Source organism: Vibrio sp. S11_S32, assembly GCF_014694465.1.
In the GTDB taxonomy this organism is placed as follows: domain Bacteria; phylum Pseudomonadota; class Gammaproteobacteria; order Enterobacterales; family Vibrionaceae; genus Vibrio; species Vibrio algicola.
In genome coordinates this window covers 1-57,671 of the sequence record NZ_JAAUWS010000006.1, presented here as the reverse complement: position 1 = coordinate 57,671, position 57,671 = coordinate 1, and the positions used below count along the sequence as shown (strand labels likewise).

Annotated in this window: 50 protein-coding genes (1 of these 50 running past the window's edge); 27 read left to right on the top strand and 23 right to left on the bottom strand. The window is 42.0% G+C overall.

The window, feature by feature from the left end; all coding sequences use genetic code 11:
- A protein-coding gene (locus HC723_RS05405; RefSeq protein WP_407701700.1) for a DUF2956 domain-containing protein crosses the window boundary here: on the bottom strand, window positions 1–30 show its 5' end (the start). The gene continues 261 nt to the left of window position 1, outside the view; 30 of the gene's 291 nt are visible here — the first part of the coding sequence; the start codon lies at window positions 28–30; its stop codon lies beyond the left edge, outside the window.
- Window positions 31–287: 257 nt separating this feature from the next.
- Between HC723_RS05405 and HC723_RS05400 the strand changes: the two genes are divergently transcribed.
- Window positions 288–746: a DUF2919 domain-containing protein gene (locus tag HC723_RS05400; RefSeq protein ID WP_190338443.1), complete on the top strand. Its 459-nt coding sequence runs from the start codon at window positions 288–290 to the stop codon at window positions 744–746.
- A 73-nt stretch (window positions 747–819) separates the two neighbouring features.
- Window positions 820–1,722 (top strand): Dyp-type peroxidase, encoded by a 903-nt coding sequence (locus HC723_RS05395; RefSeq protein ID WP_153447486.1) that lies wholly within the window; start codon window positions 820–822, stop codon window positions 1,720–1,722.
- A gap of 260 nt (window positions 1,723–1,982) precedes the next feature.
- Here the strand turns inward: HC723_RS05395 and crr are convergent, their stop codons facing one another.
- From crr to cysZ, 5 genes are all read right to left on the bottom strand, one after another.
- Window positions 1,983–2,492, bottom strand: coding sequence for a PTS glucose transporter subunit IIA (gene crr, locus HC723_RS05390; protein ID WP_153447485.1), 510 nt, complete (start codon window positions 2,490–2,492; stop codon window positions 1,983–1,985).
- A 51-nt stretch (window positions 2,493–2,543) separates the two neighbouring features.
- Window positions 2,544–4,268, bottom strand: coding sequence for a phosphoenolpyruvate-protein phosphotransferase PtsI (gene ptsI, locus HC723_RS05385; protein ID WP_153447484.1), 1,725 nt, complete (start codon window positions 4,266–4,268; stop codon window positions 2,544–2,546).
- Between the two features lie 176 nt (window positions 4,269–4,444).
- A complete protein-coding gene (locus HC723_RS05380) occupies window positions 4,445–4,702 on the bottom strand; it encodes an HPr family phosphocarrier protein (RefSeq protein ID WP_017025938.1) in 258 nt (85 codons plus the stop codon).
- 303 nt (window positions 4,703–5,005) lie between these two features.
- Window positions 5,006–5,974: a cysteine synthase A gene (gene cysK / locus HC723_RS05375; RefSeq protein WP_190338442.1), complete on the bottom strand. Its 969-nt coding sequence runs from the start codon at window positions 5,972–5,974 to the stop codon at window positions 5,006–5,008.
- Window positions 5,975–6,098: 124 nt separating this feature from the next.
- Complete coding sequence (cysZ, locus tag HC723_RS05370) at window positions 6,099–6,860, bottom strand: sulfate transporter CysZ (RefSeq protein WP_153447482.1); 762 nt, start codon at window positions 6,858–6,860, stop codon at window positions 6,099–6,101.
- Between the two features lie 424 nt (window positions 6,861–7,284).
- On the opposite strand from cysZ, the gene zipA reads away from it, so the two are divergent.
- From zipA to HC723_RS05350, 4 genes are all read left to right on the top strand, one after another.
- On the top strand, window positions 7,285–8,307 hold the full coding sequence (gene zipA / locus HC723_RS05365; RefSeq protein WP_190338441.1) for a cell division protein ZipA: 1,023 nt from the start codon (window positions 7,285–7,287) through the stop codon (window positions 8,305–8,307).
- A 130-nt stretch (window positions 8,308–8,437) separates the two neighbouring features.
- Window positions 8,438–10,456: an NAD-dependent DNA ligase LigA gene (ligA, locus tag HC723_RS05360; protein ID WP_190338440.1), complete on the top strand. Its 2,019-nt coding sequence runs from the start codon at window positions 8,438–8,440 to the stop codon at window positions 10,454–10,456.
- 539 nt (window positions 10,457–10,995) lie between these two features.
- Entirely contained in the window at window positions 10,996–12,072 is a 1,077-nt protein-coding gene (locus HC723_RS05355; protein ID WP_190338439.1) for a porin, read from the top strand.
- 79 nt (window positions 12,073–12,151) lie between these two features.
- Window positions 12,152–12,949, top strand: coding sequence for a hypothetical protein (locus HC723_RS05350; protein ID WP_190338438.1), 798 nt, complete (start codon window positions 12,152–12,154; stop codon window positions 12,947–12,949).
- A gap of 97 nt (window positions 12,950–13,046) precedes the next feature.
- On the opposite strand, the gene HC723_RS05345 is transcribed toward HC723_RS05350, so the two are convergent.
- Window positions 13,047–13,901: a tetratricopeptide repeat protein gene (locus HC723_RS05345; protein ID WP_153447477.1), complete on the bottom strand. Its 855-nt coding sequence runs from the start codon at window positions 13,899–13,901 to the stop codon at window positions 13,047–13,049.
- Between the two features lie 237 nt (window positions 13,902–14,138).
- A complete protein-coding gene (locus tag HC723_RS05340; protein ID WP_153447476.1) occupies window positions 14,139–15,065 on the bottom strand; it encodes a TIGR01777 family oxidoreductase in 927 nt (308 codons plus the stop codon).
- Between the two features lie 121 nt (window positions 15,066–15,186).
- On the opposite strand from HC723_RS05340, the gene yfcE reads away from it, so the two are divergent.
- Complete coding sequence (gene yfcE / locus HC723_RS05335; RefSeq protein WP_153447475.1) at window positions 15,187–15,720, top strand: phosphodiesterase; 534 nt, start codon at window positions 15,187–15,189, stop codon at window positions 15,718–15,720.
- A 108-nt stretch (window positions 15,721–15,828) separates the two neighbouring features.
- On the opposite strand, the gene HC723_RS05330 is transcribed toward yfcE, so the two are convergent.
- Entirely contained in the window at window positions 15,829–16,335 is a 507-nt protein-coding gene (locus HC723_RS05330; protein ID WP_153447474.1) for a regulatory protein ToxS, read from the bottom strand.
- 13 nt (window positions 16,336–16,348) lie between these two features.
- On the bottom strand, window positions 16,349–17,194 hold the full coding sequence (locus tag HC723_RS05325) for a winged helix-turn-helix domain-containing protein (protein ID WP_153447473.1): 846 nt from the start codon (window positions 17,192–17,194) through the stop codon (window positions 16,349–16,351).
- Between the two features lie 210 nt (window positions 17,195–17,404).
- On the opposite strand from HC723_RS05325, the gene htpG reads away from it, so the two are divergent.
- The 3 genes from htpG (at window position 17,405) to hemH (ending at window position 21,283) form a co-directional block, all read left to right on the top strand.
- Complete coding sequence (gene htpG, locus HC723_RS05320) at window positions 17,405–19,330, top strand: molecular chaperone HtpG (protein WP_153447472.1); 1,926 nt, start codon at window positions 17,405–17,407, stop codon at window positions 19,328–19,330.
- 222 nt (window positions 19,331–19,552) lie between these two features.
- A complete protein-coding gene (gene adk / locus HC723_RS05315; RefSeq protein WP_153447471.1) occupies window positions 19,553–20,200 on the top strand; it encodes an adenylate kinase in 648 nt (215 codons plus the stop codon).
- 99 nt (window positions 20,201–20,299) lie between these two features.
- Entirely contained in the window at window positions 20,300–21,283 is a 984-nt protein-coding gene (gene hemH / locus HC723_RS05310; protein ID WP_190338437.1) for a ferrochelatase, read from the top strand.
- 210 nt (window positions 21,284–21,493) lie between these two features.
- Here the strand turns inward: hemH and HC723_RS05305 are convergent, their stop codons facing one another.
- The gene (locus HC723_RS05305) at window positions 21,494–22,993 is read right to left on the bottom strand and encodes a peptide MFS transporter (protein WP_190338436.1); all 1,500 of its coding nucleotides are present in this window, start codon (window positions 22,991–22,993) and stop codon (window positions 21,494–21,496) included.
- Between the two features lie 408 nt (window positions 22,994–23,401).
- On the opposite strand from HC723_RS05305, the gene rfaH reads away from it, so the two are divergent.
- Entirely contained in the window at window positions 23,402–23,902 is a 501-nt protein-coding gene (gene rfaH / locus HC723_RS05300) for a transcription/translation regulatory transformer protein RfaH (RefSeq protein WP_153447468.1), read from the top strand.
- A gap of 218 nt (window positions 23,903–24,120) precedes the next feature.
- On the opposite strand, the gene asnB is transcribed toward rfaH, so the two are convergent.
- The 4 genes from asnB to nagA all read right to left on the bottom strand — a co-directional run bounded on the left by asnB (window position 24,121) and on the right by nagA (window position 30,117).
- Window positions 24,121–25,785 (bottom strand): asparagine synthase B, encoded by a 1,665-nt coding sequence (gene asnB / locus HC723_RS05295; RefSeq protein ID WP_190338435.1) that lies wholly within the window; start codon window positions 25,783–25,785, stop codon window positions 24,121–24,123.
- A 214-nt stretch (window positions 25,786–25,999) separates the two neighbouring features.
- Window positions 26,000–27,622, bottom strand: a complete 1,623-nt coding sequence (locus tag HC723_RS05290; protein WP_153447466.1) for a cation:proton antiporter family protein — start codon at window positions 27,620–27,622, stop codon at window positions 26,000–26,002.
- Window positions 27,623–27,764: 142 nt separating this feature from the next.
- Complete coding sequence (gene nagC, locus HC723_RS05285; RefSeq protein ID WP_153447465.1) at window positions 27,765–28,979, bottom strand: DNA-binding transcriptional regulator NagC; 1,215 nt, start codon at window positions 28,977–28,979, stop codon at window positions 27,765–27,767.
- 1 nt (window position 28,980) lies between these two features.
- Window positions 28,981–30,117, bottom strand: a complete 1,137-nt coding sequence (nagA, locus tag HC723_RS05280; protein WP_190338434.1) for an N-acetylglucosamine-6-phosphate deacetylase — start codon at window positions 30,115–30,117, stop codon at window positions 28,981–28,983.
- A gap of 526 nt (window positions 30,118–30,643) precedes the next feature.
- On the opposite strand from nagA, the gene nagE reads away from it, so the two are divergent.
- Both nagE and glnS read left to right on the top strand, forming a co-directional pair.
- Entirely contained in the window at window positions 30,644–32,206 is a 1,563-nt protein-coding gene (gene nagE / locus HC723_RS05275) for an N-acetylglucosamine-specific PTS transporter subunit IIBC (RefSeq protein ID WP_190338433.1), read from the top strand.
- A gap of 220 nt (window positions 32,207–32,426) precedes the next feature.
- The gene (gene glnS, locus HC723_RS05270; RefSeq protein WP_153447462.1) at window positions 32,427–34,091 is read left to right on the top strand and encodes a glutamine--tRNA ligase; all 1,665 of its coding nucleotides are present in this window, start codon (window positions 32,427–32,429) and stop codon (window positions 34,089–34,091) included.
- A gap of 170 nt (window positions 34,092–34,261) precedes the next feature.
- On the opposite strand, the gene fcrX is transcribed toward glnS, so the two are convergent.
- From fcrX to HC723_RS05250, 4 genes are all read right to left on the bottom strand, one after another.
- Entirely contained in the window at window positions 34,262–34,711 is a 450-nt protein-coding gene (gene fcrX / locus HC723_RS05265) for a ferric iron uptake transcriptional regulator FcrX (protein ID WP_153447461.1), read from the bottom strand.
- Window positions 34,712–34,876: 165 nt separating this feature from the next.
- Entirely contained in the window at window positions 34,877–35,404 is a 528-nt protein-coding gene (gene fldA, locus HC723_RS05260) for a flavodoxin FldA (RefSeq protein ID WP_190338432.1), read from the bottom strand.
- An 81-nt stretch (window positions 35,405–35,485) separates the two neighbouring features.
- Window positions 35,486–35,707 (bottom strand): DUF2788 domain-containing protein, encoded by a 222-nt coding sequence (locus HC723_RS05255; RefSeq protein WP_153447459.1) that lies wholly within the window; start codon window positions 35,705–35,707, stop codon window positions 35,486–35,488.
- Window positions 35,708–35,817: 110 nt separating this feature from the next.
- Window positions 35,818–36,615: an alpha/beta fold hydrolase gene (locus HC723_RS05250; protein WP_190338431.1), complete on the bottom strand. Its 798-nt coding sequence runs from the start codon at window positions 36,613–36,615 to the stop codon at window positions 35,818–35,820.
- 224 nt (window positions 36,616–36,839) lie between these two features.
- On the opposite strand from HC723_RS05250, the gene HC723_RS05245 reads away from it, so the two are divergent.
- The 3 genes from HC723_RS05245 (at window position 36,840) to pgm (ending at window position 39,863) form a co-directional block, all read left to right on the top strand.
- Window positions 36,840–37,280, top strand: a complete 441-nt coding sequence (locus tag HC723_RS05245) for a c-type cytochrome (protein ID WP_190338430.1) — start codon at window positions 36,840–36,842, stop codon at window positions 37,278–37,280.
- A gap of 310 nt (window positions 37,281–37,590) precedes the next feature.
- Window positions 37,591–38,127 (top strand): replication initiation negative regulator SeqA, encoded by a 537-nt coding sequence (gene seqA / locus HC723_RS05240; RefSeq protein ID WP_153447456.1) that lies wholly within the window; start codon window positions 37,591–37,593, stop codon window positions 38,125–38,127.
- A 95-nt stretch (window positions 38,128–38,222) separates the two neighbouring features.
- Window positions 38,223–39,863: a phosphoglucomutase (alpha-D-glucose-1,6-bisphosphate-dependent) gene (gene pgm / locus HC723_RS05235; RefSeq protein ID WP_153447455.1), complete on the top strand. Its 1,641-nt coding sequence runs from the start codon at window positions 38,223–38,225 to the stop codon at window positions 39,861–39,863.
- Window positions 39,864–39,984: 121 nt separating this feature from the next.
- Here the strand turns inward: pgm and HC723_RS05230 are convergent, their stop codons facing one another.
- Window positions 39,985–40,794 carry a DUF1853 family protein gene (locus HC723_RS05230; protein ID WP_190338429.1) on the bottom strand — a complete coding sequence of 270 codons (810 nt, stop codon included), beginning with the start codon at window positions 40,792–40,794 and terminating at the stop codon, window positions 39,985–39,987.
- 161 nt (window positions 40,795–40,955) lie between these two features.
- Here HC723_RS05230 and HC723_RS05225 point away from each other — a divergent pair, with 161 nt between their 5' ends.
- The gene (locus HC723_RS05225) at window positions 40,956–41,720 is read left to right on the top strand and encodes a Nif3-like dinuclear metal center hexameric protein (protein WP_153447453.1); all 765 of its coding nucleotides are present in this window, start codon (window positions 40,956–40,958) and stop codon (window positions 41,718–41,720) included.
- A 183-nt stretch (window positions 41,721–41,903) separates the two neighbouring features.
- Here HC723_RS05225 and HC723_RS05220 read toward each other — a convergent pair whose 3' ends face one another.
- The gene (locus tag HC723_RS05220) at window positions 41,904–43,193 is read right to left on the bottom strand and encodes a citrate synthase (RefSeq protein ID WP_153447452.1); all 1,290 of its coding nucleotides are present in this window, start codon (window positions 43,191–43,193) and stop codon (window positions 41,904–41,906) included.
- A 388-nt stretch (window positions 43,194–43,581) separates the two neighbouring features.
- On the opposite strand from HC723_RS05220, the gene sdhC reads away from it, so the two are divergent.
- From sdhC to sucD, 8 genes are all read left to right on the top strand, one after another.
- Complete coding sequence (sdhC, locus tag HC723_RS05215) at window positions 43,582–43,974, top strand: succinate dehydrogenase cytochrome b556 subunit (protein WP_190338428.1); 393 nt, start codon at window positions 43,582–43,584, stop codon at window positions 43,972–43,974.
- Entirely contained in the window at window positions 43,968–44,315 is a 348-nt protein-coding gene (gene sdhD / locus HC723_RS05210; protein ID WP_153447450.1) for a succinate dehydrogenase, hydrophobic membrane anchor protein, read from the top strand. Before sdhC ends, sdhD begins: the two co-directional genes overlap by 7 nt.
- The gene (sdhA, locus tag HC723_RS05205; RefSeq protein ID WP_153447449.1) at window positions 44,316–46,082 is read left to right on the top strand and encodes a succinate dehydrogenase flavoprotein subunit; all 1,767 of its coding nucleotides are present in this window, start codon (window positions 44,316–44,318) and stop codon (window positions 46,080–46,082) included.
- A gap of 14 nt (window positions 46,083–46,096) precedes the next feature.
- On the top strand, window positions 46,097–46,810 hold the full coding sequence (locus tag HC723_RS05200; protein WP_153447448.1) for a succinate dehydrogenase iron-sulfur subunit: 714 nt from the start codon (window positions 46,097–46,099) through the stop codon (window positions 46,808–46,810).
- Between the two features lie 148 nt (window positions 46,811–46,958).
- Window positions 46,959–49,769 carry a 2-oxoglutarate dehydrogenase E1 component gene (gene sucA, locus HC723_RS05195; RefSeq protein WP_190338427.1) on the top strand — a complete coding sequence of 937 codons (2,811 nt, stop codon included), beginning with the start codon at window positions 46,959–46,961 and terminating at the stop codon, window positions 49,767–49,769.
- A gap of 128 nt (window positions 49,770–49,897) precedes the next feature.
- Window positions 49,898–51,118: a 2-oxoglutarate dehydrogenase complex dihydrolipoyllysine-residue succinyltransferase gene (gene odhB, locus HC723_RS05190; protein WP_153447446.1), complete on the top strand. Its 1,221-nt coding sequence runs from the start codon at window positions 49,898–49,900 to the stop codon at window positions 51,116–51,118.
- 174 nt (window positions 51,119–51,292) lie between these two features.
- Window positions 51,293–52,459 carry an ADP-forming succinate--CoA ligase subunit beta gene (gene sucC, locus HC723_RS05185; RefSeq protein WP_190338426.1) on the top strand — a complete coding sequence of 389 codons (1,167 nt, stop codon included), beginning with the start codon at window positions 51,293–51,295 and terminating at the stop codon, window positions 52,457–52,459.
- Window positions 52,459–53,331, top strand: a complete 873-nt coding sequence (gene sucD, locus HC723_RS05180) for a succinate--CoA ligase subunit alpha (RefSeq protein WP_153447444.1) — start codon at window positions 52,459–52,461, stop codon at window positions 53,329–53,331. Before sucC ends, sucD begins: the two co-directional genes overlap by 1 nt.
- 111 nt (window positions 53,332–53,442) lie before the next feature.
- Here sucD and znuB read toward each other — a convergent pair whose 3' ends face one another.
- A complete protein-coding gene (gene znuB / locus HC723_RS05175) occupies window positions 53,443–54,228 on the bottom strand; it encodes a zinc ABC transporter permease subunit ZnuB (RefSeq protein WP_190338425.1) in 786 nt (261 codons plus the stop codon).
- A 3-nt stretch (window positions 54,229–54,231) separates the two neighbouring features.
- The gene (znuC, locus tag HC723_RS05170; RefSeq protein ID WP_190338424.1) at window positions 54,232–55,035 is read right to left on the bottom strand and encodes a zinc ABC transporter ATP-binding protein ZnuC; all 804 of its coding nucleotides are present in this window, start codon (window positions 55,033–55,035) and stop codon (window positions 54,232–54,234) included.
- Window positions 55,036–55,126: 91 nt separating this feature from the next.
- Between znuC and znuA the strand changes: the two genes are divergently transcribed.
- Together znuA and HC723_RS05160 are read left to right on the top strand one after the other, a co-directional pair.
- Entirely contained in the window at window positions 55,127–56,080 is a 954-nt protein-coding gene (gene znuA / locus HC723_RS05165; protein WP_190338423.1) for a zinc ABC transporter substrate-binding protein ZnuA, read from the top strand.
- A 9-nt stretch (window positions 56,081–56,089) separates the two neighbouring features.
- Window positions 56,090–57,436 (top strand): peptidoglycan DD-metalloendopeptidase family protein, encoded by a 1,347-nt coding sequence (locus tag HC723_RS05160; protein WP_190338422.1) that lies wholly within the window; start codon window positions 56,090–56,092, stop codon window positions 57,434–57,436.
- Window positions 57,437–57,671 lie beyond the last annotated feature (235 nt).

Genomic DNA, 57,671 nt, shown 5'->3' with positions numbered 1-57,671 from the left:
TGGTTTTTGGATTGAACGAGCAACTTTCATTGCCTCTTGCTGGGTTTCTGGTGATGGTAGGTCTTTTTTCGCTTTCATAAGGTTGTTGCTCTTTCTTGTTGAAAAGGGTGAAGAATTTTCGAAATAGACTGGTGATAAGTGTCAGGCTAGAATGCTATTATATCGACTAAAATAGGATAAACCAGATAATACCAATTTAAGTCACTATCGGATCATCGAATGACTGAGATTGGTATCAAAATCAGACCCAAAGCGATGGATTTAAATTAAAGGATAAAGGAGTTAACTTGCGCTACGCAATTGAAGATTATGATAACAATGGTTTCTTAAAACCGTCTGCGTGGTTATGGTTAGGCTGGATATTTTTAGCTAAAGCTTGGATTGTGTTTATTGTCGCCAGTGCCAGCCGAGATTTGAGTGTTAAGTTATTAACTTTAATTTACCCAGTGAATAATAGTTTATATGCAGGTTTAATTGTTGGATTACCCGTTGTGGCGTTAGCGTGGTGTATTGGGCTTAGAAAGCCAGAACGCAAATGGCTCAATCGGTTAATAAGCCAAGGTTGGTTACTCACCACTTTAACCGTCGCGATTCAATTTGGTTTAACCCTTTATCATTTAAGTTTTACCTATTGGAGGTTCAACTGGAGTGATGCCTTAACCTTGCTCGGCTTAATTTGGTTTTTACTTTTCTTGCTGCAGTCACAAAAAACCAAAGATACCTTTGTGGCTCCCCATATTGATTAGATTAGCTCACATATTAATTAGATTAACGCAGTACGGATATGTACCACGTTGCGGATTTTAAAAGGAATAAAATATGTCACAACCTCAATTGGCGATAACGCCAGATGCAAACCCATTTGCACTCTATAGTTTAATTAAAATAAAACAAAATCATGCGCATGTTTTAGCGCAACTGCAAGCTCTGCCATCATTGGTTGAGCAACTTAACCAACAGCAATCTGGGGCGAATTTAGTCTTATCGTTATCTTTTACTCATGCTTTTTGGGGGAAGCTGAATCAAGCGATGCCTGCAGAATTAGAACCATTTTCTGTTTTAGGTAATGGGGATGTTATTGCGCCGACGACCGATGTTGATGTGTTATTGCATTGTCATTCATTACGCCATGACTTGCATTTTTATTTGCTGCGCAAGCTGATGGAACAAATCGAACAAGATGTTGAGATTGTTGATGAAACTTACGGATATCGTTATTTAGATTGCCGTGATATGACCGATTTTATTGATGGTACTGAGAACCCGAAAGATGAACAACGTCATGAAGTGGCGATTATTCCTGAAGGTGAATTTGCTGGTGGCAGTTATGTGATGGTGCAACGCTTTATCCACAAATTACCGGCTTGGAATCGTTTAGGCGTAGCAGCACAAGAAAAGGTGATTGGTCGTACTAAGCCAGATTCCATTGAGCTTGATGATGTGCCGGCCGCTTCGCATGTGGGTCGAGTCGATATTAAAGAACAAGGCAAAGGCTTAAAACTGGTTCGCCATAGCCTGCCGTATGGTTCAGTATCTGGTGAGCATGGTCTACTGTTTATTGCTTATTGTAATCGACTGCATAACTTTAAAGTGATGCTAGAAAGTATGTATGGTGTGACTGATGGCAAAACCGATCAGTTATTACGCTTTACTAGCGCGGTAACGGGAGCGTACCTTTTTGCCCCATCACAGAAGATGCTGGCTGAACTGAAACTAGCGTAAAGCCCAAAGGTACAGTTCTATCCATATTGTTGATGGAGAAAAGTGTCAAACTACATGGGTGTTCTTTTCTAAGTGCCCATGGAGGGCCTTTTCTCAAGCGCTCAAGGATGGATCTGCGCCTTTCGGCGTATTCAAATTGATCAAATATCAAATGGAATTGGTATTAGAAGGTAGTATCAGTTTGAGCATCAGGTATAAATAGTTTGATACAAACAAAAAACGCTGCCTAAGGCAGCGTTTTTAATATCAGAAAGTAAAGATTACTTAACGATACTGATAACCGGAGTTTCACCAACAACAACGCTACCAGAAAGTTTGTTCAACTCTTTGATTTCGTCCATGTTAGAGATAACGACTGGCGTTAGTGTTGATTTTGCATTTTCTTGCAAGTAAGCAAGATCAAATTCAATCACAGTGTCGCCAACTTTAACCGTTTGGCCTTCTTCAGCGATACGAGTAAAGCCTTGACCTTTAAGTTCAACAGTATCGATACCGAAGTGAACGAAAAGCTCAACACCGTCATCAGATTCGATTGAAAATGCGTGGTTAGTTTCAAAAATTTTGCCGATTGTACCGTTTACTGGTGCAACCATTTTGTCGCCGTTTGGCTTAATAGCAATACCATCACCAACGATTTTTTCAGCGAATACGACATCAGGCACATCTTCGATGTTCACGATTTCACCAGAAATTGGCGCGATGATTTCGATCGCTCCGGCATCAGCTGTGTCGTCAGATACTAGCTTCTTAAGTTTGTCAAACAGACCCATGTTGTGCTCCTAAGCAGTTAATTTTTAATCTCTAGTCGAATGATTATATTATTAATTCGACTTTTCTGCGATAAATTTATCAACGCAAGCTTCAATTTCTGCCGCGGTAGCCATTGCAAGTGCTTCATCAGCCATTGCTTTAACTTCTGCGTAGTTTGAATTACGGATGATTTTCTTAACGCGTGGGATAGAAATACCGCTCATGCTGAACTCGTCTAGTCCCATGCCTAATAGCAATAGAGTAGCACGTTCGTCGCCAGCAAGCTCGCCACACATACCAGTCCATTTGCCTTCTTTATGAGAAGCATCAATTACTTGCTTAATCACAGTCAGGACAGCTGGAGATAACGGATTGTATAGGTGAGAAATAAGCTCATTACCACGGTCAACTGCAAGAGTATACTGAGTTAAGTCGTTAGTACCAATACTAAAGAATGACACTTCTTTGGCAAGGTGGTGAGCAATCGCTGCTGCCGCTGGTGTTTCAACCATCACACCGATTTCGATATTTTCGTCAAAAGCCAGACCTTCGCTGCGAAGTTCTGCTTTATATTGTTCGATCGCCGCTTTCAGTTCACGAATTTCTTCCACTGAAATGATCATTGGGAACATGATACGTAAGTTACCATGTGCCGATGCGCGTAAAATACCGCGTAGCTGATCTTTTAAGATGTCACGACGATCTAGGCTGATGCGGATTGCACGCCAGCCTAAGAAAGGGTTCATTTCTTTTGGCAGATCCATGTATGGAAGATCTTTGTCTCCACCGATGTCCATGGTACGAATGATAACCGCTTGGTCACCCATCGCTTTCGCGACTTCAGTATACGCTTTGTATTGCTCTTCTTCTGTAGGAAGGGCATCACGATCCATAAATAGGAACTCGGTACGGTATAGACCCACACCTTCGCCGCCATTACGGATAATGCCGTCACAGTCTTTCACGGTACCAATGTTGCCACATACTTCAACGTGACGTTCATCGGTTGTGACCGCTGGAAGGTCTTTTAATTTGGCTAATTCTTCTTTTTCAGCAATAAAGGTATCGCGAATTTGTTTCGCTTCAGCCAGTTCTGCCTCAGAAGGATTAATAATTATTTTGTTGTTGATCGCATCAAGAATCAACGTATCACCATTCTTAACTTGTTTGGTGATGTCGTTAGTACCGACAATCGCTGGCAATTCTAAAGAACGCGCCATGATCGAGGTATGAGAAGTACGACCACCGATATCACAAGCAAAACCAAGAACGAAGTCTAGATTGATTTGCGCTGTTTCTGAAGGGGTTAGGTCATTAGCAACCAAGATAACTTCTTCATTAATCGCGCTCAAAGATACGATGTTGATGCCTAATGCATTTTTTACGAAACGGCTGCCGATATCACGGATATCTGTTGCGCGTTCTTTAAGGTAATCATCATCAAGTGATTCAAGGGCAACGGCTTGCTCTTCAATAACAGAATAGATAGCAAAATCAGCCGACATTTTGTCTTTTTTGATCAGTGCTAAAATCTCTTCTTCTAGTTCTTCATCTTCAAGCAGCATGATATGCCCTTCGAAGATGGCTTCTTTTTCTTCACCAAAAGTTTCAAGTGCTTTTTGTTTAATCCCTTCTAATTGCTCAGAAGATTTATTACGAGCATCAAAGAAGTTTTTTACTTCAGCTTCAACTTGATCGTCAGAAATAGGAGTTTTATTTAGGACAATTTCATCTTCTTGAAGAAGTAGTGCTTTACCGAAAGCAATACCAGGAGATGCTAGAATTCCAGAAATCATAGCCTTACCTTAATTTGTTCAAATTTAAAAAGTAGGTGGAGATACCCAACATTACTGATGCAGCAATAAGAGATTAACTAAAGCCTCAATCGCTTAGTCTCGCTAAGCGATAAAGGCTCAATTTAAATCTACCAAGCTGCAGCGTTAACACGGGTACCACTAAACACTAGGTGTGATTAGTGTAGCTCATCCATAAGAGCGACTAGGTGATCAACAGCTGCTTCAGCTTGTGCGCCTTCAGCAGAAATTGTCACAACAGTACCTTTTACTAGGCCAAGAGTTTGTAGTTTGAAAAGGCTCTTAGCACTTGCACTTTTACCGTTAGAAGTCACAGTGATGTCAGCATCAAATGCTTTAGCTTCTTTAACAAACTGAGCCGCTGGACGTGTGTGAAGACCGTTTTCTGCAGTGATTTCTACTTGCTTCTGATACATGTGTGTTACCCCGATTAATTTACTTTGTTATAGGATTTGAAAACAGTTTAGCTTACCTTCTTATGCGCTGCTTCGCTAGTTCATAAAATGGTGCACAAAACAGTCTTCGTTCCAATTATTTAAGTCATGTTTGTCTATTTAGTACATGAGCGTCTATTTTTTTAATAGTCATTGTGCTACTAAATTAGCCTCTTTATTTTGAAGCTTAAAATAAAACATCCTGATTATTACTAAAGGTGTACTAGGGATCAACAAAAAAGCCCCATAAAGGAGCTTTTTTCGGTAAAAAATTGATTTGAACCCTTATTGTTGATTCTCTTTCTCAGTAAATAGTCCTGAAAATAATGCCGTACTGAGGTAACGCTCTCCCGAACTTGGAAGGATGGCAACGATAGTTTTTCCTTCAAATTCAGGTAGTTCTGCTATCTTGTTGGCGGCTACAACCGCCGCGCCTGATGAGAATCCGGCTAAAATACCTTCTTCTTCCATTAAACGGCGTGTCATTTCAATTGATTCTTCAGAAGTCACGCTTACGGCTTTATCAATTAAGCTTAAATCTAAGTTACCCGGAATAAAGCCTGCGCCAATACCTTGGATTTTGTGTGGCCCAGGTGTCAACTCTTGTCCTGCCAATGCTTGAGCAATCACTGGTGATTCAGTTGGTTCAACCGCAACTGTGGTGATCGCTTTGCCTTGAGTGTTCTTAATATAACGGCTTACACCGCTTAAAGTACCGCCAGTGCCGACACCCGCGACAAACACATCAATTTGACCATCGGTTGCTTCCCAAATTTCAGGACCGGTGGTTTTTTCATGAATAGCAGGGTTAGCTGGGTTGTTAAATTGCTGCAATAATAAATACTTGCTTGGGTCGCTGGCGACAATTTCTTCCGCTTTGGCAATGGCGCCTTTCATGCCCTTGGCCGCTTCGGTAAGCTCTAGATTCGCGCCTAATGCTTTTAATAACTTACGACGTTCGATGCTCATTGAATCCGGCATGGTTAGTGTCAGTTTGTAACCACGCGCGGCGGCAACAAAAGCCAATGCAATCCCAGTATTACCTGACGTCGGTTCTACAAGTTCAACCCCTGGCTTTAATTGTCCCGCTTTTTCTGCTTCCCATACCATATTAGCGCCAATACGACATTTAACACTAAAGCTTGGGTTGCGCGATTCAACTTTCACTAACACATTGCCTTTACTCACTCGATTAAGTCGAACCAGTGGTGTGTTACCGATAGTTTGGGTGTTGTCTTCATAGATCTTAGTCATGTTAATGTTCCTTCATTCACGGTGAGTGCGATTTATTTGGCCTAACAGATGCTAGGCGATAGCAAAATCATAATTCCTCATCCTGGGTTGGAAAAGGAATAAATAGTTATAAGATATGGGAAATTTAATTTCTTTGCTGGTAGCGCTCGACCCACATTGCGGTCGCGCCACATACGGCAACCGGCATCACAATTAAGTTTATAATTGGGATCATGGTACATATCGCAACCAAGCTGCCAAAGCTATAAGACAGCATTTTATCCGAGGCTAAATCGTCTTTCATTTTAGCAAAGGTCACTTTATGGTTATCAAATGGATAATCGCAATATTGAATCGCTATCATCCAAGCGGTAAACAAAAACCACAGAATAGGCCCGATGGTTTGCCCTAATGCGGGAATCAGCAGCAAGATCAACAAACCGAGTGCTTTAGGAATGTAATACACCAATTTTATCCATTCACGATGCAAGATGCGTGGCGTATCTTTAACTAAAGAAAACAGCGATTGATCGGTTAAGGTTTGTCCTGTTAATTGGATCTCTAGTTTTTCCGCTAGCAGACCATTAAAAGGGGCGGCAATCCAATTGGCAACAGTACTAAAAAAGTAACTAAATGTGGCAATAATGGTAAGAGCAAGAATTGGGAACAACAGATATGATAACCAAGATAAAAAGCTTGGAATGGTGTCGATCCAATGTCCGAGCCAATCACTTAAGTTGGAGTACAAATAGTAGAGTGAGCCACCAAATAACAGGATATTAATCAGTAGGGGGAAGATGACAAAGCGTCGAATGCCTGGTTGAAAGCACAATTGCAGCCCATACATAAAGTAGCCAAAGCCGCTTCTGGCAGGGTATGACGATACAGGTGTCGGCGTTGGGGACATAAAAACTCCATCAGAACGATTGTGAAAAACAGCTTGCCCGACTATTCTACTGATATAAATCAAGAAGAAAAGCGAAGCAATAACAAACTGAAATGAAGACAGTAACATTTTGATAACGCTTGAATAGATTAATTTTGAGGCTGCGTTTAGATGCTCAATTATTCAACAGTGATGAGCTGTGAACGAAAAATTAAATGGTTTGAGTGTTCTTTGAATTGTGATGAAAGGCAAAAGGCGTGATAAAGTATTCAGAATATTGACATTTATAGGCTCTAAAAAGAGATAAATTTTGATAAAGTAACTCAATATCCAAGTCACTTGGGTATACTAGGCTTTGTAGTGCCTTGAAACCCCGCTAAAACCAAGACGGGCGAAGGATGCAAGGTAGATTCGAATCATAACATTATAGAATTGAGAGTGACCAATGCATGAATTGCGACTAGTACTCATTATTGTTGGCGGATTGTTGATTATCGCTTTGTTAGCACATGGGATCATGTCTAATAGAAAAGAGGGTAAATCAAAATTTGCGGATAAACCATTAAGTAAGCTTAAAGAAGAACAAGAGCCAAGCTTAGCGGCTGCACCGGTTGTAAAAGCACGAAAAGAACCTGAATTTAACAGTCAAGATCCACTTGATGAACATCCCGATCCATTGTTTGGCGAATCGGATGTTTCGTTTGCCAGTAGCAATAAATTTTCAGCCACTGATAATATTGAGTCTGTTGGTATAGATAACCAACACCATAACGATGGTGAGCTCAATACGAATGTAATGGCAGAACAAGACCCATTACTTGCTCAAAATGATAGTTTTTCTACCCCCTTGCGCGAACAGAGTCACTTAAATGAACCGATCTCTGTAAATGAACTAGATACAAACATAAATATCACGAGCGATTTGGCACCGGCTGACTATAAGCAACCAGTTGTTGAACCCGTCATAACTAAACCGGATCCTTTCAGCGGTAATGCTGCAGTTAATAATGAGCAGGAACCGGTGCAAACAGCAACAAGTGATGATGCATTAGAAGTTATTGTGCTGCATGTGCACGCGGCGGGTAGTACAGAATTTAATGGTACAGAGCTGTTTTCAAGTATGAATAGGAATGGCTTGTTTTTCGGCGCGATGGATATATTCCATTACCATGAAGCGAAAGATAGCAATGGGAAAGTGTTATTTAGCGTGGCTAATATGATGAAACCAGGCACCTTGGTTTGTGATGATCCGGATCAGTTTTCGACCAAAGGCATCTCTTTCTTTATGGCGCTTTCCGGTTATGGTGATAGCGATCAAACCTTTACTGATATGTTGCGTACTGCGCAGCAAATTGCCGATGATTTAGGCGCTAATGTGCTTGATGACCAACGTAAATTAATGACTCCAAATCGTCTTTCTACCTATCGTCAGCAAATTCGTCAATATATCAACAAAACCTTTGACTAGAAGTTAACATCAACTTTAATTGGGCTTCCTATTGGGAGCCTTTTTTGTTTTAACCGTGGTAGACATACCGAAAACACTCTAGTTGAATTATTAAATATGAGTGATCAGATGTAAGTTAAGTGAGAACAACATGACACAAGAAATAGCACAAAAAATTGAACAATTACGCGAAGATCTTCATTACCACGGTGTGCGTTATTACGTTGAAGATAACCCTCAGATCACGGATTCAGAATACGACCGTTTGATGCGAGAACTTATCGATTTAGAGAAAGAATATCCACAGTTTATTTCTGATAGTTCACCCAGTATGCGTGTCGGTGGCAAACCATTAGCCGGTTTTACCCAAGTCGAGCATGAGATCCCGATGTTGTCGCTCGACAATGCATTTGATGACCAAGAATTGGAAGCATTTGATAAAAAACTGACTTCTCGTTTGGATGCTAGAGGGCGAGAAACTTTTTGCTGCGAACCTAAACTCGACGGTTTAGCGGTCAGTTTGCTGTATGAAAACGGTGTATTAGTTCAAGCGGCAACTCGCGGTGATGGTGCGACTGGCGAGAATATTACTACCAATGTGAAAACCATTAAGTCGATCCCATTAAAGCTACAAGGTACCGACTGGCCAGTGCGAATTGAAGTGCGTGGTGAAGTGTTTATGTTGCTTGATGGTTTTAATGCATTTAACGAAAAAGCATTACAAAAAGGCACCAAACCTTTTGCTAACCCACGTAATGCCGCGGCTGGCAGTTTACGTCAACTCGATTCCAAAGTGACCGCTACCCGACCGTTAAGCTTTTATGCATACAGTGTTGGGGTGGTTGAAGGCGCTGAATTACCTCAAAGCCATTATCAACGTTTTTTGCAGCTTAAATCATGGGGATTACCTATGTGCCCAGAAACCAAGGTGGTGGAAGGTCTTGAGCAAGTAAAAGCCTACTATCAAGATATATTGATTCGTCGCGCACAACTTGCCTATGAAATTGATGGCGTGGTGATCAAGGTGGATGATATTGCCTTGCAACAAGAGCTAGGTTTTGTCGCGCGCGCCCCTCGCTGGGCGATTGCCTATAAATTCCCTGCCCAAGAAGAGATGACTACCCTCAACGATGTTGAATTTCAGGTTGGGCGAACCGGCGCCATTACGCCTGTTGCCAAGCTTGAACCTGTGTATGTTGGCGGGGTGACGGTCAGTAATGCAACCTTGCATAATGCTGATGAGATTGAGCGTTTGGATATTCATATTGGCGATACCGTGATTGTGCGCCGCGCCGGAGATGTTATTCCTAAAATTGTCGGAGCTGTACCTGAGCGTCGCTTAGCAGGGGCAACAGCAGTGCTGTATCCACAACACTGTCCAGTTTGTCATTCAGAATTAGAACGAGTTGAAGGTGAAGCGATCACTCGTTGTACTGGCGGGCTGATTTGTAAGGCGCAACGGATTGAAGCGTTAAAACATTTTGTCTCTCGAAAAGCGATGGATGTCGATGGTTTAGGGGTGAAAGTACTTGAGCAATTAGTCGAAAAAGAAATGGTCGAAACCCCAGCCGATCTATTCAAATTAAGTGCGGGTCTATTAACCGTACTGGATCGAATGGGGCCTAAATCGGCACAAAATGTAGTGAATGCGTTAGAAAAATCGAAGCAAACTACCTTACCGCGTTTTTTATATTCTTTAGGGATACGCGAAGTTGGGGAAGCCACCGCATTAAATTTAGCCCTACATTTCACTCAAATTGAAAAGATCAAACAAGCCACCCAAGAGCAATTAATTGAAGTGTCCGATGTAGGAAAAGTCGTCGCAGAACATATTGTCCACTTTTTTGCACAGACTAAAAATGTCGAGGTAATGGAACAATTAATCGAACAAGGCATCCATTGGCCAGATATTGCGCCCCAACTTGATACTGCTGAATTACCGCTAGCGGGCAAAACGGTAGTGATCACTGGCACCTTTGAAGCCATTAATCGCAATGAAGCCAAAAACAAATTACAAACTTTAGGGGCAAAAGTTGCCGGTAGTGTGTCGAAAAAGACCGATATTGTGTTTGCAGGAGCCGCGGCAGGCTCTAAATTAACCAAAGCACAAGATCTTGGCGTCGAGATACAAGATGAACAACAATTATCCAATTGGCTTAATTTAAAGTAAGGTGTTGATTGTTAAGAGTATGTTTTAATATTTAAACTTAGTTTTAAAGAATAAAAAAGCGTTAACAATATCGTAGTGAAAACCAAAGGTGCCATTTATTGGCGCCTTTTTTGTTGCCTGAAGGTTTCTATGATTAAGTGTGCCTATTGATTTGGTGGGATGATAAATCACATAAATAATAATAAATATAAAAAAATGTGATCTTTATGTTTATTTATATCTATTATATTGTTTTTAAAGGATTTTGTTTTTATCTTGGCGCTTAGGTGATGAGTGTGATCCAGATCGCTTTAGTTCGAAAACTTTGCGGTCACTCATATTTTATTGTTAATAAATTAACTTAATGTTGATGTTTTTTTACATGAAGATAGTCTTAATAGCGTGAATGCACACAGTGTATGAAACATCAGAAAGATAAGTTTTTCGTTTAGTTAGTTTACTTAGCGAAATAATGAAAATTAGCCTTGTTGCTTTCGGCGGCCACTTAAAGCAGCAAGGTACTCAAAAAACAGCTATGTCCAATTTTTAGGAGTTATTCCATGGAAAAAATATTTAAACGTACGCTACTTGGCGCTGCAGTTTCTCTAGCAGCAGTATCTGGTGCAGCAAACGCGGTTGAAGTTGGTCTTAATTCTGACTTTAAAGTAGAAGTGTATGGTGTTGCCGCGATTTCGGTTGTTAATTACAACGTTGGTGACAATCGTGATGCAAGTTCAGGCGCAGTGATTGAAAATGAATCACGCATTGGTTTCCGTGCAGATAAAGATATCATTGATGACTTAAATGTCTTTATGCAAATTGAATCTGGTTATGTAGATAATACTGATTGGGGTCAAGGTGGTAACCCTGGTGGTGTTTTAGGTTTCCGTGATACCTTTGTAGGTCTTCAAGGTGATAGTTGGGGTAAAGTACGTTTTGGTCGTATGCTAACACCAATGTATGAAATCATTGACTGGCCTTTCTCTAACCCAGGTCTAGGCAGTGTGTTTGATTGGGGTGGTGTGCAAGCTACTTATGATCGTCAATCTAACCAAGTTCGTTATGACTCATTGAATTATGGTGGTTTCTCATTTGCCGCTTCTGTTGGTCGTGATACTGGTGGTAGTGCATTTGGTGGCGGTAACGCAACTCGCGATTCTTATTTTGGTGGTTTGAATGCTAAATACACCATCAGCAAAATTACCTTCATGGGTGCACTTGAAACTGGTACAGATTTCAAAGGTGTGAAAGGCGATGATAACTTCGCATACATCGCAGGTGTGGATATTGCATTGCCAGCTGGTTTTGGTCTTGCAGCAGCGTATAAGCATGAAGAAATTAATGCTGATATGAAAGCGGGTGATAAATCTCAAGACTCTTACTCAATCATTGGTCAATACTGGTATGACAATATTGGCTTTAAATTAGGCTATGCAGCTAATTTAGATTCTGAGCAAGGTGGAATTGATATGGATGATGACATGAGTACTATTTCAGGACAATTGATGATGACAGTTAATGGTTTTGTTCCGTACGTTCGTGTTGCAGGCCGTAAGGCACACCGCACTGATTCAGCTAAAGTAGCAACAAATGATACAGATATTGTGACACGTGTTGGTATTGAATACGGTTTCTAATTCCTTTTTTTCGATATAATACGTAAACCCAGACGCTGGCTTAGGCCAGCGTTTTTCTCCTTAAAGTAGTAGGTGACATATGAAAAAGGTTTATTTTTTATGTTCAATATTATTATTATCAGCATGTTCAAATTTTGCTGATGATGGTGACTATTCGGATGCAATTAAAAAGGTTGAAGACAGATCTAATTTTGTTGAGGTTCAAGGAAAAGCATTTTCAACAGGTGATATCATTGTTGGAGATAGTCAAATATTAAATAGTGCTGCTAATATTACAGCCATTTTCCCTAAAAAAGATTCAAAAAATCTTGAATTATCGCATGTTGCGATGAGTATGACCTTTTTCAAAACATATAACTTCTACACATCAGCTATTTATAATGGCAAAACAGTTGCTTTAAAAGACTACAAAGTATCAAGCGAAGTTTGTAATGATAACTGTACAACAACGCAATATGTTACATTTCCGGTTGATATGGAAACACTTCAACAAGCAAGAACTACAGGGCTTGTTTATCAAATCGTGACTCCAAATAAATCCTCTGTAATCGATTATAAAATTCCAGCTGGATATGTCGAAGCATTGTTTAATGAGGCCAATGGACATATATCAAATTCTACAAATATTGCGGCAGCGACAACAATTGCACCTATCACTCAAGCGAGTAAGCCACAAGAAATGGTACAGTACTGGTTCGATGAAGCATCGGCTGAACAAAAGCAAGCCTTCTCAAGTTGGGCATTTCAAAACCGTAAACAAGTGGCGGGTGAGCTAAAAGGCAGCGATAAACCAAGTCAAATGTTGGATTACTGGTATAAAAAAGCCACGCCAGAGCAAAGAAGCGATATTCTCTCTTGGTTACTTAAAAACGAATAGCGTTTATTGCCAATAAAAGTAATAGAAGCACCTAAAATAAAACCGCTCATAAGATAAACTTATACGCGGTTTTGTGTTTTTAAAAGGCTTAGAAACGCTAATACAACAACGAATAAAGCTGGCGACGATAACGGCTGGCTAAACTATTGCCTTGCCCTAAAGCGGCGAGGATATCCATACAAGCTTTCTTAATTTCCCCATCCAGCGCGTGCAAATCTTGCTTCAACACTTGCATCAATAATTCCAGCGCTTCTTCATCACGATTCACTTGATGGTACTGCAACGCTAATTCGCTTAACACCGATAAATCATCAGGCGCTTGCTGGTATTGTTGCTCTAATAATTGAATTTCTGGACTGTCGGCAGCTTGGAGGTGCAATTGAAGTTTAGCGATTAAACCTTTGTAATAACTGTCTTGGTATTCCAGTGGGATAGATTCTAATTGGCTGCTGGCAAGATCAAATTGTTGCGTTTCGAGTAAGCAGTCTGCAATGGCCAATTTTATATCGCCGCGCTGATTCAACTCTTCTGGTAAAGCTTGCAGTAAAGCCAATGCTTCAGCGTGCTGCGCCGCTTCCATCATCTCGATCGCTTGTTTAAGCTGTAAATCTTCTTGGCTAGGTAAATGTTTATTTAACATCTGCATGATGGCTTCAATCGATTGCTCGCCGCCCATGCCATCCACCGCTTGACCATTAGAAAATAACGCAATGGTCGGGAGAGATTGTACCCCGAATTGGCTTGCGAGTGCCGGTTGTTGTTCGCAATTTAATAACGCGACTTGCACAACACCTTGGTATTGCTGAGCGAAGCGCTGTAAATCAGCGATCACATTTGAGCTTTCAGGCATGGAAGGTGCCCAGAAATGGATTAATACCGGTGTATTGGCTGAATCTTCGATCACAGGACGAAAATTTTGCTCATCGAGTTCGATAATGATGCTTGGTTGCATGTCACATTCCTTAATCTAGAGGGCAGGGATCCCTGAGTCTGATTAAGTAATTAGGGCAAAGCTGAAATTTTCAAGAGTGCAGCAAGCAGAAAAGTACTACCACCAAGCCAATACACAGCCAGTTAAGTTTATTTAACGTCATAATTCCTCAATAAAACATAAAATGAGAAATTCATAATAACCTTAAATTATTAAGGTTTAATGACATTAATAAATAGATATTATCTCCACAGGGTATTAACGGGATCCGGTTGATTGTAATAGCTGCTTTAACGCCGGTTCTAGCCTTGAATAAGTAAAGATAAAACCTATTTCAGTCAGGTGTTTGGGTTTGGCTCTTACGCTATCAAATAAGATTGCTCGAGATTCCCCCATGATCAATTTGAACACCCATTGTGGCGTGCTGATCAAGCAAGGACGACGCAATGTTTTTGCTAATAGACGACTAAAGTGCTTATTTGGGACCGGGTGAGGAGCGCATAGGTTAAAAGTGCCACTCGTTTGTGATTGTTGCAGCAGGTAAGTGATAGCGCGAACTTCATCTTGAATATGAATCCATGGCATATATTGATTTCCGCGTCCCAACTTTCCGCCAACGCCAAAACGAAAGGGAGGGAGCATGGCAAGTAAAGCTCCACCTTGAGAGCCTAAGACAATCCCGGTTCTTATAATACATACCCGAGTCTTTGTGCTTGAGGCTTGCATAGCAATATTTTCCCATTGTTGGCAAACATGATGGGCAAAGGAATGATTGATAACGATTGGAGGGGTATTTTCCATAACAACATGTTGCTTCTGATCTCCATAATAACCAACAGCTGATCCACTGATCAGCGTGTGTGGTGGGTGTTGACTGGCTTTAATTAAACTGACAATTTGCTGAGTAATATCCCAGCGACTATGGCAAATTTTTTGTTTTTGGCTTTCAGTCCAGCGTTTGGTTGCAATAGGTTCGCCAGCAAGATTAATAATGGCATCTATATGATCGAGGTTATGCCAAGTAGATAGACAGCTGACATAATCAATATTTGAAAAATCAGCATGCTTCAATTTAGATTTTGCTTGATCTGATGAACGAGTCAATACCGTGATGTGATGGTCAACTAAATGTTTGATAAGTTCAGAACCAATAAAACCGGTTCCTCCGGTGAGTAAGATATGCATACGGCCTCCTTGTAATCAAATTATAGTGCGAATTGAGACAAAACCTAGTTTATTGCTAAAACGGTATCTTGTGGTGGTATATAATTGATTCATCATAATCTCACTAGATGACGTTAATACGATGAAACTGTTTTTTATTTCAGATTTACATGGTTGTTTACCTGCTACTCAACAAGCTCTCGCTCTCTATAAAGCCTCGCAAGCGACCCAACTTATTCTATTGGGGGATGTGCTAAATCATGGCCCTAGAAATCCGATCCCTGCTGGCTATGATCCTGCCGCTGTTGCTGATGCTCTCAATCAATATGCCAGTGAAATCATTGCGGTACGAGGCAATTGTGATAGTGAAGTTGATCAAATGCTATTAGATTTTCCTATGATGTCGGACTACGCGGTAGTGTTACTCGAAGATGGACGTAAATTATTCCTCACTCATGGTCATACTTATAACCAAGATAATCTACCGATGCTAGCCAAAGGCGATGTGTTATGTCACGGCCATACTCATATTCCAGTGGCTAAAAATGTGGATGATTTATTTATTTTTAATCCTGGTTCGGTGACTTTTCCACGTCAAGGCTACACTGCCAGTTATGGCTTGTATCAAGCAGGACAATTTAGCGTAATGGATTTTGCAGCAAAGCAATTTCTGTAATAGAAGATGGTAAGGAGTTGGATTGGAAAGGACATCAAATATACTTTCAATTTGAAAGAGTATTTGATGCCCTTTTATGGGGCGATGTTAATGCTATTTAGTTTGATATTACTGTGAATACAATATGGTCGAACCATGCTCTAGCGTGGTTAACAGCAAGGCATTATCATTAATCACATCGATTTTACGGCTTTGTTGTGAACTGACTTTAAATAGCTGTTTGATGTGAGTTAACTGTGGCTTTGATAAGCCTGCTGTTATCGCTGTCGAAGTATCTTTAAATACTTCAGGTGTAATAATGATGTAGTGATCACTCAGTTCCCACTGTCCCGATTCAGAAATATTTAACTCAATAGGTTGTTTGAACTTTTTACTGTATAAATTCAGTGACGATATTTTTAAATAGGTGCCATTTGGCAAATACTTCACATTAGAAATGATTTTTGCTTTATCAACAATATGGGATTTATTCCATTCCGACATATGAGCTACTAAGGTAGATTGCCATTCTCTGGAAATTAATACTTTCTTTAATTTAAAATCACTGTGCCAATAGACCCAACCACTAAAAATGATTGAACTTGCAAGCGCCACTGTGGTGATTATTTTTTTCATTTTTAGCTTATCCTTAGTGACAAACAGAAGAAAAATCAGTTTGGTCGACAAAGATTAATATCGACTGATTTTGGCTCGAATGATCAGCGTCATGAATAAAGTTCAGCGCCATTTGACCATTTAGGCTGCCAGTCGCAATGATCTTTTCTAAGCTTGAAGAGCCTTCAATTCTGCTGCGATAAATCTTAGTGCAACGTTCAATTGCCGGTAACCACGATTTAATTTCAGGGTGGTTTTCAGGCTGTAGTAATGGCACATCATTGACCAAAGTAACTTGATCAAATTGAGTCGATGACGGCGCGTTGACCGATAATGCTAAAAGTGGTAATAACAGGATCACTGCCCATATTAATCGAAATCCCCAAACTGGTTTGGGTGATATTACAGCTACTGGTGATATTGGAGCCTCGGGAGTAGTAGGGGCAATAACCGGCGCTTCGTTTACCGTTGCGGATAAATTGTGACTTAAGTCATCATCGGTTTTATCTTCTTGTGGCGCCTCTGCATTGTTGGCCGAGCAACTTTCGACCGTAGAAATCAATTGATAACCACGTTTTGGAATAGTTTTGATAAATTGTGGTGACTTGGTGGAGTCACGCAACATTTTTCTTAAGGTGGATATTGCCTGAGTTAAACTTGAATCATCGACCTGAAATCCTTGGTCGCGCCAAACGTATTCATGCAATTGATCTCGGCTTACCACTGTGGTGGACTGCTCAATAAGAATTAATAGAATACGGCTTTCGTTACTCCCTAAACGTATGACTTCATTATCATTTAATTGATCAAGCAAGGTATTGCTGTACGGATCAAAGATGAATTTTTGGGCAAGAATATATTTAGTGCCGATGCTAGTCATTTAGGTATTCTCAATGATAAAAGGGTTTAGTGCTTTATTTCACAGTGATAAAATCCAGTGAAATTTAGTTTTTCTGATATTTTCCGCTGCTATCATAATAAAAATTGATAAGAAAAACACGGTTTTGATGAATTTTTACCTTGAATTTATATTTGTCAGCCCAATTTAGTTAGTAATGATTTCAATAACACTAACTATGTTGGAGTTCTAATGAGCGATACAAAGACACAAAATAAAGAAACACGCGGGTTTCAATCAGAAGTAAAACAACTACTGCATTTAATGATCCACTCTCTTTATTCAAATAAAGAAATTTTCCTACGTGAGTTAATTTCTAATGCGTCAGATGCGGCGGACAAACTGCGTTTCCAGGCATTATCCGATGGCGGGCTATACCAAGGTGATGCTGATTTAGGGGTCAAGCTGTCTTTCAGTACTGAAACCAACACTCTAACCATTATCGATAATGGTATTGGTATGACGCGCGATAATGTCATCGAACATTTAGGCACTATCGCCAAATCAGGCACCGCCGATTTCTTCTCAAAATTATCGGAAGACCAAACTAAAGACTCACAATTAATTGGTCAATTCGGTGTTGGTTTCTACTCAGCATTTATCGTAGCCGATGCAGTAACCGTTCGTACTCGCGCGGCAGGTGTGCCCGCGGATCAAGCAGTACAATGGCACTCTGCAGGCGAAGGTGATTACACCATCGAAGACATCAATAAAGAGTCTCGTGGTACCGAGATTATTTTGCACATGCGTGAAGATGGTAAAGAGTTTTTATCCGAGCACCGCTTGCGTGATGTGATTGGTAAATATTCTGATCATATTGGGATCCCTGTTTCGATCTGGACTGAAAAAGACGTCGAGACCGATGAAGAAAATGAAGATGGCACCAAGGTTACGAAAAAAGAAAGCGGCTGGGAGCAAATCAACAAAGCTCAGGCGCTATGGACTCGTGCCAAATCTGATATTAGTGACGAAGAATATAATGAATTTTATAAACATGTTTCGCATGACTTTAGCGATCCGATGACTTGGAGTCACAACAAGGTTGAAGGTAAGAACGATTACACCAGCTTGTTGTATATTCCTGCTAAAGCCCCATGGGACATGATGAACCGCGATCATAAAAGTGGTTTGAAATTGTACGTCCAACGCGTGTTTATTATGGATGACGCCGAGCAGTTTATGCCGTCTTACTTGCGTTTTGTGCGCGGTTTGATTGATTCAAATGATCTGCCACTTAACGTATCGCGCGAAATCCTGCAAGACAACAAAGTGACCCAATCACTGCGTAATGCCTGTACTAAGCGCGTATTGGGTATGTTAGAGAAAACCGCCAAGCGTGATGAAGAAAAATACCTAGCGTTCTGGAAAGAGTTCGGCATGGTATTAAAAGAAGGCCCAGCGGAAGACTTCTCTAATAAAGAAAAAATTGCAGCTTTATTGCGTTTTGCTTCAAGCGATGTTGATTCTTCTGAGCAAACCGTGGGGCTGGCCTCTTACGTTGAGCGGATGAAAGAAGGCCAAGATAAGATTTATTATCTTACAGCCGACAGTTACGCTGCCGCTAAAAACAGTCCGCACTTAGAACAATTTAAGTCGAAAGGCCTAGAAGTGATCTTAATGGTTGATCGCATCGATGAATGGTTAATGAATTACTTAACTGAATTCGATGGCAAGCAATTCCAATCGATCACTAAAGCAGGTTTGGATTTATCGAAATTTGAAGATGAAGCTGAAAAAGAAAAACACAAAGAAACTGAAGAAGAGTTCAAGTCTGTTGTTGAACGCACGAAAACCTATTTAGGTGATCGCGTTAAAGAAGTACGCACTACCTTTAAACTGGCCACCACGCCAGCAGTTGTCGTGACGGATGATTACGAAATGGGCACTCAAATGGCAAAACTGCTGGCGGCTGCCGGTCAAGAAGTGCCAGAGCTGAAATACATTTTGGAATTAAATCCAGAGCATGAGATGGTAAAACGCATGGCAGATGAAGCAGACGAACAAGCTTTTGGTCGTTGGGTTGAAGTGTTACTTGGTCAGGCGATGTTATCAGAGCGTGGTGCGATGGATGATCCGAGCCAGTTCTTAGCGGCAATGAATGGTTTGCTAGAGAAATAAATCGCCAATTAGATAATAAAATACTGTGATAAGCGTTGGCTTTTGCTGACTTTGATATCATAAACGCAGATAAGGTCAGAATTTGTGATAGAATTCTGGCCTTAATTCAGTCAATAGGGCGATCTGATTATCAATTAATCATCCGCTCTATCCTTATACCGAAACTTATCGTGTCACACATTCTGTGAGCTTCGGTATAATAACAAAATAAGAGGAATAGTCATGCGCATCATTCTTTTAGGTGCTCCAGGTGCTGGTAAAGGTACTCAAGCTCAATTCATTATGGAAAAGTTTGGTATTCCACAAATTTCTACTGGCGATATGCTACGTGCGGCAATTAAAGCCGGTACTGAAATGGGCAAACAAGCGAAAGCGGTTATCGATGCTGGTCAATTAGTATCAGATGATATTATTCTTGGCTTGATTAAAGAGCGTATCGCACAAGATGATTGTGAGAAAGGTTTCCTACTTGATGGCTTCCCTCGCACTATCCCACAAGCAGATGGCCTTAAAGGCATGGGTGTAGCGGTTGATTACGTGATTGAGTTTGACGTAGCCGATAGCGTTATCGTTGAGCGTATGGCGGGTCGTCGTGCTCACCTTGCTTCTGGTCGTACTTACCACATGATTTACAACCCACCAAAAGTGGAAGGCAAAGATGACATCACCGGTGAAGACTTAGTGATCCGTGATGACGACAAAGAAGAAACGGTTTTAGCTCGTCTTGGTGTGTACCATGAGCAAACAGCACCACTTATCGAATACTACGGTAATGAAGCAGCAGCCGGTAACACCACTTACCTGAAGTTTGACGGCACCAAAGCGGTTGACGTTGTGAGTGCTGAACTTGCAGCAGCATTAACCAAATAATCTCGATCCAATCAATTGATAATTTGGTATATTAGGCGACTATATTGTTTATAGTCGCTTTTTTATGCCCGCTTTAATTCGAAGGAATGAATGTTAATCATGCGAAATTGTTCAGCTCTAAATAGTGACACACAAAAAAAACAAGGCGTATTACTGGTTAACTTAGGCACCGCAGACGAAGCCACGCCAGCGGCGATCCGACGCTTTCTAAAAGAATTTTTAAGTGATAAGCGAGTGGTGAATATGACTCGTTTGATCTGGTATCCATTGCTTAATGGCGTCATTTTGCCGATCCGTTCGCCCAAAGTCGCCAAAGTTTACCAACAAGTGTGGATGGAAGAGGGATCGCCTCTGTTGGTGTACTCCAAGCGCCAAGCTCAAGCACTACAAACAAAGTTAGCCATGCCTGTGGAACTTGGTATGACCTATGGCAACCCCAGCCTGCAAAGTGGGGTTGAGGCCCTGATGGCGCAAGGATGTGAAGAAGTGATCATTTTGCCGTTATATCCGCAATATTCAGGTACGACGACTGCAGCAGCATCGGATGCATTAATCCGCGCGTTTAAAACCATGCCAGTGATCCCTGCTTATCGCTTTATCCGTGATTATCACGATCATCCTTTGTATATAAGAGCCTTAGCACACAAAGTTCGTCAATATTGGCAACAATATGGTCAAGGCGATTATTTACTGTGTTCCTACCATGGTATTCCACAACGATTAGCCGATGAAGGGGATATCTACCCGCAGCATTGTGAGCGCACAACCGAGCTATTAAAACAAGAGTTGGGTTTATCTGAACAACAAATGGGAATGAGTTACCAGTCTCGTTTTGGGCGAGAAGCATGGTTACAGCCTTATACTGACCAAACCCTGAAAAATTTAGCTCAGAAAAAGTTGAAAACTTTAGACATTATCTCACCCGCTTTTTCGGTTGATTGTATTGAAACCCTAGAAGAGATCGCGATTGAATGTCGGGATATTTATCAGCAAGCAGATGGTATGGAATACCGTTATATCGAGTGTTTAAATGACTCGGATGAGCACATTGAAATGATGGCCGCGCTGGCGACATCGGCGTAATTTTTTTCGAGCTCTTTAAGCTGCATTGTTATTTGAAGTCGTATTGTTATCTTAAGTTACATTGCTATCTATGTCGTATCGTTATATCAATACCCATCATGTGATGATTTATCTTTATTGAGAATAAAAAAACGCAGCTTATTATAAGCTGCGTTTTTATTTATCTTCAGAGCCGCCTTGAGATGGATACTCATCACTTTGTTGTGAGGCTTATTGAATACCTTGATGTTGCTTATCAAGTTTACGCATTAACGGCAGAAACACCAGCGCAATGAAAGTACACACTACTGCAGCGATACCCAAATTATTAAATAGGCTAGTGTAGATTTCAAGACTCTGCAATGGATCGGTCATGCCTTTTGGAATACTTGCATAGTTGGCAACCACACCACCTAAATATTGAGCAATACCAGAAGCCACATAATAGGCGCCCATCATAAAGCCGCCCATACGCTCTGGTACATAGCGTGCAATCATCGCAAGACCTAGACCACTTACCAGCAATTCACCCAAAGAGTAAGAGCCGTAACCGGCAATCATCACCCAAGAGCTTGTTTTACCATTCACAGCAAAGTTACCTGCAAAACCATAAATGAAGAAACCAATTGCAACCACGGCAAAACCTAATGCAAACTTACCCGCGATGGATAAATCTTTATTATTTTTACCAGCTTTGGTGTAGATAAGCGCCAAGATTGGGCTCAATAACATAATGAAGATTGGGTTTAATGCTTGGTACTGAGCAGGAGACCACGTCAGTATATGGGTACCAAATACCACAAAGTTTAAATCAACGTTACGCAATGCAAATAGTGCAAGTGAGGTTGACATTTGTTGGTAGAAAATAAAGAAGAACACGGTTTGAATGATCAGCACTAGTGCGGCAATTAGACCAGCACGTTCATGTTTTTCACTGCTACGAATAAGATGGACAAAAATCGCAAGTACCACAATACCGGCTACGTATACAAATAGACGAGCCAATTCTTGGTATTCTAAAATTAACGCTGAAATACCGACTGCAACCAATGAGCCGAGTAATACTAATACCAACTTGTTTTTGTTGACAGGCTTAGTATCAGGTTCAGAGCCGTAATTCGCTAACGCTTTGCGCATGACAAAATAGTTAGCCATACCAACTAATAGACCCACACAACAAACAGCAAAAGCAGCATGCCAACCGAAATTGTTACCGTAATGCTCATTGACGTAATCTTTGATCCATGGTGTTAGCAACATAGAGATAGTAGAACCCACGTTAACCGCCATGTAATAGATAGTAAACGCACTGTCTATTTTAGAATCATCACCTTCGTAAATTTTACGAACTAGATTACCGGCATTAGGCTTAAACATACCGTTACCAACAACGATTACACCTAGTGCAAGGAATAGAACCCAAGTATTTTCAGATGGGATCGTCATCAAGGCGTAGCCTAAGGCTAGAATGGCTGAACCAATCAACATGGTACGCTTAGTGCCTAAGATTTTATCGCCAATCCAACCGCCGATCGCGGGTGATACATAGATTAACGCTGCACAAGCACCCCAAACGAGGTTGGCGCGACTATCATCGAAGCCAAGACGTTGGATCATGAAATATACGATTAACGCTTGCATGCCGTAATAGCCGAAACGTTCCCAGAGTTCGATAAGTGAAACGGTCATAAATGACTTGGTTTTACTCACTGTTACTTGTTGTGATGTCATGTGATTTATCCAAATTAAAAATAATTGACCTGTACTCCGTTATGTACAGTTTGCGGTAAATTCTGTTGTGTTTATACTTTTCTCTAAAAGCTATAGTTATTGTGTCCAAATCCATTTGGCTCAAGCATCCAAAATATTCGCATTAGTTTTGCTAATCCAGATAACCACGTAAACTAATGTAGCCATTATATATACAGCGCATGTAGCAAAACTACAATGCTTTAGCGCGATAAATCGGATAAGTGCGAGTTATTCGCTTAAAAAATGTGCTACATGTTATTTGTTACGGTTTAATGTAAATGGTAAGTTAATGTTTCTAGCTGTGGGATGTATAAAAGTAACTTATGCTTCTGAATGGGGTTTTGTTAGCACAAATGTTAGAATGTGAAAAAATGAAAGGGTGTGGTTATGAAATCTTGGTATTTGTTGTACTGCAAGCGCGGTGATCAACCACGTGCAAAGTTACATTTAGAGAATCAAAACGTGGTGTGCTATTACCCTGAAGTGGATATTGAGAAAGTGGTTAGAGGCAAGCGAAAAATGGTGACAGAGCCATTATTTCCGTCTTATGTATTTATTCAATTTGATGCAGACACAGGACCGAGTTTTACCACTATTCGATCTACTCGTGGAGTGGTAGATTTTATTCGTTTTGGTGCTTTACCTTCTATTGTGCCTGATGCATTAATTGCTGAGCTTAAAAAAATTGAAGCACAGACTGAAGGTGTGATGTCAGGGTTGCCACAGATTGGTGATACGGTTCAAGTAACTGGTGGACAATTCTCCGGCTTTGATGCTATCTATAAAGAAGCCGATGGTGAGAAGCGCTCTATTTTGTTGGTTACCCTAGTTAACCAGCAAGTTAAAGTAAAAGTCGGCAATCAAGATATTGCTTGGCAAAAAAACTGAAAAAGAGATGTAATACCAATTCCATAAATTTAATGATCGTTCAAAATTGAGTACAGAGAAAAGTGTCAAAGGCCATGGATGCCTTTTCTCAAGCGATCAAGGACGGATCAGCGTCTTTTCGGCGTATTCAAATTGATTAAATAGAATGGGTATTATTGATACAAAAATATCCCTGTAACGTCCGTTGCAGGGATATTTTTTTCACGACTTATCTAAGATTAATAGGCGTCGTTATGGATTGCTTTCACTGCGCGACCAGATGGATCTGCGTTGTTTTTAAACGATTCATCCCACTCAATCGCGGTAGCAGATGAACAAGCGACCGATGGGCCACCAGGGACACACATCGCGGCGGACTCTAATGGGAATAGCTCAGCGAAGATTTCACGATACACATAGCCTTCTTTAGTGGTCGGCGTGTTGTATGGAAACTTAAAGGCAGCGCTTTCTAATTGCTGCGCGGTCACTTTTTGTTCCGCTTGCTCTTTTAATGAATCAATCCAGTTATAGCCAACCCCGTCAGAGAATTGCTCTTTTTGACGCCATGCAATTGATTCTGGTAGGTAATGCTCGAAACATTCACGTAATACGTGTTTCTCCATTTTTCCGTTGCCACACATTTTATCGGCAGGGTTTAAACGCATTGCGACATCAATAAATTCTTTATCTAAGAAAGGTACGCGGCCTTCAACCCCCCAAGCGGCCAGTGATTTGTTGGCACGAGCACAATCGAACATGTTTAAAGCGAGTAATTTACGCACCGTTTCTTCATGGAATTCTTTGGCATTTGGCGCTTTATGGAAGTATAAGTAGCCGCCAAAAATTTCATCGGCACCTTCACCAGACAATACCATTTTAATCCCCATCGCTTTGATCTTACGCGCCAGTAAGAACATAGGGGTTGAAGCGCGAATGGTGGTGACATCGTAAGTTTCGATGTGGTAAATCACATCACGGATAGCATCAATACCTTCTTGTACCGTATAAGTCATTTCGTGGTGAACGGTTTCTAGTTTTTCTGCTACCGAGCGAGCGGCGATAAGATCGGGTGCACCTTCAAGACCAATGGCAAAGGAGTGCAGTTGTGGCCACCAAGCTTGTGACTCTTCGTTATCTTCAATCCGCATCGCAGCAAAGCGTTTGGCTACCGCAGAGGTAATTGAAGAATCCAGACCACCAGACAGCAGAACCCCATAAGGCACATCGGTCATTAATTGGCGCTTCACCGCATCTTCTAGTGCTTTAGTTAGGTCTTCTTTGCTCGTCAAGTTGCCTTGAACCGCGGCATATTCCATCCAATCGCGTTGGTAATAGCGTACCGGCTCAGCATCTTCAGATCGGTAATAGCTACCTGGAGGGAATTCACTGATGGTTTTACAAACCGGTACTAAGGCCTTCATCTCTGAGGCAACATAATAGTTACCGTGCTCATCGTAGCCTTGGTATAGCGGAATAATACCAATGTGGTCACGTCCAACTAAATAGGTGTTTTTTTCTTCATCATACAATACGAAAGCGAAAATACCGTTCAGCTCTTCGAGTAAATCTTCACCCAATTCTTGGTATAACGCCAAGATAACTTCACAGTCGGATTCGGTCTGGAAATTGAATTTATCGGCGTATTTAGCGCGGATTTCTTTATGGTTATAGATTTCACCATTAACCGCCAAAATGTGTTTTTTATCTTCACTGTAGAGCGGTTGCGCCCCACTGTTTAAACCGACGATAGATAGACGTTCATGAGCTAAAATTGCATGCTCGTTAGCATAAATACCAGACCAGTCAGGGCCGCGATGACGAAGTTTTTTAGACATTTCTAATGCGCTAGCACGCAGTGCGAGTGGGTCTGATTTGATGTCTAAGATGCCAAATATTGAACACATACTATTTCCTTAAATCCATTTGAAATTCTGTATCCCTCTCGTGAAGGGTTATTGTTTTGCGTTACATTCAATTTGCCACTATCAACAAAAAATGCAATATATAATTAGCAATGAAATGATCAAATAGAAGTAAAGGTGAATCTCATTCTCTATATGTTGTTTCTTGGTGAATGAAATCCATTCCTGGTTATGTTTTGATCAATAAATATATGAGTTAGAGTAAATCGACACTTTTATCCCAATTGCCAGGCTGCATAGGTTTGAATTGAGGATCAAGCTCATCACAAACGTGGCGAGCAAAACCGGCGCCGGCTTCGTTATAAATATTAAAAGCAGCATCGACGCCATTCTCACAAAATTCGGTCACTTGATCGGGGTATTCTGCGATAGCGGCGGTTTGGCCTTGGAAGTTACGCGACTTAAGTTGCTCTAATGCAAATTTATTCCCTTGGTGGTGCGGCATTGCCAACAAGACGAGTTTCACATTGGCAATATCAAGAATGCGCTCCCAAAAATCGGAGTCGGTCGCATCACCTTGTATCACATTGCGGCCACTTTGAATGTGGGTATTGACCATATCTTGCCGAGTTTCCACCCCTAAACATATTTTGCCATAACGACTGCGAATTTCATCATACGCACCGGTTCCAATGCGGCCCATGCCTAAGATCAGCACTTGAGCATTACCAGGGTTAATACGTTTATCGCGTAGATTTAGGTGCTCATCAGTTTGTTCTTTCAGCCACTTAGAGCAATAACGATAAATTTTATGGCCCATATTGTTGAGTGGCGCTGAAACAATAAAAGATAGCGAAACGGCAATCGCGATCGCTGCCATCATTTCCGCCGGTAGCCAACCTAATTTGTAAGCAAGGCCGGCCACAATTAAACCAAACTCACTAAAATTGAATAGGGTAAGGGTCGCCAACAACGAGGTACGAACTCTAAACTTAAAGCAGTTGATTGTCACAAAGTACAAGATGCCTTTTATAGGTAGCAGCAACAAGAATATCAGCGCCAAAATAAAGGCATCTAATGTGGGGTCGCCAGACAAACCAATGTTAAGGAAAAAACAAACTAAGAAGAGTTCTTTGATATTAAATAATGATTTAGATAGCTCCGATGCCTTATGGTGTCCAGCCAGTAGCATGCCTAAGATTAACGCCCCTAAATCGGCTTTCATCCCAACCAAGGTAAACAACCCTGCGCCCATCACTAATGCCATAAAAAAGCCATACAGAACCAGCATTTCACCGTGTCCACTTTTGTCTAATACTTTGTAAAATAATGGACGTAAGAAGGGGAGGATAAATAAAACTACCGCATACCATTCAGGAATTTTACCTGTTGATACCGTTAAGAAAATTACGGCAAAAATATCTTGCATCACCAATATACCAATCGAGATCATGGCATAAGTTGAGTTCATTGCGCCTTTTTCTTCTAGGCTTTTAATCGCAAAAACAGTACTAGAGAAGGATAAAGCAAAGGCAAGTAACAATAACTGTGGTAATTGAATATCAGATAAGAGGGTAATGCCGACGGTTTTTAACCCAATTAACGCGAGGGTAAAAAATAAAGTCGAGGCAATATTATGCACCGACGCACTGGCCCATACTTCTTTATTGAGCAAGACTTTGACATCGAGTTTTAGACCGATAGTAAATAGCAGTAAGGTGACGCCGAGATTAGACAGTGTATCCAATGTGGAACTGGTTTGAATGCCATAGTATTGCAACACAAAACCGGCAATCAAAAAGCCAACAAGGGGTGGGAGGTTAACTCGTAATGCGATAAAACCGGCTACGAATGCCGTAACGATAAGAACAATATCCATATTTATCCGCGTGGTGAAAATACCAATCGTAATCATTAGCGGATCACTATGATTGGTATAGGGCAAAATCAGAACATATATTGCTAATATGACAGCAACATGAATACGCTCTAAAATCTATTAGAGCGTGCACTTTATATTGTTAATTTTCTAACAGTTTTTGCAATAACACCCCATTGAGCATAGCGCGTTTGATCATGGCAAAAGCACCCATGGTTGGTTGGGTGTATAATTGAGATTCGACAATAGGTAGATTTTGATGAAAAGTCTTTAATGAATGATTTTGTATGTTGCGTTCAATCGCATGAAAGATGATTTCTTTGGCTTTAACAATTTCACCAGCAATGATGATTTTTTGTGGGTTAAATAAGTTAACCGTCATCGCAATAGCTTTTCCTAAATGGTTGCCTACACGAGTTAATGCTTGGGTGGCTAATTCATCACCACGATTCGCATGTTCGCAAATTGCAGTCATATCGAGCGGGTGTATATTTTGCAGCGATGAAGGGTAACCTTGATCGAGACGTGATTGAATATGAGCAATAATGGCAGGATTCGCCGCCACGGTTTCTAAACAGCCAAAATTACCGCATTGGCATTGTTCGCCTAAAGATTCAATTTGAATATGACCTATCTCGCCAACATTGCGATTGGTCCCAAGGAACACTTGGCCATTAACAATGATACCCGCGCCCGCACCACGATAGACACTGACTAAAATAGAATCTAAGCAATCTTTACTGGCACCAAAATAATGCTCAGCTAAGGCTAAACCGCGAATATCATTACCTACGAAGGCTTTTACACCAAAGGTTTCACTGAGTAAGTTACCAAGAGAAAGATTATCAATCTCGGTGTTCGGCATGTATTCAACCACGCCAGTTTCTGGGTTCACTAAGCCGGGAAGGATAAGACCAATCGCGATCAACTGTTTAATCGAATCTTTATTTTGTTCAATGAAGTGATGGGTATAACGAACCACACCATCGAGAAGATCGTGTTGATTATCATATTTGAAAACGGCGTGGTGCTTGGCAAGTTCAAATCCGCTTAAATCATATAAGCTGAATTGAATATAATCACGACCTAGACGGATTGCGATTGAATGAAAGGGAGCGGTTTCTGTGGTTAAAGAAATCGCACGTCGGCCTCCGGTGGAAGCTTGTTGTGCCACTTCTTTAATTAATCCTCGCTCAATTAATTGGCGAGTGATTTTAGTCACACTGGCGGGGGCAAGTTGGCTAACATCCGCGACTTGGATCCTAGAGATAGGACCCTGTTGATCGATTAAACGATAAACCGCCGCGCTATTAAGTTGCTTTACTAAATCTACATTACCAATTTGTCCGCCATTCATGCTATGTCTGCTCGTATTGTCCGTTAACTATTGTCGCCTTAACTTTGAAGTTACGGTCAAACACGGTTAGGTTTGCCACCAGTCCTTGTTTAACTTGACCAAGTTTATCATCTGCGCCGATTGCGCGCGCAGGATAAAGCGTTGCCATACGTAAAGCTTCGTCTAAAGCGATGCCTACATGTTCCACCGTGTTTTGTACGGCTTCTATCATGGTTAAAGCTGATCCACCTAATGTGCCGTTTTCATCAACACACTTGCCATCTCGGTAATATACTTTCTTACCGACAAAAATAAAGTGATCCATTACAGCACCTGCTGGAGCTGTGGCATCGGTCACTAATATGAGCTTATCGCCTTTTACTTTGTGAGCGATTCGGATGTTAGCGTAATCAACATGGAAACCATCTGCAATAATACCAGCATACACCTCAGGGGTATCATAAATCGCGCCCACTACACCCGGTTCGCGACCCACCATTGGCGTCATCGCATTAAATAGATGAGTAGCAAAACTGATGCCGTTGGCAAAACCTTCACGTGCTTCAGAATAGGTTGCATTGGTATGGCCGATTGAAACCACAATACCCGCGTCACGTAAGCGTCGAATATGCTCAGGATTATTTTGCTCTGGCGCTAAAGTTACCTTGGCAACCACATCGCTGTTATTACAGATAGCAGCAATCATATCATCGTCTGACTTACGAATAAAATCAGGACGGTGAATACCTTTCTTTAATACATTGAGGAACGGGCCTTCAAGGTGTAATCCGAGAACCTGGTGTTGGTATTTAGCAAGATATTCACGACCGGCTTTAAGTGCTTGGTGCATATCTTCATCTGAAGAAGTGATCAAAGTCGGTAAGTAGCTGGTACAACCTGATTTTAAGTTGGCTTGATGCATAGTTTGCATGGTATCAACCGAGATCAGGTCATTAAACATCACCCCTCCACAACCATTAAGTTGCAAATCAATAAAGCCAGGGCAAAGAATATCGCCTTGTAAATCCTTGGTTTCAATACCTTGTGGTAAATCTTCTGCTTTAATTACAGCATGAATTTTACCCGCATCAACCAATACAGCGTGCTGGGTAAGCACATCATGTCCGGTGTAAATTTTTGCATTAAGCAGCGCATACATAGGGAGCACCCTTCTAATTTATTTAAAATCTTGATGGTTGTCGGCTTTGGTTAGTTATCGTTATACTTTTTCAAAGCAGAGCAACAAATGTGAGTATAAAATAGACTTATAACATTATCGTTTAACTTGGCGTGTTTGGCAGTCTAAAAACAGCTAACTGTGTTGATTCACACGATTAAACAGCAAGTTTGCGAGGCAAAGCAACCGTATTAAAGCTGATACACGTCAAATTCAGAGACTATAGGTTAAGCAAGCAAGAACCTTTATATAGCCATTTAGAATGAATTCATGTTAAAGGAAAAAAACCATTAATTCGAATGATAAAATAAGTTTTCAAAACTATCTAGTCCCAAGATGCTAAAATTGGCGTAATTAGCTGCGATCAGACAAATAACTCTTGATTGAGATCACAAATAATGAGGTTTTAATTTGCGGGCTAAAATTAATCACATAGACTGTCGCTGTACTAAATTTTTTAATAAAAATAAGTTTTGAAGTTCATACAAAATCCTTAGGGGGGAATTCAATGAATATTCTGGGATACGCACAAAGATTAGGTAAAGCACTAATGCTACCTATTGCAACACTACCTGTTGCAGCGTTGTTATTACGTTTAGGTCAACCTGATATATTGGATATCGCATTTATGGCATCTGCTGGTAATGCAATCTTTAGTCAGTTACCTTTACTATTTGGTTTAGGTATCGCGATTGGTTTATCGAAAGATGGGGCTGGTGCTGCTGGTCTTGCTGGTGCAGTTGCTTATTTTGTTATTACCGCGACAGCTCAAAATATCGATTCAACTATCGATATGTCATTCTTTGGCGGTATTTTTGCCGGTATCATCGCAGGTCACTGTTATAATGCGTTCCATAAAACGCGTTTACCTGAGTGGTTAGCTTTCTTCTCTGGTCGTCGTTTAGTGCCTATCATGGCTGGTCTTGTGGCTCTAGTTGCTGGTGCTATTTTCGGTGTGATCTGGCCTGTGGTTCAAAACGGTCTTGACGCACTAGCACACGGTATTTCTACTTCTGGTGCAGTCGGTCAATTTATTTACGGTACATTAAACCGTGCATTAATTCCTGTTGGTCTACACCATGTGCTTAACTCTTACTTCTGGTTCGGCATGGGTTCATGTCAAGAAATCATGGTAACAGGCGTTGGTGCATTCTCGAATATTCACCAATTATGTGTTGACCCAGCGATTGCTAAAACATTAGTTGTTGGTCAAGAGCATACGTTTGATTTTGCTAACTCTGTTACTCCTCATATTACTGCAGTTGTGAACACTGTGACTGATACGATTAAAACCGGTGATTTGAACCGTTACTTCGGTGGCGATAAATCTGCTGGGGTATTCATGAATGGTTTCTTCCCAATCATGATGTTTGGTCTTCCTGCTGGTGCGTTTGCTATGTACCTTGCCGCTCCAACAGAGCGTCGTAGCCAAGTTGCTGGTGCATTGTTCTCAGTAGCATTCTGTTCTTTCCTAACTGGTATTACAGAACCTCTAGAATTTATGTTCATGTTCCTAGCTCCGGGTCTATACGCTGTTCACGCGGTATTTACTGGTCTGTCTCTTGTTGTTGCTAACATGTTTGGCACATTACATGGCTTTGGTTTCTCAGCCGGTCTTATCGACTTCGTATTGAACTGGGGCTTAGCAACCAAACCTTGGACTCTACTTGTTATTGGCCTATGTTTTGGTGCGCTATACTTCTTCACATTCAGCTTCCTAATCCGTGTTTTCGATATGAAAACGCCTGGTCGTGAAGACGAAGAAGTTGAAGTAGAAAGCAAACCTGGTGCAAGCAAAGGAAAAGGCGATGTTGCTCGTCAATACCTAAAAGCGCTTGGTGGTCATGAAAACGTGACAACTATCGATGCTTGTATTACTCGTCTACGTTTAACGCTAAAAGATCGCTCTATCGTTAACGAAGCTGTGCTTAAGAAACTTGGCGCGAAGGGTGTGGTAAAACTTGGTGAGAACAATCTTCAAGTTATCCTTGGCCCACTAGCTGAAATCGTAGCCGGCGAAATGAAAGAAGTTCCAGCTTCTGATGACCTATCAGATGTTATCCTTCCATAGTTTCAACTAAAACGAAAACTTGATTGAAGCCCCGAAGTTCGGGGCTTTTTTTATACCTGAAATCGATAGGGCGTTCTGAATTGGCGATAAAATAGCAACTTGGATTTAAATTGATGGGATTTGCAAAGAAAATGACGGTTGTTGTTGTGTAACGGCGCAGAATTGTGGATCATTAGTCCCTATTAAAAACCACTCTATTATTTTTACCGAGGTACTGTCGATGAGTGAAGTCGAGGCACGTCCATCTAATTTTATCCGTCAAATTATTGATAAGGATTTAGCCGATGGCAAACACACAGGGATCCATACTCGTTTCCCACCTGAACCAAATGGCTACTTACATATAGGCCATGCTAAATCCATCTGCTTGAACTTTGGTTTAGCTCAGGATTATCAGGGGCAGTGTAACCTTCGCTTTGATGATACTAACCCTGCCAAAGAAGACATCGAATACGTTGATTCTATTAAAACTGATGTTAATTGGTTAGGTTTTAATTGGGATGGTGAGATTTGCTATTCTTCTAATTATTTTGATGCCTTGTATGGTTATGCGATAGAGCTTATCAAGAAAGGCTTAGCTTATGTTGATGAACTCTCTGCGGATGAAATGCGTGAGTATCGCGGTAGCTTGAAAGAAGCTGGCAAAAACAGCCCATACCGTGAACGTAGTGTGGAAGAAAACCTAGCATTATTTGAAAAAATGCGTGCCGGTGGCTTTGAAGAAGGCAAGGCATGTTTACGTGCTAAAATCGATATGGCGTCATCGTTTATCGTGATGCGCGATCCGGTTATTTACCGTGTGCGCTTTATTGAACATCATCAAACGGGTGACAAATGGTGCATTTACCCAATGTACGATTTTACTCATTGTATTTCGGATGCGTTGGAAGGTATCACTCACTCGGTTTGTACGCTTGAATTCCAAGACAACCGTCGATTATACGACTGGGTGCTCGACAATATCACGATTGACGCGCGTCCACATCAATATGAGTTTAGCCGTTTAAATCTTGAATATACCGTGATGTCTAAGCGTAAGTTGAGCCAACTGGTAACTGAAAACTTGGTTAATGGTTGGGATGACCCACGTATGCCAACCATTTCAGGCTTGCGTCGACGCGGCTTTACTCCTAACTCTATCCGCGAATTTTGCTCGCGCATTGGTGTCACCAAGCAAGATAATATGATCGAGTTTGGGTCACTTGAAGCGTGTATTCGTGAAGACTTAAACGAAAATGCACCTCGCGCAATGGCGGTGCTTGATCCGGTTAAAGTGATTATCGAGAACGTGGGATCTGAAGAAACCTTAACCATTTCTAATCATCCAAACAAACCTGAAATGGGCACTCGTGAAGTCCCATTTACGCGTGAGCTTTGGATTGAAGCAGACGATTTCCGTGAAGAAGCCAATAAGAAATACAAACGTTTAGTATTGGGTAAAGAAGTACGCTTGCGTGGCGCTTATGTTATTCAAGCGAACCGTATTGAAAAAGACAGCGCAGGTAATATCACCACTATCTTCTGTTCTTATGATCCTGACACGCTAGGTAAAAATCCAGCTGATGGTCGTAAAGTGAAAGGCGTGATCCATTGGGTTTCTGCCGATAAAGGCGTAGCGGCAGATGTTCGTTTATACGATCGTCTATTTACCGTGCCAAATCCAGCTGCAGAAGAAGATTTTACCGCGGTAATTAACCCTGAATCATTAGTGGTTAAAAAAGCATTTGTTGAGCCAAGCTTAACACAAGCGGAAGCCGGTAAAGGGTTCCAATTTGAGCGTACCGGTTACTTCTGTATTGATGCCAAAGATTCGACCGCAAACCAATTGGTGTTTAACCGCACTGTTGGTTTACGTGACACTTGGGCAAAAATAGAAAGTAACTAAATGTAGTTGCTAAGCTTAATAGCTTGGTCTAGTAGCTTGCAAAAATCGAGGTGGCTAATTGCTGCCTCGACTTGTTTTTAGGGATGAAAATTTGATATAAAAAAATGCACCTAATTGATTAGGTGCATTTTTTAGATGTATACTTTTTGGTGAGTAGAGAGTGAAAAGGCTTATTTACGTGCTTTATGCGCGTTAGCATCGCCTTTACAGCTACCACTTGCACAGCGACCGTAAAGGTAAAGGCTGTGGTTGGTTAGTTCGACATTATAAAGCGCGGCAATTTCTTTTTGACGCTCTTCGATCAAATCATCCGAAAACTCAATTACCTCACCACAATCTAGACAAACGAGATGGTCATGGTGATGTTGAGTGGATAATTCAAAAACAGATTTTCCGCCTTCAAAATGATGGCGGGTCACAATGCCTGCATCATCAAATTGGTTTAATACACGGTAGACGGTAGCAAGGCCAATTTCTTCACCTAGATCGATCAGTCTTTTATATAAATCTTCAGCGCTAATATGTTGGCAGTCTGGTCTTTGCAATAACTCGAGGATCTTTAAACGAGGTAAAGTGACTTTAAGACCTGCTTCCTTTAGTGCTTGGTTATTATCTGACATTCTACTTTCCTGTGTAATTCTGCTTATTTCTTGAGTATACCTGTGAGTCGTATTAACAATAAACTACCTACTACAAAGAGTTAAGCATTATGTTGTAATTATGTAGAGAGACTCAGAAATACTAAAAAAAACGCCTCAGAGTGTGAGGCGCCATTTTTATGATTTTTAGTCAGCAAGCTCTGCAAGACACATCTCATCATAAATCTGCTTAGACCAAGCTTTTACTCGAGTATCGGTTAGTTCTGGTTGGCGATCTTCATCAATACATAAACCAATGAAGTTATTATCATCAACTAATGCTTTTGATGCTTCAAATTCGTAACCTTCGGTTGGCCAGTAACCAATGATAGTGCCGGCTTTAGCTTCGACGATATCACGCACGGTACCCATCGCATCACAGAAATACTCTGCATAATCTTCTTGGTCGCCACAACCAAAAATAGCCACGAGCTTAGTTGAGAAATCGATGCCTTCAAGTTCTGGGAAAAAATCATCCCAATCACATTGAGACTCACCGTAATACCAAGTCGGAATACCTAGCAGTAATAGATCGAAGTTATCAATATCTTCTTTGCTGCTTTTAGCGATGTCTTGAACATGAACCAGTTGTTTGCCCAGTTCTTTTTGAATCATTTTAGCAACCGCTTCAGTATTACCTGTATCACTGCCAAAGAAGAGTCCTACACTTGCCATAGAATATTACCTATCTATCATTACCGGAAAACGCCGGTAGCTATCAAATTGAAAATACGAATTAAGATTAAAAAAGTGGAATTAACCGAGTCCCGTGCCTTCCCAGCTAATTTGTATCAGGCCTTTAACCACAAAACCGAAACAGCCAAGAAAGAGAACTAACCATACAATCCGGCGTCCAAATACTGGAACATTACCTTGTTTTAGTACATCTTTAATCGCCAGCCCAATCAATAAAAAGAGTGCGGCAAAAAAGAAATCTAATCCAAGTGATTCGATAGTATCGATATGATCATAAAGCATGGTTAACACCACCGTTCTTATTTATGTTGCGACTATATCATTGTTAGCCAGTAAAGTTAATCTGAGAGGCGATCACTATGCGTCTAAATCTCACTTAATTATCTAATTTGTTATTTTGTTATAAAGCGACGCAATGAGCGTAATACTTCAGTTGGCTTTTCTGCGTGTAACCAATGTCCGGTATTGTTAATGATATGCGCTTTACTGTGTGGAAATTGCGCTTGGATCTGAGCTTGATGTTCAATCCCAATATAATCGGAATCGGCACCTTTTAAAAATAGCGTTGGATTATTGAAAGGAGCGATGTCTGACCATGCTTGAATATGATCATATTGATCACTTAAGGCTTTGAGATTGAAGCGCCACTGCAGGTGATTATCGCTATTTTGATCAGGTTTAGGATGAAATAACGACTTAGCTAGAAACTGTCGAACCCCTTCTATTTCAATATGTTCCTCCATTATCGCCAGCGCTTGTTGTCGATTGGTAGGTGGATTATCGACGACGGCCTGTAAGCCGGCCAATACATTGTCGTGGCGACGTTGTTGGTAGGCAACCGGCGCCATATCTAACACCGCAAGATGATGAATGTTATCGGGGATCATGCTGGCCAGTTTCATCGCAGCTTTTCCGCCCATTGAGTGCCCAACCACCGCCAAACTATCGACGTTAAGATGATTGAGTAATTGAATGAGATCCTTAGCCATTGCCTCATAATTCATGCTATCGCAATGAAAAGAGCGGCCATGATTGCGTAAATCGACATTGATGACGGTGTGATCGAGGCGTAAATTTCGCGCTAACACTCCGAGGTTATCCGCACTGCCAAATAAGCCATGGATAAGAAGAATAAACGGACCTTGTCCTTCAACGGTGTGATGCAGTAAAGGATACGAGGGATGAGACATGGACACTTGACCTATAAAGAGAACGAAAAAACACGATCATAACCTAACTTGCACAATATAATGTTTTGTTTTTGTTGCTAATAGTTAGAATCGTTAACAAATGTGTCTGTTATTAATGCTGTATTGAATAAAGAATAGTGCATTGGATTGTGAAAAATTGAAAAGCCTTAACTAAAATAATGATAAATAAGCAGTAAGACTTAACTCAATTAATAGGAAGTTATATGCGAACAAAACTAATAGCAACGACATTCTTGCTGTTACCTCTCTTTGCTTCGGCAACCACGCTACTGAAAGAAAAAGAAAGTGTAGTAGCGTTTTGTTCTACCTGCCATGGGGTGACAGGGGTATCCACTTTGGATCATATTCCTAATTTATGGGGGCAGTCTCAAAGCTATTTACGCGAGCAGATTGAAAAATTTCGTGACAAAAAACGTCATACGACCTTTATGGATGCGTTCATATATCAAATTTCAGATCAACAAATTGATCAAGTGGTTAAGCATTATTCTTCGGTACCTGCAGCCGATACCTTTAAGTTGCAATGGCGTGGGGATAAATGGCCGGGTGATATGCAGTTAGGTGAAAAAATTGCTTACACCGGTAAAATGGACGCCAATGTTCCGGCTTGCATGCGTGTCATGGACCGAACGGGGTTGGGGTGAAACCTTCATTGCCACGCATCGGCGGTCAAAATTTTGCTTATTTAGTCAATCAAATGAAATCATGCCAAAGACTCTCAATATGGTAAACCGTCTCCGGATGATAAACATATATTAGGTTCTAAAGCCTATTAAACAATAAAATGTTGGATTGGGAGTTTGTATAAAGATCAGGCTCTCAATCTACATATTCGAACAGACAGTGATCTATTCGATCTTTTTTCTTTCGCTGTCACTTGAATTGGCATAGAGAATCAATCTAGATAAGGGTATAATCGCGCCAGAGTTAATTGATTGAGATTGTGAAAAGCACATGAAAACCATTGAAATAGATGAAGAACTGTATCGTTATATTGCGAGTCAAACCCAACATATTGGTGAAAATGCCTCGGATATTTTACGTCGACTTTTGATCGGTGATCAGCAAGGATCACAAGTTGTTGTAGCTAAAAAAACCACAGTAAGCGATAACAAAGAAAAGACCCCAATCGCGACACAAGCCGTGGATAAAGTTAAAGCAATGCGCTCGGTACTTATCTCTGATGAGTTTGCCAGCAAAGATAAAGCGATCGATCGTTTTATGTTGATCTTATCGTCGCTTTACCATATTGAAAAAGCGGGTTTTGCAGAAGCTGCGAAAGTCAAAGGTCGTACACGCGTTTACTTTGCTGATAACGAACAAACCCTATTAGAAAGCGGTAAAACGACTAAGCCTCGCTCAATTCCGACTACACCATTTTGGGTTATTACCAATAATAACACCAATCGTAAGCGTCAAATGGTGCAGCAGCTTATGACTCATATGGGCTTCCAAGCCGACTTGATTGAAAAAGTGTGTAACGCGATTTAATGTAAAGTGGGCACTAATATTTCTAGAAACCTCATAATATTGCTAATGACGTATTATGGGGTTTTTTTGTATGTAATTTTTTGAAGGGTTATTTTATGGCGATTCATCCTAGAGCAGGGACTAAAACTTTACCTGAAGATTTGATTAATATTCCAGCCTTAGTCAGTGATTATTACGAGATTAAGCCGCAAGCAGATAATAATGCCCACCGGGTGCAATTTGGTACTTCTGGTCATCGTGGCACGTCACTAAAATCGACCTTCAATCAAACACATATTCTTGCGATTGCACAAGCCGTGGTGGATGAGCGTAATCGCGCCGGTGTCACAGGGCCTTTATTTGTCGGTAAAGATACTCATGCGTTATCAGAGCCTGCATGTCGTACACTGTTGGAAGTTTTAGCTGCTAATGATGTTCAGGTTATTGTTCAGGCTGATAACGGCTTTACCCCAACACCGGGTATTTCTCATGCCATTCTAACGCATAACTTAGCCCATACGGATAAAGCGGACGGCATTGTTATTACCCCTTCTCATAATCCGCCACAAGACGGTGGTATCAAATACAACCCAAGTCACGGTGGACCGGCAGAAGGCGAAATTACCCAACGAATTGAAGATGACGCTAATCAATATATTGCCAATGATTTGCAAGGGGTTAAGCGCATTGATTTAACCAGCAACGCCGCCAATATTACAGCAAAAGATTTAGTGCAACCGTACATTGATGATTTAGTGAATGTGGTTGATATGGGCGCAATTCAAAAATCCGGCCTAAAAATTGGTATCGATCCACTCGGCGGGGCCGGGATTGAATATTGGCGCCGGATTGCGCAAACCTATCAACTGGATATGACCTTAGTAAATCAAACCGTGGATCCTTCATTCCAGTTTATGACGCTCGATAAAGATGGTGTGATCCGCATGGATTGTTCATCCCCTTATGCAATGGCAAGCTTGTTGTCGTTAAAAGATGACTATGATCTCGCCTTTGGTAACGACCCAGATTATGATCGCCACGGCATTGTGACGCCGGAAGGTCTTATGGATCCAAACCATTACTTAGCCGTTTGTATTGATTATCTATTCCGTCATCGTGAAGGCTGGGGCACAGAAGTACAAGTCGGTAAAACGTTAGTGTCGAGTGCGATTATTGATCGCGTTGTGGCCGATCTTGGCCGGACATTGTGCGAAGTACCGGTTGGCTTTAAATGGTTTGTGGATGGTCTTTATGAAGGTCGTTTTGGTTTTGGCGGCGAAGAAAGTGCAGGGGCATCCTTCTTGCGTAAAGATGGCACCCCGTGGTCAACCGATAAAGACGGCATTATTTTATGTCTCCTTGCGGCCGAGATCACCGCAGTGACCGGTATGAATCCACAGCAATATTACAACCAACTGGCAGCGAAACACGGCGCTTCGGCTTATAACCGTATTCAAGCGGTTGCTAATGTGGCGCAAAAAGACGTATTAAAAAGTATGTCGGCTGAAATGGTCAGTGCTAATGAGTTGGCTGGCGAAACCATCACCGCACGCTTAACTCACGCTCAAGGTAACGGCGCTGCAATTGGCGGTTTAAAAGTGACCACTGAAAATGGTTGGTTTGCCGCTCGTCCATCAGGCACAGAAGATATTTATAAAATCTACTGCGAAAGCTTTAAAGGCAAAGATCACTTAGCCTTGATTGAGCAACAAGCACAAGAAATCGTTAATCAAGTGTTTAAAAACGCTGGTTTGTAGAGACGAAAATTAAGGCCAAGAGCTGAGGATACTTCGCTCGGGAGCCGAAAAATAAAAGCTCGATACTGATTAAAGTATCGAGCTTTTTTATATAACGCACGCTATGAACTTGAAATGAGTATTAACCATGCGGCCAAGTATCGGGCAAAACAAACCAAAATCGACCTGACTCAGATTGGCAATGGACAAATTGATCGTTTGTTTGCTGTAACAATTCACTCTCTCTATCCTTACCCGTTAACCATTGTCCTTTTTTTAACACATATAACGATTCATGGATTAAATCCCGTTGATGATAAAAACACCAATGGCCGTTAATTTGACTCGCATCGATGTCATGACCTAAACAGGTCGTGGGAATTGTTTGGGCGAGAAAAGGATTAGTATATAAGCGTCCTTGTAATAAAAGCTTGGGCTTTATGTGATCAAATTGAGGGGCATTAAATTTGCCGTGATGCGCTTTAAATGAGGGGTGTTGTGACATCTGAAGCTGGTGGGTCAACATGTGGTTTAACTTTAAATCTAACCTATCTTGGCTATTGGGCCCATACCAAAGACCATCAAATAATAAATAAAATTTGCTCGCCACTTCCCAATGCTCAACCGTTTTGCTCGGTATATGCTCAAGAATAAAGTCTATTGCGCCAATGGTTCGCCCGTTTTGATTTAGCTGTATTTCTTCTGCCACAACATGATAGTCAGGGTGAGATTGAAAGTGCTGTAAACATAAATGTTGATACCAAAATCCAAGACGAGCATTACCTGAATAGGGAAGCGAAATTGTGCGTTGTTCAGCAATAAAAGGCAGCGCTGCGAGGGTGTGACCATCGGGTTGCATAATTGGAGGATGACGTGCAATCCAATCACTGATTTGGTTAAAGAACACCTGTTGCTGGCTGTAATTAATGTTATTGTTTTTTGTCACTGGCATTATGCATCCTTGCGTCAATATTTATACCAATCGTGGTCACTATTTGAAGATCTCATTTCTTTGATTGGTATGAGTCATTACCGTACTTAATTAAGGCAAATCTTGCTATTATTTACTAATAAGTAATGATTTATCGAGAAACTACGACCTATTGAGAAACTATGAATAACTTAGAATTAGAGCAGCTATTAAATCAAACTTTATCACCGCAGTTGATAAAAGACTATTGTCCGAACGGATTGCAAGTGGAAGGTAAGCCCCAAGTCTCGACTATCATTACCGGCGTGACCGCTTCACAAGCCTTGATTGATATGGCGATCGAAAAAAATGCCGATGCCATTCTGGTTCATCATGGCTATTTTTGGAAAGGAGAAGCAGAGGCGATCCGTGGCATGAAAGGGGCGCGCATTCGCAGCTTGATCAAACACGATATTAATTTATATGCCTACCATCTTCCGCTCGATATTCATCCACAGTTAGGTAATAACGCCCAATTAGCCTCCCTATTGAGTATAAACACATTAGGAGGGCTGGAAGGTCATCCACAGTCTGTTGCTATGTATGGTGAGTTTGAGATTGCTTTAAGCGCGAATGAGTTGAAACAAAAAATCACCACAGTGCTTAATCGTGCGCCATTGCATATTGTCTCAGAGCAGGGGCCGGCCAACAAAAAAATTAAAACCATTGGTTGGTGTACTGGTGGCGGGCAAGATTACTTAGAGTTAGCCGCGCAGCAGGGGTTAGATGCGTTTATTTCGGGCGAGATCTCAGAGCGAACCACTTATATTGCGCGCGAATTAGGTATTGATTATTTTGCAGCCGGACACCATGCCACCGAACGATACGGCGTAAAGGCGCTAGGGGAGTGGTTAGCTGAAAATCATGGCTTAAATGTCGAGTTTATTGATATCGATAATCCGGTTTAATCCTAATAGTTTTATAATCGATCAACATTGATCAAATGTTAAGTGGGATTGGGTTGAGGGTTAATTCACCATAAAACAAAAAAGCGAATCACTTCGACATTATCAAGTGGTTCGCTTTTTTTAGGTTTATATTTTCTAGCAACTAGCAACTAGCAACTAGCAACTAGCAACTAGCAATCGGCATTACTCTCTTTCATGCAGAGGTTTAAAATCACGTTGGTGCTGGCCAGTATAAAGCTGACGAGGGCGACCAATACGATTGCTTGGGTCATCGTGCATTTCATTCCAGTGAGCAATCCAACCAATAGTACGAGAAATTGCAAAGATAACGGTGAACATTGAGACCGGAATTCCGATCGCTTTCAAGATGATACCTGAATAGAAATCGACATTAGGGTACAGTTTTTTCTCAATGAAATATGGGTCTGAAAGCGCAATGCGTTCTAATTCCATCGCGACATCAAGCAGTGGATCTTCAATGTTGAGTTCTTGCAATACATCATGACACGCTTGACGCATAACCGTGGCGCGAGGATCGTGGTTTTTGTAAACACGGTGACCAAAGCCCATTAAACGGAACGGGTCATCTTTATCTTTCGCTTTTGCGACATACTCTTCAATTTTATCGACACTACCAATCTCTTCTAGCATCTTCAAACAGGCTTCGTTAGCACCTCCGTGAGCGGGTCCCCAAAGTGATGCAATACCCGCTGCAATACAAGCAAATGGATTCGCACCAGAAGAACCGGCCAGACGAACCGTTGAGGTAGAAGCATTTTGTTCGTGATCGGCATGCAAAGTGAATATTTTATCCATAGCACGTGAAACCACAGGATTAACCACATATTCTTCACAAGGATTAGCAAACATCATGTGTAAGAAATTACCCGCATAATCTAAATCGTTACGTGGATAAATGAATGGTTGACCCATCGAATATTTGTAACACATCGATGCAAGGGTTGGCATTTTAGACAGTAAACGGAATGCGGTGATTTCACGATGTTTTTCATTGTTGATATCTAACGCATCATGGTAGAAAGCAGCTAAAGCGCCAACGACACCACACATCACTGCCATTGGATGCGCATCACGACGGAAGCCGTGGAAGAAGCTGGAAATTTGCTCATGCACCATAGTGTGATTCGATACGATTTTTTTGAATTTTTCGTACTCTGTGCGAGTAGGTGCTTCGCCATAAATTAGAATATAACAAACTTCTAAATAATCAGCATTATTAGCCAACTGATCAATAGGGTAACCGCGATGCAAAAGGATCCCTTTGCCACCATCAATATACGTGATTTGAGATTCACACGATGCTGTAGCAAGAAAACCTGGGTCGAAAGTGAAATAACCACTGGCACCTAATTTTCGTACATCAATAACATCTGGACCTTCTGTTCCAGTTAATATTGGGAGTTCAATAGGTGCTTGACCTTCAATATGAAGGGTAGCTTTCTTATCCGCCATGACATTCTCCTTGTTTATTATTATCCATCCGGGATTTTGTGTGTGTGGTTTTTGTACTTAGATTCGCGGTTAAAGTCAATTTTTCTGCTCGAATCTGTGTGTTAGTGTTCATTTTTCACATGGAAAAAGTTAAAAATATGTTCTACGTAGCATATTTTGTTACAAGAATTGAAATTATGTGTTACCAGTCGTATAGTGCAATTGAAAATTTTAGTTAGTGCCTTATATTATCAGGGGTTAGAGGCTATTTCTTGATAAGTGATAACAGATGTTAACGAGAGTTTGATGGGAGTTTTGGGTGCCCATCCGAATTAATTGTTAATAAAATGCTGCAAAAGGCAATTAATTGATCTATGTCGATAACTATAAATGCTCTAGATGGAGCTGAGTGAGCAAAACCGTGAAAGAAAAAAAATCCAGACCAGTAAACCTTGATTTACAAACCATACACTTCCCGATAACTGCGATAGCGTCTATTTTACACCGTGTATCTGGTGTGATTATGTTTGTTGCGGTGGGCATTTTATTGTGGCTACTTGCTATTTCCCTATCCTCTCCCGCAGGTTTTAACCAAGCGGCAAATTTAGTCGACGGTTTTTTCGTCAAGTTCATTCTCTGGGGCATTTTAACCGCCTTGGGGTATCATATCGCGGGTGGTATTCGTCACTTGCTTATGGATATGAAATATTTTGAAGAACTTGAAAGTGGTGCATTAAGTGCCAAAGCTGTGATGGCGGTTGCCGCTGTGTTATCAATTCTGGTGGGGATCTTAGTATGGTAAAATCGATTTCTTCTGTTGGGCGCAATGGCGTTCACGATTATTTATTAATTCGCGCTTCCGGCATCCTACTGACACTGTATACCTTGTATATGGTGTGCTCTATTGCCTTTGGCGGCGACATTAATTACCTCAGCTGGACTGCATTTTTTAGCGGAACCTTTACCAAAGTTTTTACCATGATCGCCTTGGTGGCCATCCTGGTTCACGCTTGGATTGGTTTATGGCAAGTGATCACCGATTATATTAAACCCGCTAAACTGCGCGCACTGGTTCAATTTGCAGTGATTGTTGCATTATCAGCGTATTTCTTCTCTGGCCTATTTATTTTGTGGGGTGTCTAAGTGTCTATTCCTGTTCGTGAATTCGATGCCGTTGTCATTGGCGCAGGTGGTGCGGGTATGCGCGCTGCCTTACAAATTTCAGAGCAAGGCCTATCATGTGCCTTGCTATCAAAAGTATTCCCAACTCGTTCTCATACGGTCTCTGCTCAAGGCGGCATTACCGTTGCATTGGGTAACTCGCATCAAGATGATTGGCAATGGCACATGTACGATACCGTTAAAGGGTCGGATTACATTGGTGATCAAAATGCGATTGAGTACATGTGTAAAAATGGTCCTGAGTCGGTTATCGAATTAGAGAAAATGGGCTTGCCTTTCTCTCGTTTTGAAGATGGTTCGATTTATCAACGCCCATTTGGTGGTCAATCAAAAGATTTTGGTGGTGAGCAAGCGGCTCGTACTGCCGCTGCCGCTGACCGTACTGGTCACGCTTTATTGCACACCCTTTATCAGCAAAATATTAAACACAAGACCACTATCTTTTCTGAGTGGTATGCGCTGGATTTAGTAAAAAATGAAGATGGTGCCGTTTTAGGGACCACCGCGCTTTGCATGGAAACTGGCGAGATTTGCTATTTTAAAGCTAAGGCGACTATTTTAGCCACTGGCGGCGCCGGCCGTATTTATCAATCGACCACCAATGCGCATATCAATACCGGAGATGGTGTGGGTATGGCGCTGCGCGCGGGCGTTCCGATGCAAGATATCGAAATGTGGCAATTCCACCCAACCGGTATTGCTGGCGCTGGCGTGCTAGTGACTGAAGGGTGTCGTGGTGAAGGGGGTTATCTGCTTAATAAAGATGGCGAACGCTTTATGGAGCGTTATGCACCTAATGCCAAAGATTTAGCCGGCCGTGATGTGGTCGCGCGTTCCATGATGATTGAAATTCGTGAAGGCCGTGGCTGTGAAGGTCCTTGGGGGCCTCATATTAAATTGAAACTTGATCACTTAGGTAAAGAGGTTTTGGATGCTCGCCTGCCGGGTATTTTAGAGCTTTCTCGTACTTTTGCTCACGTTGATCCAGTGAAAGAGCCTATCCCTGTTATTCCAACTTGTCATTATATGATGGGTGGCGTTCCAACTCAGGTATCGGGTCAAGCTATTAAGCAAAATGCTGATGGCAGCGATAGCGAAGTTCAAGGCTTATTTGCTTGTGGTGAAATAGCTTCAGTTTCGGTGCATGGCGCCAACCGTTTAGGCGGAAACTCACTGCTTGATTTAGTGGTATTTGGCCGTGCAACCGGTTTGCATCTGGGCGAAACATTGGCGGCACAAGCGGAAGCAAAACCAGCAACTGATGAAGATATTCAAGCCTCACTTGCTCGTTACAATCGTTGGGAAAGCAGTACCGGCGGCGAGGACCCATTCCAAATTCGCAAAGATTTACAAAGCTGTATGCAAAATAACTTCTCGGTATTCCGTGAAGGCGATGCAATGGCAAAAGGTTTAGAAGAACTAAAACTTATCCGTGAGCGTTTAAAAAATGCTTACCTGTCAGATAAATCAACCGAGTTTAATACCCAACGTATTGAATGTTTAGAGTTGGATAATTTGATGGAAACAGCATTTGCGACCGCAGTGGCAGCGAACTATCGTACCGAAAGTCGTGGCGCTCATGCTCGCTTTGACTTCCCAGATCGTGATGATGCCAATTGGTTATGCCATTCTATCTACAATCCGGTGACTGAAGCCATGTCCAAACGTGATGTCAACATGCAACCCGTGTTGCGTGAAGCCTTTCCACCTAAAGCTCGTGTTTACTAAGGGAGTAAAGAACAATGAACGTAATTTTCTCTCTGTATCGCTATAACCCAGATGTCGATAATAAACCTTACATGAAAGACTACACGTTGGACGTGGAAGAAGGTTCCGACATGATGGTGCTCGATGCACTTATTTTGTTAAAAGAGCAAGATGCCAGCATATCATTCCGCCGCTCATGTCGTGAAGGTGTATGTGGTTCAGATGGCCTAAATATGAATGGTAAGAATGGCTTAGCTTGCATTACCCCATTGTCAGCGCTGCTTGGTAAAGGTAAAGTGGTGATTCGCCCATTGCCTGGTTTGCCAGTGGTGCGCGATTTGATTGTCGATATGACGCAGTTCTACGACAACTACGCCAAAGTGAAACCATTTTTGATTAATGATGGTGAATTACCACCATCGCGTGAACATTTACAATCACCAGAAGATCGTGCGCATCTTGATGGATTATATGACTGCATTATGTGTGCGTGTTGTACCACTTCATGCCCATCATTCTGGTGGAATCCGGATAAGTTTATCGGTCCTGCTGGTCTATTGGCGGCGTATCGTTGGTTGGTTGACAGTCGTGATACCGCAACAGATGAACGCTTGTCAGATCTTGACGATGCATTTAGCGTTTTCCGTTGCCATGAGATCATGAACTGCGTTAACGTTTGTCCTAAAGGATTAAATCCGACTAAAGCGATTGGTCATATCAAGTCGATGTTGATTAATCGTTCAGTCTAACACTTATTTGAAAAATTGAGTTTGCAGTCGGTCTTCGGGCCGACTATTTCAAAGGTCAACACTGGTATTAGGCAAATACTGGCTACAGTAAATGCACAATATTAGGAATGGCCAAAGCATAGAAAAACCATAACGGTTAAGGGAAAATATGCACAACGGCGTGATGAAGGCATGGCTCGAGTCTTCACACTTGGCTGGCGCCAATGCAACTTACGTAGAAGATCTCTACGAATTGTATCTTAGTGATCCGGATCTGGTCAGTGATGAATGGAAACGTGTGTTTGAAGCTTTGCCAACGCAAGCTTCACAAGAGGAACAACCTCACTCACGTGTTCGTGATTACTTCAGACGACTCGCGAAAGAAACAAAGCATTACAATGTCCAAGTTAGTGATCCTGATGTCGATGCAAAACATGTAAAAGTTCTTCAGTTAATCAATGCTTACCGTTTCCGTGGGCACCAAGCTGCGAACCTTGATCCTCTCAATATTTGGAAGCGTGAATCGGTTGCTGAACTGGATCCTGCTTTCCATAACCTCTCCCAAGATGACTTTGATGAGTCATTTAACGTGGGGTCTTTTGCCGTCGGGCAAGACACCATGGCACTTAAAGATATTTTCCAAGCTCTCAATAAAATCTACTGTGGTTCAATCGGTGCTGAGTATATGCACATCACCAACACAGAAGAAAAACGCTGGATCCAAGACCGTTTGGAATCTGTGATTGGTGAAGGTAGCTTTACGCTAGAAGAGAAAACCACGTTCCTTGATGAGTTAACCGCCGCAGAAGGGCTTGAGCGTTATTTAGGCGCAAAATTCCCAGGTGCGAAGCGCTTCTCATTAGAAGGTGGTGATGCTCTTATTCCAATGATCAAAGAATTGGTTCGCCAAGCCGGAACACAAGGCATGCGCGAAGTGGTTATTGGTATGGCGCACCGTGGCCGCTTGAACATGTTGATTAACGTGTTAGGTAAAAAGCCACAAGATTTATTCGATGAGTTTGCCGGTAAACACGGCGAATCATGGGGCACCGGTGATGTGAAATATCATCAAGGTTTCTCAGCTGATTTTGCCACCCCTGGTGGGGATGTGCATTTGGCGTTAGCCTTTAATCCATCACATCTTGAAATTGTTAACCCAGTAGTCATTGGTTCGGTCCGTGCCCGTCAAGATCGTTTAAACGATAAAGATGGCGGTAAAGTTCTGCCGATCACCATTCATGGCGATTCGGCTATTGCCGGACAAGGTGTGGTCGCAGAGACGTTTAACATGTCTCAAGCGCGTGGTTATCAAGTCGGCGGTACGGTTCGTATCGTGGTCAATAACCAAATTGGATTTACCACTTCAAATCCGCGTGATATGCGTTCAACCATGTATTGTACCGATATCGCCAAGATGGTGCAGGCACCGATTTTCCACGTCAATTCCGATGATCCTGAAGCAGTAGCCTTTGTCACTCGCGTGGCGCTGGATTACCGTAATACCTTTAAGCGAGATGTTGTGATTGATCTGGTTTGTTATCGCCGTCATGGTCATAACGAAGCGGATGAGCCAAACGCGACTCAGCCTTTGATGTATCAAAAAATCAAAAAACACCCAACGCCACGTAAGCTTTATGCTGATGTTTTAGTCGATCGAAAAGAGATTAAACTTGAAACGGCGACGCAAATGGTGAACGAGTATCGTGATGCTTTAGATCGCGGTGAAGTGGTGGTGAAAGAATTCCGCCCAATGGCATTGCATTCGGTTGATTGGGCACCTTATATCAACCATGAGTGGAATGAAGAGTGGGCCAATAAGGTTGACCATGACCGCTTAATTGAATTGGCTAATAAAGTGTGCCAGTTCCCTGATAGTCATCAATTGCAAAGTCGAGTGTCTAAGCTCTACAACGATCGCCAATTAATGACCAATGGTGAAAAAGCGATTGATTGGGGCATGGCTGAAACCTTGGCTTATGCCACGATTGTTGATGATGGCAAGCGTATTCGTATTTCGGGTCAAGATTCTGGCCGTGGTACTTTCTTCCATCGTCATGCGGTGCTACATAACCAAGATGACGCAAGCACTTATGTTCCATTATCGAATATTCATGATAAACAAGGGCCATTCCAAGTGTATGACTCAGTGTTATCAGAAGAAGCGGTATTGGCGTTTGAATATGGCTATGCCACGGCAGAACCAGGTGGCTTAACCATTTGGGAAGCCCAGTTTGGTGATTTTGCCAATGGCGCGCAAGTGGTGGTCGATCAGTTTATTTCTTCTGGTGAGCAAAAATGGGGTCGTTTATGCGGCTTAACACTTTTGCTTCCTCATGGTTATGAAGGTCAAGGTCCTGAGCACTCATCGGCACGTTTAGAGCGTTATTTACAACTGTGCGCTGAGCAAAATATGCAAGTGGTGGTGCCATCAACACCGGCTCAGGTGTATCACATGATCCGTCGTCAAGTGGTGCGCCCAATGCGTCGCCCGTTGATCGTGATGTCACCGAAATCGCTACTGCGTCATCCATTGTGTACTTCAACCCTCGAAGATCTGTCACAAGGGACGTTCCAACCGGCGATTCCTGAGGTGGATGAACTTGATGCAAGCCAAGTCAAGCGTGTGGTTTTATGTTCGGGGAAAGTCTATTTTGATTTACTTGAGCAGCGCCGTAAAAACGAACAGCATGATGTGGCGATTGTCCGTGTCGAGCAGCTTTACCCATTCCCGTATGAGGATGTCAGCCAAGCTATCGCACAATATACCAATGTAGAAGACTTTGTTTGGTGTCAAGAAGAGCCGCAAAACCAAGGTGCATGGTATAGCAGTCAACATAATATCCGCTTTGCATTGCCAGATGGTGCGGTCTTGAAATATGCAGGCCGTCCAGCTTCTGCGTCACCGGCGGTCGGTTATATGTCGGTTCACTTGAAGCAACAAAAATCGTTAGTGGAAGATTCATTGAACTTGAGTTTTTAACGCGATTACATTTTTTTAGCGATGCTCGTCAGTGGTATTGATTTACCACGGACTCAAAAAATAATTGAGTGTTAGCGGTTGCCAAAGGGCGGGCTAGCATTAATCAGCTCAAAAGGATAAGACAGATTATGACCATTGAAATTCTTGTTCCAGACCTACCAGAATCTGTTGCCGATGCAACGGTAGCAACATGGCACAAACAACCCGGTGATGCCGTTTCGCGTGACGATATCTTAGTGGAAATCGAAACCGATAAAGTCATTTTAGAAGTTCCTGCACCTGAAGATGGCGTATTAGAAGCGATCATTGAACAAGAAGGTGCCACGGTATTATCGAAGCAAGTGATTGCTAAGTTAAAACCTGGCGCAGTGGCGGGCGAACCGACCAAAGACACGACTGAGTCAACCGAAGCCTCTCCAGATAAACGCCATACGGCTGCGTTATCAGAAGAAACTAACGATGCGCTAAGCCCAGCGGTTCGTCGCTTAATGGCTGAGCACAGTCTTGAAGTCTCACAAGTAAAAGGCACCGGTGTCGGTGGTCGCATTACGCGTGAAGATGTGGATGCTCACCTTGCTAACGCGGCTAAAACCAGCGCAGCAACGACAGAAACGAAAGGCAGCGCAGAACTAGAAGCACCAGCGGCGGCGCGCACTCAAAAACGCGTACCAATGACTCGCTTACGCAAAACAGTAGCAAAACGCCTACTGGAAGCGAAAAATAGTACCGCGATGCTAACCACATTTAACGAAGTGAACATGAAACCTATCATGGATCTTCGCGCGCAATATAAAGATCAGTTTGAAAAACGTCACGACACTCGTTTAGGCTTTATGTCCTTCTACGTGAAAGCCGTGACAGAAGCACTTAAGCGTTACCCTGAAGTAAATGCTTCGATTGATGGTGATGATATTGTTTATCATAACTATTTTGATATCAGCATGGCGGTTTCAACCCCGCGCGGTTTAGTGACTCCAGTACTGAAAAACTGTGACTTACTCGGCTTTGCTGATATTGAAAAAGGCATTAAAGAGCTCGCCATCAAAGGTCGTGACGGCAAGCTGCAAGTGGAAGATTTAATGGGCGGTAACTTTACTATCACGAACGGTGGTGTGTTTGGTTCATTAATGTCTACCCCGATTATTAACCCGCCACAAGCAGCTATTTTAGGTATGCACAAAATTCAAGATCGCCCAATGGCCGTCAATGGCAAAGTAGAAATCCTGCCAATGATGTACCTTGCATTGTCTTATGATCACCGTTTAATTGATGGTCGTGAATCAGTGGGCTTCTTAGTCACAATTAAAGAATTGCTGGAAGATCCAGCTCGCTTATTACTTGACGTATAAGCGGATCTGATCCCGACTAAGTGAGCGTTTATCTAAACTAACGCTTAGTCGGCTCCCATATCAGATGAGCAACACCGAAAGACCCTACGAGATAGCATTTACGAAATAGCATTTTAGTGTAAATGCTAATGGAAATAATAATTCCTTACGGATAAAACAAACGGAAGTAACACTATGAATTTGCATGAATATCAAGCGAAACAATTGTTTGCTGAATTTGGATTACCTGTACCTGAAGGTTACGCTTGTGATACTCCACAACAAGCCGCTGATGCCGCAGGTAAAATTTCGGGTGATAAATGGGTAGTAAAATGCCAAGTTCACGCTGGCGGTCGCGGTAAAGCGGGCGGAGTTGAGCTGCATGATACTAAAGATGGCATTAAAGCATTTGCCACCAAATGGCTAGGCCGCAACCTAGTCACTTATCAAACTGATGCTAAAGGTCAGCCAGTACGTAAAATTTTGGTTGAAGCGGCGTCTGATATTGCTAACGAATTATACCTTGGCGCGGTGGTGGATCGCGGTTCTCGTAAAGTGGTTTTCATGGCCTCGACAGAAGGTGGCGTGGAAATTGAGAAAGTAGCAGAAGAAACGCCTCACCTTATTCATAAAGCGACAATCAATCCATTGGCCGGTCCTCAAACCTACCAAGGCCGTGAATTGGCGTTTAAATTAGGCCTAAAAGGCGACCAAATTAAACAATTCACTAAGATCTTTATGGGTCTAGGTGCGATGTTTGATAAATGTGATTTGGCCTTATTAGAAATTAACCCTCTAGTGGTGACGGGCAATGGTTCTTTAGTGTGTCTTGATGGCAAAATCACCATCGATTCAAATGCCATGTATCGTCATCCTAAATTGCGCGAAATGCATGATCCTACACAAGAAGATGAGCGCGAAGCGCATGCCGCGAAGTGGGAATTAAACTATGTTGCGCTGGATGGCAATATTGGTTGTATGGTCAATGGCGCAGGTTTGGCAATGGGCACCATGGATATCGTTAACTTGCATGGCGGTCAACCGGCGAACTTCCTTGATGTCGGCGGCGGCGCAACCAAAGAGCGCGTAACCGAAGCCTTTAAGATCATCTTGTCAGACGATAACGTTCAAGCGGTATTGGTGAATATCTTCGGCGGCATTGTTCGTTGTGATTTGATTGCAGAAGGTATTATCGGCGCGGTGGAAGAAGTTGGCGTAAAAGTACCGGTTGTGGTGCGCTTAGAAGGCAACAATGCTGAACTAGGTTCGAAGAAATTAGCTGAAAGTGGATTAAATATTATTGCAGCAACGTCATTAACGGAAGCTGCTGAGAAAGTTGTAGCTGCTGCGGAGGGTAAATAATGTCAGTATTAATTAATAAAGATACAAAAGTTATCTGCCAAGGTTTTACTGGTGGTCAAGGTACATTCCACTCAGAGCAAGCATTGGACTACGGCACTCAAATGGTGGGTGGTGTTTCTCCTGGTAAAGGCGGCACGGTTCACTTAGGTTTGCCGGTCTTTAATACCGTGCGTGAAGCTGTCGAAACCACAGGTGCAACCGCATCGGTTATCTATGTACCCGCGCCATTTTGTAAAGATGCGATTCTAGAAGCTATTGACGCGGGCATTAAGCTTATCGTTACTATCACCGAAGGTATTCCAACGCTTGATCTTGTCGATGTTAAGGTCTGCCTAGATGAAGCGGGTGTGGTGATGATTGGTCCTAACTGCCCAGGGGTGATCACTCCCGATGAATGTAAGATTGGTATCATGCCAGGACACATTCATAAGAAAGGTCGCGTCGGCATTGTGTCACGCTCAGGAACATTAACGTATGAAGCGGTAAAACAAACCACAGACGAAGGCTTTGGTCAATCGACTTGTGTTGGTATTGGTGGCGATCCTATCCCTGGCTCTAACTTTATTGATATCTTGAAGTTGTTCCAAGAAGATCCAGAAACTGAAGCGATTGTGATGATTGGCGAAATCGGCGGCACTGCTGAAGAAGAAGCGGCGGCTTATATCAAAGATCACGTCACCAAACCTGTAGTGTCTTACATTGCAGGGGTGACCGCTCCTGCTGGTAAGCGTATGGGTCATGCTGGCGCTATCATCTCTGGTGGTAAAGGCACGGCGGAAGATAAATTCCAAGCACTAGAAGCGGCTGGGGTTAAAACCGTGAAGAGCCTAGCCGATATTGGTAAAGCACTGCGCGAAATTACTGGTTGGTAATCAACCTTCATACTTCAAGCAGTCGCTTCAAGTATTGTAGATAATGAGTAATAGAAAAAGGCCACTGAAAAGTGGCCTTTTTGTTGGTTTAAAGTTTTAAAAACAGATCACCTAAGCATTGGTTTTCTTAAATTGGCTAAGCATAAACAGCGCTGTAGCTGAAATCACCACCGAAGGGCCGGCGGGGGTGTCATAAAACCAAGATAAACTTAAGCCTGAAAAAACCGATACCACACCAATGCATGAGGCACCGATTGCCATTTGCTCGGGTGTTCGTGCAAATCGTCTTGCGGTGGCAGCGGGGATGATCAAGAGCGAGGTAATAATTAAAGCCCCAACAAACTTCATGCCAACTGCAATCACTAGTCCAACCAACAGCATTAATACCACTCGCATTAAAGGGACATTTACCCCTTCAACTCCGGCTAATTCTTCACTAATGGATGAGGATAATAAAGGCCGCCAAAAATACACCAGTAGCGATAGGGTCACAATACCGCCGATGTAAATAAAGATCAGATCAGATGGGCTAACGGCCAGTAAATCCCCAAACAAATAACTCATTAAATCGACACGAACATTATCTAAAAAGCTCACCGCCACCAAACCAAGAGACAGCGCACTGTGGGCTAAAATCCCCAATAAAGTATCAGTAGCGACTACTTTTTGTTCTTGCAGAGTAGCCAGGATCAAGGCAATGGCAAGACAGCAAACCACCAAAGAAAGGTATAAATTCACATCTAACAAGAAACCCAGTGCCAAACCAAGCAATGAGGCGTGCGCTAATGTATCGCCAAAATACGCCATCTTACGCCATACCACTAAAGACCCAAGTGGCCCCGCAATAATGGCGATACCTAAGCCGGCAAGAACGGAAGGGAAAAGTATATCAAACATAGATTATTGACCGCTTTTGGGTGTGTGTGATGAAGAATGTGAGCAATGTTGGTGCTCACAATCGGTAGCTTCATCTTCGATTGCCTCGCCAGATAAATCATGGTGATGATGATGCTGATGGTGGTAAACCGCTAAAGTATCTTTGGCGGTTTGACCAAACATGGCAAGGTAAGAAGGGTGCTGAGTAATGGCTTCTGGTGCGCCAGAGCAACAAATATGATGTTGCAGACAAATAACTTCATCGGTTTGCGCCATCACTAAATGAAGATCGTGAGAGATCATAAATACTGCGCAACCAAATCGCTGGCGAATGGTGTTAATTAAGGCGTACAGTTCTATTTGGCCTTGTACATCAACCCCTTGCGCAGGTTCATCTAATACTAATAAATCGGGTCGTTGCAATAATGCTCGGGCTAATAATACTCGTTGGTTTTCACCACCAGACAGTTTATGCATATCATTCGTGGCTAAGTTTTCCGCCCCCACCAAACGCAACGATTCCATCCTCTCTTGAGTACTATAACGTCCTGCTAAGCGCAGAAATCGATCGACCGTTAACGGTAAGCTGTCGTTAAGTCTGAGTTTTTGCGGTACATAACCAATCCGAAGTTTTTTAATCCGCGTTATGCTGCCGCTATAGGTTTTATGTAGACCTAGCATCACTTTGACTAACGTTGATTTGCCGGCACCATTGGGACCGATCACTGTGGTGATCTGCCCTTTTTGGACGGTTAAACTAATATTACTTAACACCGCTTTATCATGAAACTTAACCGTGACGTCTTGTAATTGAATGAGATCAGACATGTTTAAACCAACTTGAGTAATTGTTATGTTATATAGTAACATTGCGGTCGCAGTTTACCAATAGGCTGTATTTTATATAAGGGAGATGAAAATGCACCAAAGTATCGGAAGTAAATGGACAAAATTCACATTGGCGGTGGCAATATTGTTCACTTCGGCTCAAGCGATGAGCCAAGAGACAAAGCTAACTGTGGTGACATCAATTAAACCTTTGCAGCTTATTACTCAAGAATTGACATTAGGTGTGACCGATACACAAGTACTGCTCAATGCGACTGCGTCTCCTCACGATTATGCATTACGACCATCTGATATGAGAAAAATTAAAGATGCCGATCTATTTATTTGGGTTGGACCTGGTTTAGAATCCTTTTTAGAGAGCGCATTGGAAGGGAATACTAATACCTTACAACTTGATCAATCGGATCAAATTACTAAGTTGAAGTATGGTGAAGAAGGCGATCATGACCATGCCGACCATGACCATGCCGCACATGAAGATCACGATGATGGCCATCACCATCACGGTGGCTATAATCCGCATTTATGGCTTGGTCCACAACAAGCACAACAAATGGCGAAAGTGATCAGTGATAAATTAATGGCACTGGATCCTGAACATAAAGCGACGTATCAAAAAAATTATCAAGCGTTTGTTACTCATCTTTCCGCCACAATTTCTGGAATTAAACAACAATTAGCCCCCGTGAAATCTCACGGCTATTATGTGTTTCATGATGCCTACAGTTATTATGAAAATTACTTTGGGCTGAATAACCTCGGGCATTTTACCGTTTCTCCCGATCGCCGACCTGGCGCTAAAACACTTATTACGATTAGAACTGCGTTGCAATCAGATAAAGCCTATTGTGTGTTTTCTGAACCGCAATTTACTCCAGCCGTGATCGATTCTGTTACCAGAGGCACGAATGTAAAGCACGGCTCTTTGGATCCTTTAGCCACCGATTATCCGGTTAAACCAGGATCCTACTTTACCTTCCTACAAGATTTAGGGCATAGTTTCTCTACTTGTCTTACTCGCTAGGAAATCTGCTTGTTCAAATTGAACTTATTTCATCAATATAAACCACGCCACCTTATCCGGTGGGGTGGTTTATTATTACTCGGACTGAGTTTAATCGCGGTCATTATTACTTTGGTTATCAAGCTTAGAACTCCTGATCTTGACAGCAAGCCACATTTCAATAACAGTCAACAGCAAAGTGAGCCTTATGATGCAGTGATCGAGCGCGATGACCCTGCATTTTTAGAGCAAGAAAAACAGTTCACTGGGCAGCAACACGCGCAATCAAACCTACCCGAACTTGTCCATACCACAAGTACACCCGATCTTATCCATAGCCATACCGTAACAGATGGTCAAAGCCTCAAAACTATTTTTGATTTATATGGTTTAAAGTCAGCGGATTTATTGGCCTTAATCAAAGCCAACTCCACCGCGCTGCAAATAAAAGACAATCAAGTGATCGAGTGGCAATTAACCTCGACAGGCAAAATCGCATCATTATCCATTTTCCGTACCCCTAAATTAGTCAGTCAATTTCGTTGGGAAAATGGCCAATATCAGTATCGTCCATTGCGTAAAAAAGGCATTCATAAAACTCGAATTTACCGAGCCAGTATGGAAGGCAATTTTTTCCACACAGCTTCGGATATAGGGTTAACCCCACCACAAATACGCAGTATTTATCAAGCGTTGTATTGGGATATTGATGTTACTCGTCAAGCCAAATTAGGGGACCAGTTAAAGGTTGCTATTGCGCAGAATGTCATTGGAAATCAAATTGTCGGTCAAGGAAAAGTGATCGGAGTCAGTTATCGCACCCAGCATCAACACTGGTTATTACTACGGGCTGATAATGGGCAATTCTATGCTCCCGATGGTAGCAGTAATCAGAAAACCTTACGTCGTTGGCCGCTGTCACAGCCTTATAGGATCAGTTCTGATTTTAATCCACAACGTTTAAATCCGGTCACACACCGAATTGCTCCGCATTATGGCACCGATCTCGCGGTACCCGTTGCCACACCAGTATTGGCGACAGGGGAAGGGCAGGTTGTACGAGTAGGGGAGCATCCCTTAGCTGGCTTATATGTAGTGATCAAAAATGGCCCAATTTACAGCACTCGCTTTTTACATTTGAGTCGAATTTTGGTTAAGGTAGGACAACAGGTTCACCAAAATGAAGTGATTGCTTTGTCAGGTAATACTGGTCGCTCTACTGGGCCTCATTTGCATTATGAATTAAGGAAAGAGGGGGTTCCGGTGAATGCAATGCTTGCACCTTTGCCGCAAGCAAGCGGGCTAACTCAACGGCAGAGCGCGCAATTTAAACAAAAAAATCGTGTATTAATTCATCAATTAAGTGATCCGCTTTAAAAAACAGCCCCAAAATAGTCGTTCTCCTTTCTTGTATTTCCTAACTAGGATAAATTAGACATTCATAATTATTAGCGCGAAATATCAATAAAAACCCATCCCGCGCTGAGTAATGCCGTTCACTTAAGGGTGAACGGTTTTTTTATTTCTGGCATACTTCTGCGGCCTTGGCTTAACCGACCTTGGAAATGTTCGTTCCCTTCGCCGCTCAAGTATTAAGCTTTCAGCCATGTTG

Excerpts from the sequence above, each read along its gene's own strand:
- HC723_RS05395 (WP_153447486.1), top strand. The coding sequence starts at position 820 with ATGTCACAACCTCAATTGGCGATAACGCCAGATGCAAACCCATTTGCA.
- crr (WP_153447485.1), bottom strand. The coding sequence starts at position 2,492 with ATGGGTCTGTTTGACAAACTTAAGAAGCTAGTATCTGACGACACAGCT.
- ptsI (WP_153447484.1), bottom strand. The coding sequence starts at position 4,268 with ATGATTTCTGGAATTCTAGCATCTCCTGGTATTGCTTTCGGTAAAGCA.
- HC723_RS05380 (WP_017025938.1), bottom strand. The coding sequence starts at position 4,702 with ATGTATCAGAAGCAAGTAGAAATCACTGCAGAAAACGGTCTTCACACA.
- cysK (WP_190338442.1), bottom strand. The coding sequence starts at position 5,974 with ATGACTAAGATCTATGAAGACAACACCCAAACTATCGGTAACACACCA.
- cysZ (WP_153447482.1), bottom strand. The coding sequence starts at position 6,860 with ATGTCCCCAACGCCGACACCTGTATCGTCATACCCTGCCAGAAGCGGC.
- zipA (WP_190338441.1), top strand. The coding sequence starts at position 7,285 with ATGCATGAATTGCGACTAGTACTCATTATTGTTGGCGGATTGTTGATT.
- ligA (WP_190338440.1), top strand. The coding sequence starts at position 8,438 with ATGACACAAGAAATAGCACAAAAAATTGAACAATTACGCGAAGATCTT.
- HC723_RS05355 (WP_190338439.1), top strand. The coding sequence starts at position 10,996 with ATGGAAAAAATATTTAAACGTACGCTACTTGGCGCTGCAGTTTCTCTA.
- HC723_RS05350 (WP_190338438.1), top strand. The coding sequence starts at position 12,152 with ATGAAAAAGGTTTATTTTTTATGTTCAATATTATTATTATCAGCATGT.
- HC723_RS05345 (WP_153447477.1), bottom strand. The coding sequence starts at position 13,901 with ATGCAACCAAGCATCATTATCGAACTCGATGAGCAAAATTTTCGTCCT.
- HC723_RS05340 (WP_153447476.1), bottom strand. The coding sequence starts at position 15,065 with ATGCATATCTTACTCACCGGAGGAACCGGTTTTATTGGTTCTGAACTT.
- yfcE (WP_153447475.1), top strand. The coding sequence starts at position 15,187 with ATGAAACTGTTTTTTATTTCAGATTTACATGGTTGTTTACCTGCTACT.
- HC723_RS05330 (WP_153447474.1), bottom strand. The coding sequence starts at position 16,335 with ATGAAAAAAATAATCACCACAGTGGCGCTTGCAAGTTCAATCATTTTT.
- HC723_RS05325 (WP_153447473.1), bottom strand. The coding sequence starts at position 17,194 with ATGACTAGCATCGGCACTAAATATATTCTTGCCCAAAAATTCATCTTT.
- htpG (WP_153447472.1), top strand. The coding sequence starts at position 17,405 with ATGAGCGATACAAAGACACAAAATAAAGAAACACGCGGGTTTCAATCA.
- adk (WP_153447471.1), top strand. The coding sequence starts at position 19,553 with ATGCGCATCATTCTTTTAGGTGCTCCAGGTGCTGGTAAAGGTACTCAA.
- hemH (WP_190338437.1), top strand. The coding sequence starts at position 20,300 with ATGCGAAATTGTTCAGCTCTAAATAGTGACACACAAAAAAAACAAGGC.
- HC723_RS05305 (WP_190338436.1), bottom strand. The coding sequence starts at position 22,993 with ATGACATCACAACAAGTAACAGTGAGTAAAACCAAGTCATTTATGACC.
- rfaH (WP_153447468.1), top strand. The coding sequence starts at position 23,402 with ATGAAATCTTGGTATTTGTTGTACTGCAAGCGCGGTGATCAACCACGT.
- asnB (WP_190338435.1), bottom strand. The coding sequence starts at position 25,785 with ATGTGTTCAATATTTGGCATCTTAGACATCAAATCAGACCCACTCGCA.
- HC723_RS05290 (WP_153447466.1), bottom strand. The coding sequence starts at position 27,622 with ATGGATATTGTTCTTATCGTTACGGCATTCGTAGCCGGTTTTATCGCA.
- nagC (WP_153447465.1), bottom strand. The coding sequence starts at position 28,979 with ATGAATGGCGGACAAATTGGTAATGTAGATTTAGTAAAGCAACTTAAT.
- nagA (WP_190338434.1), bottom strand. The coding sequence starts at position 30,117 with ATGTATGCGCTGCTTAATGCAAAAATTTACACCGGACATGATGTGCTT.
- nagE (WP_190338433.1), top strand. The coding sequence starts at position 30,644 with ATGAATATTCTGGGATACGCACAAAGATTAGGTAAAGCACTAATGCTA.
- glnS (WP_153447462.1), top strand. The coding sequence starts at position 32,427 with ATGAGTGAAGTCGAGGCACGTCCATCTAATTTTATCCGTCAAATTATT.
- fcrX (WP_153447461.1), bottom strand. The coding sequence starts at position 34,711 with ATGTCAGATAATAACCAAGCACTAAAGGAAGCAGGTCTTAAAGTCACT.
- fldA (WP_190338432.1), bottom strand. The coding sequence starts at position 35,404 with ATGGCAAGTGTAGGACTCTTCTTTGGCAGTGATACAGGTAATACTGAA.
- HC723_RS05255 (WP_153447459.1), bottom strand. The coding sequence starts at position 35,707 with ATGCTTTATGATCATATCGATACTATCGAATCACTTGGATTAGATTTC.
- HC723_RS05250 (WP_190338431.1), bottom strand. The coding sequence starts at position 36,615 with ATGTCTCATCCCTCGTATCCTTTACTGCATCACACCGTTGAAGGACAA.
- HC723_RS05245 (WP_190338430.1), top strand. The coding sequence starts at position 36,840 with ATGCGAACAAAACTAATAGCAACGACATTCTTGCTGTTACCTCTCTTT.
- seqA (WP_153447456.1), top strand. The coding sequence starts at position 37,591 with ATGAAAACCATTGAAATAGATGAAGAACTGTATCGTTATATTGCGAGT.
- pgm (WP_153447455.1), top strand. The coding sequence starts at position 38,223 with ATGGCGATTCATCCTAGAGCAGGGACTAAAACTTTACCTGAAGATTTG.
- HC723_RS05230 (WP_190338429.1), bottom strand. The coding sequence starts at position 40,794 with ATGCCAGTGACAAAAAACAATAACATTAATTACAGCCAGCAACAGGTG.
- HC723_RS05225 (WP_153447453.1), top strand. The coding sequence starts at position 40,956 with ATGAATAACTTAGAATTAGAGCAGCTATTAAATCAAACTTTATCACCG.
- HC723_RS05220 (WP_153447452.1), bottom strand. The coding sequence starts at position 43,193 with ATGGCGGATAAGAAAGCTACCCTTCATATTGAAGGTCAAGCACCTATT.
- sdhD (WP_153447450.1), top strand. The coding sequence starts at position 43,968 with ATGGTAAAATCGATTTCTTCTGTTGGGCGCAATGGCGTTCACGATTAT.
- HC723_RS05200 (WP_153447448.1), top strand. The coding sequence starts at position 46,097 with ATGAACGTAATTTTCTCTCTGTATCGCTATAACCCAGATGTCGATAAT.
- sucA (WP_190338427.1), top strand. The coding sequence starts at position 46,959 with ATGCACAACGGCGTGATGAAGGCATGGCTCGAGTCTTCACACTTGGCT.
- odhB (WP_153447446.1), top strand. The coding sequence starts at position 49,898 with ATGACCATTGAAATTCTTGTTCCAGACCTACCAGAATCTGTTGCCGAT.
- sucC (WP_190338426.1), top strand. The coding sequence starts at position 51,293 with ATGAATTTGCATGAATATCAAGCGAAACAATTGTTTGCTGAATTTGGA.
- sucD (WP_153447444.1), top strand. The coding sequence starts at position 52,459 with ATGTCAGTATTAATTAATAAAGATACAAAAGTTATCTGCCAAGGTTTT.
- znuB (WP_190338425.1), bottom strand. The coding sequence starts at position 54,228 with ATGTTTGATATACTTTTCCCTTCCGTTCTTGCCGGCTTAGGTATCGCC.
- znuC (WP_190338424.1), bottom strand. The coding sequence starts at position 55,035 with ATGTCTGATCTCATTCAATTACAAGACGTCACGGTTAAGTTTCATGAT.
- znuA (WP_190338423.1), top strand. The coding sequence starts at position 55,127 with ATGCACCAAAGTATCGGAAGTAAATGGACAAAATTCACATTGGCGGTG.